Consider the following 57,671-nt stretch of genomic DNA (forward strand, 5'->3'; position numbering starts at 1 on the left):
GTGCACAAACGCTGCCGAGCTTGCTGATCCCGGATAACGCGGCACGCGAGGCCGCGTACCTGCAACTCATCGAGCAGTACAATGCCCAGGTGCTGGCCAACGACATGCAACCGTGGATGCGCCTACAGTCCACAGAAAAACACGAAACCCTAAAGAAACTGCTGAGCGCCTATATCCCCGCGCTGACCCGTTCACAGGCCTTGTTTGGACGCTCGCTGCCAGCACGTGACGTGTTTGTCAGCCAACAGCTGGATGCACGCTTGCGCAAGGATTTCGGCATTAAAAAAGGTTTTACCCTGGAGCTGGAGCTGCCCGACTCGGTGGCGCAAAAGCGCGATATCGTTGCCGGTGCCGCGCCGGGCTCGCCAATCAAAATGATCGATGTCCCCAGCGCTAAACGCAGCAAGATGCCCCTGGATACCCTGGCCTTACTCAACATCGGCTCTGATATAAGTCTGCGCCTGGGGTTCGTGAGCGTCGAAGTGACGGCCGATGATCCCCTCGAAGGCAACACCCTGAAGGCGGGTGTCACCAGCCACTATCTGGCGGCCATGGTCAAGGACCTCAATCTGGCGCAACGCTATGAAACGCGGATTATCAGGGCCTTCGATGGTTCACCGGAGGAGTCTACATTCCAAAAACAGTACCGCCGCGAATGCCTGGTCGAACCCCTGCGTCTGATGCTCAAGGCCCAAGGCCTGCTGGCGGTCATGCAAAACCATATCAACAGCGACGAACTGAGTACCCTCAATACAGCGATCGATGCCGATACCCAGAGCGCCTGGGATGTCGATGGCAAGCGCATCCGCCTGTTGCCGGCCCACCTGAGCATAGGCGGCAAGGACACAAACCAGGAAAGCCCGATCACACTATCGGGTATCACATTCATTGAGGAACAGAACAGCGGGAGCATCGTGCTCTACCTACCCGACGCCCCCGACCAACGCTACCTGCGCGGTTATGCCAGCCTTGAAAAGGCGCGCCTTGCTCTGTTTGAACTGTGCCGGCTCGACAGCATGTTGGAGTATGTCGCGGGCCGTGCAATCAAGGGGGACGTACGGGCACACATCAGCCGCATCGGCCAGGCCATCGACAAAGACCAAAACGCGATGATCCAGTCAGGCTTTGCTTGGCCGGCCACCACTTCGCTGGCTGTCCATCAGTTGAATGCCCATAGGGGCCGCCTGCTCGAAGCCCATCGTAATGACTCGCGCTCCAACGATGATCTGGCCAATGAGAGGTACCATCTTCAAAGCGCCAAGGTGTTCAACGGCATCAAAATTGCCCTGAGTATTGTCCCGGTGGTTGGCACCGCCGTATCCCTGGTAGACGCTCGCATCAGCCTACATCAGGCGGTTGCTGCGTTCCGGCGCGGTGATATCGACGATGGCATCGACCTGCTGGCCTCGGTGTTCGAAAGCCTGTTGTATGCGGCCATGGATGCCCTGGCCATGGCCGCGGTGCCCAGCGCACGCGCCAGCACCGCCCGCCAACTGACCGCAGCACGCCAAGGCAAACAGGCGCCAAGCCCAAGCTTCTGGCGATCCTTGAAACGCCGCCAGGGCACCACCACTCGCCAGCGCTTCGCTGGCTTCGAACACCCCGACCCCCTTGCAAGCGGCAGCCTACAACCGGTGTTGACCGGGCCCTATCGCCACACCTTGCGCCATAACGTGTCCGGCGATTACTTCATCTTCAGTGAAGGGCGTTATTACAGAGTCAGGTACGACGCCGGCACCGGAGAAATGCGCCTGATTGCCAGAAACAGGTACGACAGTGTGGTCGTTGAGCTGGACCCTGCCCTGCAATGGGACACTTACGGAGCGCTGCATGGTGGTCGCAACACCGTTTATGGCGGTGGCAGCCGGCGCAGAGGGCGTGGGGAAGCCCAGCCGGGCAGCGTTCCACCGGCGGTCAATCGGCAACTCCCGGCACCCGCGCTGGAGGTCAATACGCAGCGCGCTACGCTCGGTAACGATGTGACAACCCAATACAACAACCTTAAGACCCAAGTCGATGCCAGCACCGCAAAGTTAAGAAAATACGCAAGCGACTATCCAACCCCCTCAACCACGTCCACTCAAAGAACAACAGACAGCAAAGCCCTGGATGTCGACCTGGCCAGGGACATCGAAAGCGCCAAGAAGATGTATACGTCGCTCGAACTGGCCCAGCAACAGCAAGTCCGCCTACCCGACTTCAACTATGCAGCAGAACTGAGTAAAACAGCCCACATTGTGTCGGACCGACTCAATCACCTGATTCACCATGCCAGCAACCGTTCCGTGGCGTCACTTGACCGATCCATCGCGATCACCCAGCAACTGGATAACCTGTCTCCAGCCTCCCCCATCACTCAAACACTGCTCAATGAAGTGAGGCAATGCCGCCTGAACATACTTGATGATCTTAACGTGATAGAGCGCTCGATGAAGGACATGGGCACCTGGAGCAAACGCATTACCGCCAGAGCGGCGCGCACAGAGGTCGCGGCCAACCTGGCTCCTTGGAAGCAGAAATTTACCGACCTGCGCATTACCAGTATGCGCAGCGGCCAACTGTTGCACCCCATCACCCGCCGACAGCAAACCGTGGGCATTGACTGGATCTACCAGGAAACTGCGGTGAATCAGGCCAGGCACAACGTCAGCCGCGCTCTAACCGCGAACATGACCCTACCCGAAGCCAATATCAGCCGGGTTGAACGCAATCGAATATTGCAGAACTGCATCAAGGTCTATGAAGAGTTTTCACGTGATCTGAGTGCCTGGAACGAGAGGTCACCAGATCATTTCGATCCGAACTTTTTCCAACTCATGCAAAAAGACCTTGACCGCTTGATTCGAAAAGCCGAACGGGCCATCAAGAAACCCGCCTCCGAGCCCAATCCAAACGCTACTCGGAAGGCCTTTGAAACCGAGGACGGGCAACTATTGATAGGCACCGAAAAACCCGCCGGGCAACAATCACCGCGACAATTCATCATCAGCGACGCCGACGGCAATCCCACTGAGGTATGGGATAGGGTTGGCGACAGCAACACCTACCGTTTGAACCCGACCCAGAGCCAACCTGCCGCCGCCCCGCCTGCGCTGCCCACCGACCGCCGCGCCACGCTTGCGGATGCCCGTACCCGCCTGGACGGAGTGGATGCTTTTGAAAAGCAGGTGCGAGGGTACAAAACCATGGAGCCGATCAACCTCGAACACAGGCTGGTCACCGAAGCCAAACAACTCAGGATTCGCGCCAACAACGTGCAAAGCCTGGACGCGGGCAACCCGATTGTCGATCAATTACGCACTCGTGCAACTGCGCTTGAACAGGCAGGCGAAGCCTTACGGATCCAACGCAGCCTGGAAAGCCCAACGCCGACTGAAGGCTACCTGGACTATCTGGTCGGTAAAGGCCGAGTGGTGATTCGAAAAATCGGCGCGCGTAAAAAGCTCAGGGACAAACGCCCTGACGGCAAAGACGACTACCTGCAGGAATACGAGATCTACGACTCGAACCGGCAGGCTAAGGCTGACCAACCGATCTGGTACGCGCACTTTCACTATGACGCGCTGCAGTCCTCGTTCGACAGTTTCCCCAAGGCGCATTTAAAGCGCTTTGAACAACGCTACCTGGGCATGAAATGGCAAGCCGCAGCAGAGGGACTGGCATTTGCAGACACTAAAATCTGGCGTGGGTCTATCGAAAAGCCCTTCGCCAGAATGCACTTCCAGGCGCTGAAGTAAGCCCAATAGGTGGGCGGCCAACATGAAGAGCTTTCAATGAATTATCATTGTGCGCAAATACTATTCATGGAGGCGACAGTGCTGGAAATCCGTCATCTAAAAACACTGCATGCCCTGCGTGAAGCCGACAGCCTGGTAGAGGCAGCCGAGCGCCTGCACCTGACACAGTCCGCCTTGTCCCACCAGTTCAAGGAACTGGAAGAGCGCCTGGGCATGCCGCTGTTCGCGCGCAAGACCAAGCCTGTGCGCTTCACCAGCGCAGGACTGCGTCTGCTGCAACTGGCGGACGCCACCCTGCCCTTGCTGCGTGGTGCCGAACGCGACATCGCACGGCTGGCAGGCGGCACCGCCGGGCGCCTGCACATGGCCATCGAATGCCACAGCTGCTTCCAGTGGCTGATGCCCACTATCGACCAGTTCCGCGATGCGTGGCCGGAGGTCGAGCTCGACCTGGCCTCCGGCTTTGCCTTCGCCCCCCTGCCGGCCCTGGCCCGTGGCGACCTGGACCTGGTGGTGACTTCCGACCCGCTGGAGCTGCCGGGTATCACCTATGTGCCGCTGTTCACCTACGAAGCCATGTTGGCCGTGGCCAACCAGCACCCGCTGGCGAACAAGTCATACATTGTGCCGGAAGATCTGCTGACGGAAACCCTGATCACCTACCCGGTGGAAAGAGACCGCCTGGACATCTTCACCCGCTTCCTGGAACCGGCCGACGTGGAACCCGCCCTGGTACGCACCTCGGAGCTGACGGTGATGATGATGCAACTGGTGGCCAGCGGCCGAGGCGTCTGCGGTATGCCCCATTGGGCGCTGCATGAGTACAGCTCACGCGGGTATGTGAAGGCCAAGCGCCTGGGCGAGAAAGGTCTGTTCGCCACGCTGTACGCGGGCATTCGGGCGGACATGCTGGATGCGCCGTACATGCGCGACTTCTTGCTGACGGCCAAGGACACGTCGTTTTCCACCCTGGATGGGGTCAGCGCAGTGCGTTAAGCGACTTCGCAGCCCCCCCTAACCACGATGCGAAGCGAGCCGCTCTTGATCTGCTTTTGATCTCAGGCGCCCCGTTAAACCACGCTGGCCGGAATTCGACAGGGATTTGGGGGGTAAACCGGCAGGGATGCCGGTTTAGCCGCCCCGCGCCATGGATGGCGCGTGGCGGCGGCCCCCCTAATCCCTGGCGGATTACGGGCACACCGAGCCTGGGCGAGGTGCCGAGTGGTGGGGCAAGAGCCCTTTGGTTACTTTGGGGCTCTTTTCCAAAGTGACCCGCTGTAAGAGCGGAACCAATAGCAGCCGTTACCCAAATAACGGATATGTACTCAGTCTGATCCAGCATCCCAACCAACCCTGAGGCCGCCATCGGGGGCAAGTCGAACCGTCGCACCGCCCCTCCCACATTGGATATCACTGATCTTTTAACTCACGCCACATGTGGATCTTGTCGAAATACTCCTCACCTACCCGCACCGCCAACGGCTCCAAGCCGTACTGAATGAAGCCGCAACGCTGGTACAGCGCAAACGCTGCCTCATTCCCGGCAGTGACAGTCAGTTGGATCAGTTCCAGCCGCGGGTGCCTACGGGCCTCCTCCAGCGCGGCCTCTACCAGTTGCCGGCCCAAGCCTCGCTGTTGATAAGCCGCGCTCACATACATGCCGAATAATGTCGCCTTGTGCCACGCCTTCTCCCGCGGTTCGAACGCCAGGCCGACGATACCCGCCAATTGGTCGCCCTCGAATGCGCCAAGCAGGTGATCCAGCGCGCTGCTCACGCGTTTTTCCCACCAGCTGAGGGGCATCGCGGCGCGCTCGGCAACACTGGAGGTAAACGCCTGGGGATAAGCGCCATAAGCCTCAAGCATCAACGCCCGATACGCCAGGGCATCGCTAGCCTGCAGCGGGCGAATCATCATGCGCTGAGCAAGGAAGCACGATAATGCGGCAGGATGAACTCACGCGTCAGCGGCGCCAACTCCAGGCCACCGTCGCCCATGGGGTCGATCCAGCATATTTCTTCTATTTCAGCCGCCGGTTCGACCGCCACGTCGATATGCAGCTGGTACATATCGGCCTGCACCATAAAACCCGGCTCGTTTGCGGCCCGGCTCGAGAATTGGCCGAGGTACACGGCTTCTTGCGGATTGATGTGCAGGTTCAGCTCTTCGTGCAGCTCACGAGCCAACGCCTGGAGCGGGGTTTCGTCAGCGTCGATCTTGCCGCCAGGCTGCATGAAGGCCCGGGTGCCGCGCTTGCGTACCAGCAGGGTTTGGCCGTTTTTATCGATCAGGACGGCGGCGGCGATGCGGATAGTTGAATGGCTCATGAAGGAATCGAGGTCTCGTCCGGTTGTTTGATGAATATGCTGTATTTGGCACCCTCCATGGCTTCGAAGGCAATCAGCTTGTCTACCAGCGGCAGGTTCAACACCTTGCCGGCGTTGAGCAGCAACATGCCGTTGTCGGCATTGAGGTTGCGGGCCAGCACCATCCCGGCTTCAAGTTCGCGGGTAGTGAGGACTTTGACCGTGGGGTCGCCCAGGGTCACGTCACTGAGGAAAGCCGCGCAGGCCAGCACAAAGTCTTCCACCAGCGTCGGGTCATACAAACGCCCGGCGTATTTGCGGATATACAGCAGCGCTTCGTCGCTGTTCAGGTGCCGCTCCAGGATCAAGCCCTTTTGCAGCTCGATGAAATCCACCGCCAGCTTCAACAACCGCGCCCCCGCCGGAATGGCCTCGCCCTTGAGGTGGTCGGGAAACCCCGAGCCGTCCCACCGTTCCTGATGATGACGAATGATCCGCGCTGCATCCTTCATCGGCTCCAGGGTCATCAACAGTGATTCGCTTTGCGTCGGGTACTCGCGATACTGCGCGCGGTCGGTGCTGTGCAGCTTGTCCGCCGGCGACACCATCATGCTGTCGCTCCAGCTCAGCTTGCCGATGTTGTACAGCGCGGCGGCCATGGTCAGGTCGCGGGTGCTGGCTTCGTCCAGGGACTGGGCGGAACAGCACACGCGGATCAGCTCGATCAACGCGCGGTTGGTCTGCTTGTTCTTGGGCAAGCGCAGGTTGGCCAACAGCGAAAACACTTCAGTGCCGGTCACGTAGCTGCGCTTGAGCTCGTCATAGGCCAGGTCGAGCATATCGGCGGTCTGCTGCAACTCGGCGGTGCGCGCGGTCACGCGTTTTTCCAGGGTGGCGTTGAGCGCTTTGAGCTGCTCGTTCTGCTCGCGGGTCAGGTGTTGGAGCCGCTGGTGTTCGAGGCACTGCTGCAGCACCAGTATCAGCTCTGCGTCATTCCAGGGCTTGCTGATGTAGCGGTGGATCTGCCCATCATTGATTGCCTTGATGATGGTGTCATGGTCTGCGTAACCGGTGAGCAGGATGCGGCCGGTGGCGGGATACAGGCGGTGAACCTGCGCCAGAAGCGTGGCCCCGTCCATACCGGGCATACGCGCATCGCTCATCACCAAATCCACGGGCCGACTGGCCATGATCTCCAGCGCCTGGGTGCCGCTGGTGGCCAATAACACCTCGTAAGGCTGGCCGCGCAGCAAGCGGCGCAGGCTATTGAGGATCGATTCCTCATCGTCAACCAGCAAAACGGCAGACTTCGTAGCGAGTTGTTCATCCATGGTGACTCTGCCTTCAAATTGAACGAAGTTAAGCTAGATTGACGCGGGGGCGTGCCGTACCGGCTCCCGGCGCACAGCGCTGTTGATTTGACGCCAAGTGGCCGTCGATATCAAGGAGTTCGACTATGCTGTCACTGCCAGTTGGCACCGAGCTACGCAGTCCAGCCAGGGAAGGAATCGCTATGCAATCAAATCTTTTGCCTAGGCCAGACGCGCCATGAACACCCAAGGTGAACGGGCCAACCGTCGCATCCTCATCGTCGATGACACCGCCTCGATCCATCAGGACTTTCGCAAGATCCTCTGCGCCGATGAAGACGGCAAGCCCTCCCTCGACACCCTGGAGTCGACCCTGTTCGGTACCACTGCACCGTTGCGCCAAGCGTTCGAGCTGGATTCCGCCTACCAGGGTCAGGAAGCGCTGGCGCTGGTGAACAAGGCGCTGGCGGACAACGCCCCCTACGCCATGGTGTTTATCGACATGCGCATGCCGCCCGGCTGGGACGGGCTGCAAACCATCGAACAGCTATGGAACGTCGACCCCAACCTGCAAATCGCCCTGTGCACCGCCTACTCCGACTATTCCTTTGAGGCCATCGAAGCGCGACTGAAATACAGCGATCAGTTGCTGATCCTGAAAAAACCTTTCGACCCCTTGGAAATCCGCCAGATGGCCAGCGCACTGACCTGGAAATGGCAACTGGCCCAGGACGTGGCCCACAAGGTGCTCGGCCTGGAACGCATCATTGAGGAACGCGTGCAGGAACTGCTCAAGGTCTCGCACCTGTTGCAATACGATGCCCTCACCGAGTTGCCCAACAGCACGTTACTCGGCGACCGGCTGACCCAGGCCATCGCCCTGGGCCGGCGGCATGACTCGCAACTGGCGGTGATGTTTATCGGGCTGGACCGCTTCAAACGCATCAACAACGCCCTCGGCTATCCGGTGGGCGATGAAGTGCTGCAGCACGTCAGTCGCAGCCTGGTGGCGACGGTACGCGCTTCGGATTCAACGTTTCGCTACGGCGCCGATGAGTTCGTGATCCTGCTCAACGATATCCAACACCCTCAGCAAACCCAACACATTGCGCAAAAACTGCTCAGCGCCGTCAGCGCAACGCGTCATATTGCGGGGCACGACCTGAACGTCACCGCAAGCCTGGGTATCAGCATTTACCCCAATGACAGTACCAATGCGGTGCAACTGATCAAGCACGCCGAAACCGCCATGCGCACCAGCAAGGAACGTGGCCCCAACGACTTCAGCTTTTACACCGAAGACATGAACCGCCGCGCCCAGCACCAGCAAAACCTGGAGAGCGCGATGCGCCAGGCCCTGGAACGTCATGAGTTCGTCCTGCATTACCAACCCAAGCTGGATCTGGCGTCCGGGCGGATCGTCGGCGCCGAGGCGTTGACCCGCTGGTTTGAACCGCAGTCAGGCTGGATCAGCCCGGCGCAGTTCATTCCGGTGGCCGAAGACAGCGGGCTGATCGTGCGCCTGACCCAGTGGGTGTTGCGCCAGGCCTGCGAGCAAGCCCAAGCCTGGCGGGATCTGGGCCTGGCGCCGCTGCGCATGTCGGTGAACATCTCGGCGATCGACTTTCGCCAACGGGACTTCGTCGACAACCTGGCCGCCATCCTCAAGCAAACCGGCCTGCCGCCCGCCCAGCTGGAGCTGGAAATCACCGAAAGCGTACTGATGCAGAATGTCGACGAGACCGTAGACACCCTGCGCAGAATCAAGGCCATGGGCGTGCGTCTGGCGCTGGACGATTTCGGCACCGGCTATTCGAGTCTGAGCTACCTGCGGCGCTTTCCCATCGATGTGCTGAAAATAGACCAGTCCTTCGTGCGCGGCCTCAGCGTAAATAACCAGGACGAACAACTGATCAGCGCTATCATCGGCATGGGCAAGAGCCTGGAGCTGAACATCATTGCCGAAGGCGTGGAAACCGTCGAGCAACTCAATTTCCTCAAGGCCCACAAGTGTGAAGAGGGCCAGGGTTTTCTCTTCAGCAAGGCCTTGCCCCCCAAGGATTTCGTGCAGTTGCTGCAAGTGGGTTGCGCGACACTGATGCCCCATCCATAGCCCTAGGCCTGCAAGGAGTGCTCGCTTGAGCAACGTTTCAACTACCCGATTCAGCCTTGTGCTCGCGTTGGGCCTGTGCACCGGCGCAGTACTCGCGGCCGCACCGCTGGACGAAGCCCTAAAGCCGTTGCCGAGTGTTCCCCTACAGGATCCGGCCAAGGTTGAGCTGGGCCGTCGGCTGTTCAATGATCCGCGCTTATCGGCCAATAACAGCTTGTCCTGCGCCAGCTGCCATCACCTGGAAACCGGCGGCGCCGACAACAAATCTTTCTCCCTTGGCCTGGATGGCAAGCCGGTGCCACTCAATACGCCCACCGTGTTCAACGCCAGCCTGAACTTCAAGCAGTTCTGGAATGGCCGGGTCGACACCCTTCAAGCGCAGATCGAGCACGCGGTCATCAGCCCGGTGGAAATGGGCAGCGACTGGAAAGCTGTGGAATACAACCTGTCCGCCTACCCTGATTACCAGCGCGCCTTCGCGCAGGTGTATGCCGATGGCGTCAGTGCCGCTAACGTGCAGGATGCGCTGGCGAGTTACGAGCGCACGCTGCTGACGCCCAACTCGCGGTTCGACCAGTACCTGCTGGGCAACACCGAGATACTGACGATCAAGGAAAAATACGGCTACCAGCGTTTCAAGGAGTACGGCTGTATTGCCTGCCATCAGGGCGTGAATATCGGCGGCAATATGTTGCAGAAATTCGGCGTGATGGACGATTACTTCAAGGCACGAGGCAACCCGGTCGAATCGGACCTGGGCCGCTACCTGCTGACCGGCGATGAAGAGGACCGCCACGTGTTCAAGGTGCCCAGCCTGCGCAATGTGGCCGTCACCGCACCTTACTTCCACGACGCCTCGGCCAAGACGCTTGAAGAGGCGGTTGACGTGATGTTCAAGTATCAGTTGGGGCGCAATCCTTCTCAGGAAGACAAGGAGCTGATTATCCAGTTTCTCAGAACCTTGACCGGCGAATGGGCGGGCAAGCCGCTATGAGACGTTTCTCGCGCCGTCGTGCCAGCCAGATGCTGCTGGGCCTGATAGCCTTGTTATTGGCCTCTACACTGGTGTTTTTGTACCTCAAATCTTCCCGCGACCAAACAGCCACTTATACCCAGTCCCGGGACCTGATCCGCCAGCTTCAGCAACTCAATGCCCAATGGGACAGTGAAGTGCTCAAGGCCCGGATCGCGATTACCCACAACTACGATCCGCTGGTCACGCCCCTCTCGGACATGACCCGTATCTGGTCTGAACTACAAGGCCGCGACACCTACCACAACCCTGCCGACCTGCCGAGTTGGCAAGCCAGCCAGGCAGCGTATGTGGCCGCCATCCAGGAAAAAGCCCGACTGGTGGATCAGTTCAAGTCCCACAACGCCGTGTTGCGCAACTCGCTGGCGTTTTTGCCGACCGCCGAAGACGACATTCAAGCCCAATTCAACCAGATTGACGATCAAGGCCGGCTGCAACTGCAAGGCGTGGCCACCGACACTTACGACCTGCTGCTCAGCAGCCTGGAGTTTGCCCAGGTCACCAGCGATGAACGCGCCGCCGATATCCTGGTGGGCCTGGGCAAACTGGCGATCAACAAACAGAGCCTGCCCAGTGAGTTCCAGGCGCCGGTGGATATCCTCAGTAACCATATTTCGCTGATCCTGCGCGAGCAGCCGCTGGTCAACAGCCTCCTCGAACGCATTGCCGCCGTGCCGGTGGCCGAGCGCCTCGATGACCTGACCACCCACCTCAATCAGGACCAGCAGACCGCGGACCTCGTTGACCATCAATATCATCGCTACCTGCTGATCTTCTCGACGCTGCTGGTGGTGCTGTTGCTCTACCTGGCGGTGCGTCTGCTGCGCAGTTTCGCCGAGATCAACCGCGTCAATCGCGCCTTGCAATCGGCCAACGAAACCCTGGAGCAACGGGTAGAACGGCGCACCCAACAACTCAAGGATGCCCAGAGCGAACTGCTGGACAGCGCCCGCCAGGCAGGCATGGCAGAGATCGCCACCAACGTGCTGCACAACGTCGGCAACGTGCTCAACAGCGTGAATATTTCTGCCGAGCTGGTCAGCCGTAAACTGCGCGGCAGCAAAGCGCTGGGCCTGGGTAAAGCGATGCAATTGATCAACGCACACCAGGGCGACCTGGGCACCTTTCTCACCGAAGATGCAAAGGGCAAATTGCTGCCCGGCTACCTCAACCAACTGGTGGAAGCGATCGCCGTGGAGCAACAGGGCATGAGCGATGAGCTGGCGCAACTGAGCAAAAGCATCGATCACATCAAGGACATCGTCTCGACCCAGCAATCCTATGCCGGCGCCGCCACATTGCTGGAGCCGATCAATATCGGCGCCTTGATGGACGATGCCCTGCGCATGAACGCCGGCGCGCTGAGCCGTCACCACGTCACTGTGGTCAAGGAATACGCACAGGTACCGCAGATCCTCGGCGACAAGCATCGCCTGCTGCTGATCATGGTCAACCTGATCAGCAACGCCAAGTACGCCATGTCCAACCTTTCCGAGAGGCCACGGCAAATCACGCTGAAGGTCGAGGCCCAGGGTGAAGATACCTTGAAGATCAGTGTGAAGGACGATGGCGAAGGCATACCACCCGAGAACATGACACGGATCTTCACCCATGGTTTTACCACGCGCAAAGAAGGTCATGGCTTCGGCCTGCACAGCTGCGCCCTGGCCGCGGTGCAAATGCACGGCCAGCTCAGTGCTCACAGCGACGGGCCGGGCCTCGGCGCGGTATTCACCTTGACCATTCCCCTGACCCTTGCCGGAAGCAGCTCATGAACCAACCTCCCAACCGGCGCGTCCTGCTGATCGATGACACACCGTCCATTCATGAGGATTTTCGCAAGATCCTGATGCCGGATACTGCGCCCAACCAGGCGCTGGATGACATGGAGTCGGCACTGTTTGGTGACGCGGCCAAGCCCCAGGCCCAGGCGTTCGAACTGCATTCGGCCTATGGCGGCGAAGAGGGTCTGGGCTTGCTCACCAGCGCCATGGCGCAGCAGCGTCCTTATGCACTGGCGTTCGTTGATATGCGCATGCCCCAAGGCTGGGACGGCGCGAAGACGATCGAGGCGTTATGGCAGGTCGCACCCGAGTTGCAAGTGGTGGTGTGCACCGCGTACTCGGATTACTCCTGGGAAGACCTGCTGTTGCGCCTGCAGGCCCATGACCGTTTGCTGATCCTGAAAAAACCGTTCGACAATATTGAAGTGCAACAGATGGCCAATACCCTGGCTAATAAATGGGACATGGCCCGGCGTGCGTCGCTGCAAACATCTCTGCTGGAACAACTGGTTGAAGAACGCACCCAGGCGCTGCAATTGGAAATCAACGAGCGCAAGCATCTGGAAAGCCAACTGGTGCAGTCGGAAAAGCTCGCCTCCCTTGGGCAGCTCGCCGCCGGCGTCGCCCATGAAATCAACAACCCGGTGGGGTTTATTTCCTCCAACCTCAGCACGCTCGACAGCTACTTCACGCAGCTGCAACAGATGCTCGACGCCTATCAACGCAGCGAGGAACACCTCGCGGCGCCAGAACAGCGGGATCAGCTAAAGGTTTTGCGCACCGACCTGGAACTGGATTTCCTCAAGGAAGACATACCGATCCTGATCCGCGAATCCAAGGAAGGGATTGGCCGTGTCGTGCAGATCGTCAAAGACCTGAAGAACTTCTCACGCGTGGATAACGACCAGACCTGGCAACTGGCTGACCTGCAGCAAGGCATCGATTCGACCCTGAACATCGTCGCCAGCGAACTCAAGTACAAGGCCGACGTGGTCAAGCACTACACGCCCCTGCCGGACATCGAATGCCTGGCCTCGCAGCTCAATCAGGTAGTGATGAACCTGGTGATCAATGCGGCCCAGGCCATGGGGCCCCAGCGTGGCACCATTACCATCAGCAACGGCGTGGAAGGCGAGAATATCTGGCTGGAAGTGGCCGATAACGGCTGCGGAATTGCCCCTGAAAGCTTACAGAAGATTTTCGACCCGTTCTTTACCACCAAGCCTGTGGGCGAAGGGACTGGACTGGGATTGTCACTGTCCTACGGCATCATCAAGAAACACGGCGGGGATATCTCCGTCAGCAGCGAACTGGGCAGGGGCACGACATTTCGCGTGGTGTTGCCGATTCGCCAGAAGGCGGCGTAGGGCACGCCGCCGAATCATCCTCACGCGTCGGCTTTTTTCGGGGTCGACCCAAACGAGGCAAAGCGCTTGTTGAAGCCGGCAATGCGGCCTTCGGCTTGGGTCTTGCGCTGTTGGCCGGTGTAGACCGGGTGCGAAGCACTTGAAACATCCAACGGGATATAGGGATAGGTGTTGCCGTCGCTGTGTGTGTGGGTGCGGTCGCTGTCGGCAGTGGAGCCGATGAGGAAGTACACGTCGGCGGCGGTGTCGTGGAACAGTACGGTGCGGTAGTCGGGGTGGATACCAGCTTTCATAAGGCCTCCGGGGCGTTTGGGTGCATTAGACATGTTATACAGTAACACTAAAAACACCTGCAAACGAGAACCGATTGCAATAATACCAGCAGGAAAAGTTCTAGCCGTTTCCTGGAGGTCCCTTTCCAGGAAATCGAGCTAATCCATGATTGAGCTCATCGGTTCAAACCAATCCGACTCAACTGCCGGTCGCCCCGAGTTTTGACTTAACCAAATCAGGCGTGGCTTCGTTGTGCTTCACTGCGTTGACATAGCCTTGAACGACCCCCACCAAATTCCCCCTCGCAGCACTGAAAAGTGCCTGGTCAAAACCATCAGCCCGAGTTTTATCGAACCCCTTCTTGGCCCCCTTCACAGCCTCCGCCAACCCCGCATTTGAGTCGCTGATGCCCAGGAGAATATTGCTCAGCCCCGGGATAAACCAGGTTCTCTTGCCGATCTTACCGGAAACATGCTGCAGGTTATCTTTGTTGGCGCCGCCCTGGGTGACATGGCGGTCGTTGGTACTGTCCAAGCGGTGATGGTGCCGTAGGGCTGAATAACCTTGCTCCGTAAAGTCCTTCCACATGCCTGCCGGCGTGCCGTGCCGCGCATCACCGCTACGGGTGATGCCTTCAAGGTCGCCATTGTCATGGGCTTTGCCTCGGTGTTCGCCTGTAGTCGATAAAGACGTATCGATATAGTTAAGCACCCGCGCAGCGTTGAATGCGGCATCCGCTCGTGACTCAGGGTCTTTATTGTTGCTCGTCCAATCACCCAGAAGTTTGTAAGCCAATGGACGATTAATATCTTTTTGATGGCCGAGGTTTTTGAGGATCGGATTGTCGTTGATGATTTCGTCCGCAGTGCGGGTATCACCCGGTGGACGGCCAGTGGAGATTTCCGGCTTGCGACTCACATTCCGCTCAGGTTTCTCGATACCTTCCATTCGTTGATGTTCTTGGGCGACTTGCTCTCGTTGGGAGCCGGTTAATTGGCTTTTAACCCAGTTAGGAATGATCGGGATATAAATCGAGGCATGATGAGTATTGTTCGATGCCGATATCGATATAGACATAGGTAAGTCTCTCGCTCTGTTGTTATACATTCCTTCTGATTAACAGCGTCCTTAGTCTTACATTCGATGAATGGTGATTGGGCAGTCATAAGTTCCTCTATGAGGCTGATAGCTTTTTTTGTCTGGACTGATGCATAGACGCACAAATACGCGACTGAGCGATCAATCCTTGTCCGTGCTTAATCCAGAGGTGCAGAATGGGTGATCGACCTGAAGAGTCCGAACCCAAGGAAACCGTATGAGCCTGTCCTTGTTAAGCCGCTACGCCTTCTTTGCTGTGTGCGTCATTTTCACCCTCGCCAGCCTGCCCTTTATCGAACACGAATGGTTGTGGCCCATTACTCTGGTCACCGGCATCCTCAGCCTGATCGGCATTTTCGACCTGCTGCAAAGCCCCCACGCGGTGCGCCGCAACTACCCGATCCTGGGCAATATCCGTTACCTGGTGGAAGGCATCCGCCCGGAAATCCGCCAATACCTGCTCGAATCCGACAGCGACGCCCTGCCCTTCTCTCGGGCCCAGCGTTCGCTGGTGTATTCGCGCGCCAAGAACGAAACCGCAGACAAGCCCTTCGGCACCTTGATCGATGTATACCAGTCGGGCTTCGAATTTATCGGCCACTCCATGCGCCCGGCACCGTTGAGCGACCCCAGCGCATTTCGCGTGATGGTCGGCGGCCCGCAGTGCACACAACCGTACTCGGCGTCGGTGTTCAACATCTCGGCCATGAGCTTCGGCTCGCTGAGCGCCAACGCAATTCGCGCGCTCAACCAAGGTGCCAAACTCGGCAACTTTGCCCACGACACCGGTGAAGGCAGCATCAGCCCCTACCACCGTGAAAACGGTGGCGACCTGACCTGGGAACTGGGCAGCGGCTACTTCGGCTGCCGCACCAGCGACGGCCGTTTCGACCCGGAACGCTTTGCCGCGCAGGCGCAAAACCCGCAGGTGCGCATGATTGAAATCAAGATGAGCCAGGGTGCCAAGCCCGGCCATGGCGGGATCCTGCCCAAGCACAAGGTCACCCAGGAAATCGCCGACACCCGCGGCATCATGATGGGCGAAGACTGCATCTCGCCGTCGCGCCACAGTGCGTTTTCCACGCCCATCGAACTGATGCACTTCATCGCCCAATTGCGTGAACTGTCCGGCGGCAAACCCGTGGGTTTCAAGTTCTGTCTGGGCCACCCGTGGGAATTCATGGGCATCGCCAAGGCCATGCTCGAAACCGGCATCCTCCCCGACTTTATCGTGGTCGATGGCAAGGAAGGTGGCACCGGCGCAGCCCCCGTGGAGTTCACCGACCATATCGGCGTGCCGCTGCGTGAGGGTTTGCTGTTTGTGCACAACACCCTGGTGGGCCTGAACCTGCGCGACAAAATCAAACTCGGCGCCAGCGGCAAGATTGTCAGTGCGTTCGATATCGCCAGCGTCCTGGCCATCGGCGCCGACTGGGCCAACTCGGCACGTGGCTTCATGTTCGCCATTGGCTGCATCCAGTCCCAGTCATGCCACACCAACAAATGCCCGACCGGCGTGGCCACGCAAGACCCACTGCGCCAACGTGCCTTGGTCGTGCCGGACAAGGCCCAGCGTGTGTTCAACTTCCACCGCAACACGCTGCACGCCCTGGCCGAAATGCTTGCCGCCGCGGGCCTGGATCATCCGTCGCAGTTGTCGGCCAAGCACTTGGTGCGACGCATGTCGGCAACAGAGATCAAACTGTTCTCGCAGCTGCATGTGTTCTTGAAGCCCGGCGAATTGCTCACGGGAGACGTGAACGGCGAGTTCTATTCGCGCATGTGGCAGATGGCGCGAGCAGACAGTTTTGAGCCCCATGAAACCGCTGCTGCCTGAAGGACGCCTACCATGTTGAAAGTCATCGCTGAAGACTTTATCAAGCCCGAGCACCTGGAAACCGTGCGCCCGTGGTACGCCGAACTGGTGGAAAAAACCCGCCAGGAACCGCTGTGCGTTGCCTACGATCTGTTTGTCGATCAAAAAGACCCAGGGCATTTTATCTTTATCGAACAATGGCCTGATCAGGCGGCGCTGGATGCGCACTGCCAGACCGAGCACTTCAAACGGTTGGTGCCGCAGATCAACGCGTATCAGGCCAAGCCGTGCCGGGTTTTGCTGATGGCCCCTGTCTGAAAACAGCCCCGCACTGTCAACTCTGACAGTAGATGATCCTGCTCGGATGCAAAATACTTGAAGGCATACACCCTGCCCATGGACGGCGCAACCATGCCTTTAAGTTTAGCCTCATTACTACTCGTCTCCCTCCCGCTAGTGGCCGTAGCCCAGAATGATCCGGTCGAGGACCTACTAGCGAAAATGAGCCTTGAAGAAAAAATCGGCCAGCTCAGCCAACTCAGTATCCAGAGCACGCCTACCGGCCCCGTCATTGATCAAGGCGAACAGACGCAGATGCCAGTGGCCCTCGTGGGCTCGGTACTGGGGGCCAGCAGCGCGCAAGCTACCCGTCAGTTGCAGGAGCAGGTGGTTAACGGTTCCCGGCTGCATATCCCCTTGTTATTCGCTTATGACGTCGTGCACGGTTTTCGTACAGTGTTCCCGGTCCCCCTGGCGCTAGCCTCAGCCTGGGACCCGGACTTGGCCCAACGAACCGCTCGCGTGGCGGCCGTTGAGGCCACCGCCAGTGGCGTGCATTGGACCTTTGCGCCCATGGTCGATATTAGCCGTGACCCGCGTTGGGGCCGCGTGGTGGAAGGTGCTGGCGAAGATCCGTTCCTTGGCTCTGCATTGGCCGCCGCACTTGTGCACGGGTTCCAGGGTGCAGGTGCACCTGACATCTCATCCATGCTCGCTACGGCAAAACACTTTGTCGCCTACGGGGCTGCCGAAGGCGGTCGAGACTACAACGTCGCCGATCTGTCGGAGCGGACACTGAGAGAGGTTTACTTGCCTCCCTTCCAGGCAGCCGTCGCGGCCGGCGTCGATGCAATCATGCCGTCGTTCAACGAGCTGGCCGGCGTTCCCATGCACAGCCATACCGCCCTGCTGACCGGTCTGTTGCGCAAGCAGTGGGGGTTCGCCGGCTTGCTGGTCAGTGATTTCAATGCTGTCTGGGAACTGGGGCCACAAGGTATCGCCGGCACGCCAGCCGACACCGCACGACTGGCGTTCAATGCCGGGGTGGATATCGAGATGGCCAGTCAATCCTATCGCCTGCACCTGCCGACACTGGTGCGCAACGGCCAGGTGTCGCGTAAAAACCTGGATGACGCTGTGCGTCGCGTCCTCAAAGCCAAGCAGCGTCTGGGACTGTTCGATGATCCCTACCGGTACAGCGACGAAGCCCGCGAGCAGGCCAGCCAGCTAACGCCACAGCACCGTGCCCTGGCTCGAGAATCGGCACAGAAATCTATCGTCTTACTAAAAAACAACGACGCGCTGCTGCCGCTCTCCAAACAACCGGGCAAGGTCCTGGTGGTCGGCAGCCTCGCTTCGGACGCCAGCGCCACCATCGGCCCTTGGGCCGGGGCTGCCAACCCCGAAGACTCCGTCACGGTCTTGCAAGGCCTGCGCAATGCGGTAGCCCCTGGCACCGAGATTACTTACCTGCCCGGCGCTTCGCCCGTCAGCCCGCACCTCCAGGACATCACGCCGGTCGAAACAATCGCGCGTGACAGCGACCTGATAATCGCCGTACTCGGAGAAACCGCAGAACAGAGCGGCGAAGCCCATAGCCGCGCCGAACTCGGTCTACCGGGCGGGCAAAATGCGCTACTAAACTCATTACTGGAGACAGGGAAACCCTTGGTCATCGTCCTCATGAACGGCCGCCCCCTAGTGCTCGATGCTTCAGTGCAACAAGCCCATGCATTGCTCGAAACCTGGTTTTTGGGTAGCGAAACCGGAAATGCCGTGGCCGATGTGCTGTTTGGTGACGTCAACCCCAGCGGCAAGCTGCCAATGACCTTCCCTCGCCATGTGGGGCAGATACCCATTTACTACGCGCATAAAAATACAGGCCGCCCACCCAGCGGTGATGGCAGTTACGCATCCGCCTATATCGATGTGCCCTGGACACCGCTCTATCCATTTGGCTTCGGCCTGAGCTACACCTCGTTCAGCTACTCCTCCCCTCGCCTTAGTCACACTCGACTGGCGTCCACACAAACGCTGGGGGTTGAGGTCACCGTCACCAACACCGGCAAACGGGCAGGCGATGAAATCGTCCAGTTATACCTGCGCGATGACGTTGCCAGCGTCACCCGCCCAGTGCGCCGACTACGGGGTTTTCGCAAAATTCATTTGGCACCGGGCGAAAGTCGCAGCGTCAGTTTCTCCCTGGGCCAACAGGACTTTGCCTTGCTCGACGAGCATTTTTCACCGAAGGTCGAAGCTGGCGGTTTTACCGTCTTCGTCGGGCCGGATTCGACTACTGCCAACCAGGCGAATTTTGAGGTGAGCGATACGCGTCAGTTGCCTATCCGAGGCCAATCAGTCCCACCGGCGGTGCCAAACTGAATATGCCCACAGGTTGTTTCCTTACCCTCTCATCACTCACCGACAGCGCTCTTGGGACTGTGCTTGCTCGCCACTACAAATCACATAGAGCGCAAGCACATTATCTCCGGCAGCCTTACTCCAGAGGAGGCGCCAATCTGCAGGAATACGAGCTGCATCTGATTCAAATGCATGGTCAAAAGCCAACCACCATACTCGTTGCGCGCTCTTCAATGTTTGCAGGTTATCGAGATAAATTTCATCACTAAACTTCATTAAGGGCGCGTGAAAATCATTAAAGCCAGGACGGCCTGAGCGACCTTCCTTGAGCGGTGGCGTGTAAAACAGTACCGTTACTGACTTCCCGCTATAATATTCAGCGGCATAAAACAGGTAGACATCGCTTGCGACTAAGATGTCACCAGCGGCGACACCACTATTAAAATCTGCCATTAGTTCAGCTACCCTATTATCCGCCACACGCGAGGGGTTATTCATCGTATGAAAACCATTATAATTATTCCTCAACCCTGCAATTTCCAAACAAACACACACCCCTAAAACCACAGAAAAGACTAATTTATTTTTTATTCCCACTAGAGCAATAGCGATAACCATCGGCAACATCAGCGCAGCAAAAAACAGGTAGCGCTCAACAAATAGTGGGGTCCACAAAGATATTCCAATTGCCCCCAACAAGGTCGAAAACAGACATAGCACCATCAATAGACCAAATTTATGATGACTGCTATCCCCTCGCACGACCACTCCCCCCAAAAAAACTATGATTATCGGCAACAACCAATAAACTAATGAACTATACGTCAACCCATCATTCAGGGTGATAAATCGCCAGAACGCAGACGGCAGACTATAAACCGTCACCGGTTGAATCCAGCCCAGCGTTCCCTTGGCGATATGTTTCGTTAATGAGGGTACCCACGGCATGTAAAGCAATACGATCGCTATATTCGCCATCCACCAATCGAGGCGAAAAACGTAGCGCTGTCCTCCAAAAATACGGCAGCGTACTAGAAGGAGATATAACCAGTGGGACCCGACACAAAATATGGAAAAATAATGAGTGTAAAATGCGGCCACTACGGCCAATACATAAACAATCAAATAACGTGCTCGCTCTGGATTACGCACCCAGTAAACCAAGGCCAGCGTGGCACTCGTCAGCTCCACGCCCAACAGACTATACATCCGGACGTCCTGACTATAACGTACAGCTATTGGCAAAAGTGCTAATAACAAACCGGCAACAATTGCGGCTCGCCCATTAGAAACCAAGCGCACCAACCAGATCCCCAACGCTACATTCAAGACCCCTAATGAAGCACTTAGACCACGCATCCAGACCAACTCATCCCCCCCCACCAACATGATCCATCCATGCAAGATCAAATGATAAAGTGGCGGATGAACGTCAAATCCGCTCAACAACCAAATATCCGACAACGAGCATGTAGCCAAAATCAAGCTAAACCCTTCATCTGACCAAATAGAGGCGTCCGTAAGATGATAAAACCGAACCAACCCAGCGACACACAGAACCGTAAACAGAAGCAATGCCCTGTACGTTATATTGCCTACATATTGCACACTCGCACTAGCGGATTTCATGGTTCCTTTCCCGTTGCACTGACGCATCCTGAAAGTTCAAACTGCGCACGGTATTTTTGACCACATACCGCGGCCGATGCTTCGCCTCTATATAAATCCGCCCTATATATTCCCCCAATATCCCAATCCCAATCAGTTGCACCCCGCCCAAAAACAAAATCGCAGTCATCAACGACGGATACCCCGGCACGTCATTGCCAAACAACACCTTGTCCACAATCAAAAACCCGGCATACACCAACGCCAATAACGAAATTGCGCCGCCGATATAACTCCACAACCGCAACGGCAAGGTACTGAACGAGGTAATCCCGTCCAGCGCCAGGTTCCACAGTTTCCAGCCGTTGAACTTGCTCTGCCCCGCAGCTCTGGGAGCACGATCGTATTCAACGATGGCCACCGTGAACCCCGCCCACGACAGCACGCCTTTCATGAACAGTTGCTGTTCCGGCAGCGCCTTGATCACGTCCACGACCTTGCGGTCCATCAACCGGAAGTCACCGACGTTTTCTTCGATATGGGTATAGGCGATAAGGTTGAGCAAACGGTAGAACAGCGACGCGGTGTTACGCTTGAGGTAACCGTCGCTGGAGCGGTCGCGCCGTTTGGCCAGCACCATATCGGCGCCCCGCTGCCACTCGGCGATCAGCCGTGGGACGACGTCCACCGGGTCCTGCAGGTCCACATCCATCGGTACCACCGCGTCGCCCGTGGCGTATTCCAGCCCGGCGAACAAGGCAGCTTCCTTACCGAAATTGCGTGAGAAGTTGATCAGCATTACGTCGTGATCAACCAACGCCAGCGTCTCGGCGGCTTCGGCAGTACCGTCGGTGCTGCCATCGTTGATAAATACGATTTCAACGGTGTGGGCCTGCAACGACGGTTCTTGCCGAACCGCACGGTAGAAATCGGCCACCGTCTGTTCCTCGTTGAACACCGGTACCACCAACGAGATCTTCATTGGCCACGCTCGCGAAACACCACCCACCGTGACAGCAGAAAACCGCACAGCAGGCTGAACAGTGAAAACACCAGCACAGTGATAAGCCCTGGCATGTGCAAATGATCACCCAGCCAACCTACCCCCAGGCTTAGCACTCCCATGCACGTCATGAACAGCAGGTAGCGGCCCAGGGAAACCGGCATGTCAAAGGTGAACAAGGCATTCACATAAAACGAGAAGGATGCCGCCACACAGAATGCCAGAAGATTACTCAGCGCCTGGCTGAACTCAAACCCTGCCCGCAGCATAAAAAACAGCTGCCAATGGATCACCGTATTGGCGACACCGATCACTGTGTAACGAGTGAAACCTTTCCATAGCCGGGCCATACCGTCGTCCTTTGCGGTTGCGTGTTAGCAAGCCACGGCGCGCCTTTTGCGTCTACTGTCAAGGTTGACAGGTGCCCTTATCTACAACTGAGACATTCAGTAATATCCAACCTTTGCAATTGCTTACAAATACCGCCAACCTGCGCCCGCTCGACGTGCCGCGTACGACAACGCGCGCGCTCACCTATCGTCATTCAACTACTTGTTCAAGAGCCCGCTGCCATGCTGAACGGACGCGACCCGCGCATCGATTTTTTTCGGGGCCTGGCGTTGATCTTCATTTTCTGGGATCACGTCCCCCACAACCCTCTTGGCCTGATCACTCTGCGCAACTTCGGCTTCAGCGACGCGGCGGAGGTCTTCGTGTTTCTCGCCGGGTTCGCCTCGGTGCTGGCCTACGGCAAGGTCATGCAGCGAGAAGGTTATTGGATGGCCTGCCTGAAAATCCTGCGCCGCACCTGGGTGTTGTATGTGGTGCATATTTTCCTGCTGGCCATGCTGATGGGTATCGTGTTCTTCGCCAACAACCATGTAGAAACCCGCGACCTGGTGGCGGAGATGGGCCTGACGCACTTCGTCACCCACCCGCAACAGGCACTGACCGACGAACTGCTGTTGCGCTTCAAGCCCAACCTGATGGATCCGTTGCCGTTGTACATCGTCTTGCTGGCTGGTTTGTCCGTGGTGCTGCCGCTGATGGTGCGCGCGCCCTGGGCCGTGGTGAGTGTCTCGCTGGTGGTATACCTGATGGCGCCGTGGATGGGCTGGAACCTGCGCGCCATTGCCGATGGCGTGTGGTATTTCAACCCTGTTACCTGGCAATTGCTGTTTGTGCTGGGGGGCGCCGCGGCGATTTACAGCCAGCGGCCCAGCGCGCCCGAGACACGCCCCTTACAGCGCCAGCCGCTGTTCGTCGCGGCGGCGCTGTATGTGGTGGTAGCCGGCGTGATCACGCTGTCGTGGCTCTGGCCTGAAATCCATGATGCGGTGATGCCCACCACGCTCAGCAACCTGCTGTACCCCATCAGCAAGACCAACCTGTCACCGGTGCGTCTCGTGCACTTTCTGGCGCTGGCCTATGTCACCGCCAAGCTGTTACCAAACCCGCAATGGACGCAAAACCGTCTGGCTGAACGGATTTGCCAGATGGGCCGTTATTCCCTGGAAGTGTTCTGCCTGGGCGTGGTGCTGGCGCCACTGGCGGACATGCTCAATGCCCAGGCGGATGACGCCGTGTTCATTCAACTACTCACCGCCTTGCTCGGTGTGGTGCTGATGTCAGCCCTCGCGGCCTGGATGGAGTTCAACAAACACCTCAACCAGACGCCACGCCCCTTGAAGCGAGACAAGCCAAATAGTTAATGCCCGCCTCGCTGCGCAGGAGCAAACGGCCCGGGCGATGATCTGACGTTGTAGTCATAAGCCAACAGGTTTCTCTTTTCGACGCCCCAATTGTGCAATCAGGTAGGCGACGGAGTCGGCGTTGTTAAGCACCGTAAGGATGCGTTTAAGCGGATCGGTACGGAAAACTCGCCGGGCATCGACGAGGGTCTGGGTGCCTGTGACGCTGAGCAGCCTGTCGAGCACATGCTGTGTTGACGTGCCCTGGGCAGGGTCTGATTTGAGGCCGGTTGCAACATCGACAACCTGGAACAACTCATGGGTCGGAGTATTGAGCGACAGTCTTGAAATATGGCGCTTTTCCAGGGCTGCTTTTGTGTTACTGCCCTCAGGGGTTTGCGGATCAATCAGGTCATCAAACGGATGGCCTGAATGCACGTAAGCCAAGTCCAACGTCGCACAGACATGATGAGTGACTTCGTGAATGAGGGTGGTCGCACGGGCGTGGGCGCTGACATAGAACGGCTTGGTCAACAAATGACTGTATTTCAGACCCGGGTTGAAAAACGTCTCGGTCAAGTACACCAGTTGAAGGGGGTCGGGGACAATCGTAAAGGCCATCAACGTGTGTCCACCCTGAGGAGCCGGCAACCGCGATCGGCCAATGACAAATCGCGTTGAGTCCGAGGAGGTCAGTGAGGGCTCCATCAACGCAGTGCAGACCGTATCGACGATCTCCTGAATTTTTTCAAGGTGTTCGACCTCGAGCGTCTGCAAGCCGAAAAACGTTTTGATCTGTTTGACCAGCTCAGGGGCAGCAAGGGGAGTTTGTGTGATCAGGCGCAAATTTTCCTGGGCGTTCTTTGCATAAAACGTCGCCAAGGCAAGTGCATCGATGATAAGCCAGGATTCCCGAGCGTAAAGCGCTCGTATCTCGCGCATCCCGCTGGCCAATACATTCATACTCGAGCGCGCAAATGGCTCGGAGTAGAAGCGATTAAGCAATCGCGCAATTGTCCGTCGCCCCGTCAGCACTGGGCCAGCGCTACTGAGCATCCACTGTTGTCGAGGGTTGCGCTGTACCTCAGGACCGACTTCGCCATCACCGATGATGCGCCAACCCTGGCCATGCTTGATGACTTCGAACACCTTCCCTGCCACCGCCGCGTAGTAATGGTTGGAGGTCGATCGATAAAGGTTGAGTGAGGTGTCTTTGATCAGGCTGGCCAAGCTCGGCTCAAGGACTTCGAAACGCTGGAGCCGGGTGCGGGAAGCAGCGGTAATGTCCAGCGCGGGCCAGGACACCACAGAGGTCGCAGGTGTGGAAGGCGGCGGGATCGGCTCGGGTGCCGGGGGCATGCCGCCCTCTGATACGGGAGGCATGGAATCGCTCAAATCGGCCAGCGCGGCGACACCACCGATGAAATGACCCAGTGCCTCATGCCATTGGTGGCTTTGCAGCTCCTCGGCAGAAGCCTTGAACAGTTTATAGCTCTGCCAGACCACCAGGGGGTAGGCCAGTTTGCCGGCAAAAAATACAGTGGCCGCCTGCACGCCCTCAGAGAACACGGCCTTGGCCGTATCCCAGGCATTTCCTGCATCAGCGGCTTTTTGGCAGCCCAGCAGCGTTGTCAGCAGCTCGACATTGTCGGTGAACAGCTGTTTGAACAGCGGCGTGTTGATGGGGTTGCTTGCCAGCTGCAGGGTGGTGCTGGCCAGGGGTTGCTCCAGTGCGGTTGTCAGTGCCGCTTGGTCAACAGCCGGGACCCCCAGCCGAACCCATCGCTGTAAGGCGCCGGCGGCTGTCAACTCAGCACGGAGTGCGGCCTCAACGGTATATTCCTTGAGGGTGTAGCCTGGACTATAGGGGGCATAAAGGATTTGAGGCCCCTCGTCACCGGAGGCGGAGCCGATCAAATAAGCCCCGGGAATCTTGATGGTTTTCTTCCCGTCATCCACCAGCAGTTCCAGAGGGCGGATCATGGCGTTGGCATTCACTACTGTCGCACGGGCGATCGCATCGGGCATATCCATGATCTGTTGAATGAGCCCGAAGGCCGTTGGTGAAAGCTGGTCTTGCAACCTCATGCCGTGAGCGTATTGCATCAATTGCCACGGCAGTTGCTTGGCGAATCGCGTATAGCGTTGCTCGAAGCCCGGGCTGGCAGGGCCCAGGAAGGACTTGATGTATGTTTGGTAAGCCACGTTGATGTTCAACGCCTGTATCCGCGTTTTCAGCGTCTGCGCATCCAGGGTGGATGGCAACGGCGTTGTACCGGTGCTGGCGAAGAGGGGCACCTCATCCTTCCAGTACGACTGATGACTCAAGGCATAGTCCAGCAGCGACTGGTTGCGGGCAGGTGTACTGCCCTGCGCCGGTAGCCCGACTTCGACTTCATCAGGTGTGACGCTGTCCTGAACGTCAAGGTCCTTGAGTAACGTGCTGAGTTTCTTGAGCGTGAACTGAGCCAGTGAGTCGACCCCGTGCAGGTAATCCTGATGGTCGGTGACGTTGTTTCGATACTGCTCCAGCAATTCGACGTACAGCTGTTGATCCACAGCATGGGCTTTGCCCAACCATTGCAAACCCTGTTGCTGGATCATGGCCTGGACCATGTCCTTGGCACGCTGCACGTTGGTGGGCGCCAGGCTTTGTGTGGCTTGAACCTGCCAGAGCTTACGCAACTGATCGACCGATAGCTGCATGGACAGGATTTGCGCCAGTTCACGGTCTTTTTGTTGAGCGTAGGTTCGTTGCAAGTGCTCAACGAGGTTGTCTTCGATCAGTTCAAGGGAACTGAATGCATAGCTCGGTTGTGCCTCCCAGTCCGGTGGCGCCAGGTTCGCCAGGAAAGCCTGTCGCTCGTTCGGGATTGCCAGGCGTCGATCCATCTCTGCTTTGAAGTCATTCAATGAGCAGAAGCTTTCCAGGCCCAACGCGGGCGTCCACAGCAGCGTGCGGCCCGAATATCGAAGATCAAGCCCGCCGCGCTCGGTCAGCACGAAACAGTTATTGAGTACCAGCGGGGTATTCTGCCCAGTCGGTACGACCTGCAAAGAAAACGCATCAGGGCGGAACCCATTGACGCCAGGGCGTAAGTCTCTGGCGTAAATACCTAACACGGTCAAAAGCACTTCGTAGTCGAGGGGCAATAAAGCGTTGTTCCAAAGCCTGACTTGCACTTCCCCTGTCAAGCCCATCTCCATTGCCTTTCTCAGCAAGGGCTGCATGTTGGGGGACACGCTGTGGGTTCTACGCAGGTACTGTTTAAACCCACCGACTGCACTGTTGATCAGCGTATTGAACGTAGCGGCGTCCATACCTGAGACCTTGGTGGCGGGTTTGCCAGGAGGGGTTGAATAGACGTGAGTGTTAAGCGGATCGATGAGTGGACCCACTTCGCCACATAAGCGCGCCAGAAAATAGTCGACCATACTGCTCGATGAGAGCAGTTGAGGTTTGTCAGTGCCATTTGAAGGGTTGCTGTATTGGCGTACCGAGAGGCACGCGGCCTGCAACTCTTGCTGCTTGATAGCGTACAGTTTGGTATTGAGATAGGTGATAACGGAACGCTCCAGCGAGGGGCGAAACGATAGGTGTTGTTCGATTTCGGCAGTAACGTTTTCGAGTAAATGCACCGTTGTGCGCATTGCAGCAAGCGTTGGTGGAATCCTGGGTTCAGTCACCGTCGCCGTCCAGGTCTCTGTCAACTGGGTACTCCAACGCCCCATGGGTTCGAAGGTCAGTAATGTTGGATCAATCATTCCACGTACATCCAGCACATGATCAACCAGGGCATCGAGGTCCATCGTGCCCTGGCTCAGGCGATACTGATCGAGGGCGTATTCAAGGTTGCGACCTTGTTTTTCAATGATGCCCTCCATGATGCGTTGGAAAATAACCCCGGTGATGGGGCCTTTGGTGACTTCGCAGGCCAGCAGGTCGACTTCGTTATAGCGTTCCGGCCTGGACAGATGCTTTCTCCAGGCATCGGCATGCTGCCGGGGGTTGAGACTATCGAGAAGGTGGGTTTTCAGGGCGCTCAGATCGGTAAACGATCGCAGGCCCTGGAGGGGGGTATAGAGCAGCCAGGGCGAGCCATCGTCGCTTTTGTTACTGCTGATGATAAGTGTGCCTGCCAGCTCGGCGGGGGTCTGTTCGGGCTCACTCAGCAGTGCCTTTTCAACATCGATCGCAGGAGCAAGCGTTGTCGCAGGCAGCGCAGCCTTGAGCGGCAAGGCCTGTAGTTGCAGACGCTGCTCAACCGTAATCGTAGTTTGCTGTTGTTGCTCCAGCACCACCGTGAAAAAGGCATTGGCCATGGCGTTGGTAAAAAGTTGTAGCCGTGAGAACCCAGCGGCGGCCGGCAGCGTCCAAAATGTCTTGGGCTGTTGCTTCATATATGCTTTCAAGCCCTGGGCCAATCCCTGGACTGATACGTCCCAACGCAACTGATCATCAGCTTCCTGAGTAGGCTGCTGGGGGTTGTGGTAGCGCCGGGTTTCACCCACAGGCCAGCCATTGGCGACAAAATACCTGAGGACAGTTTCGCTCAAGGAGCGGGTGGTCGTGTGTCGGGACGTTGGCGAATCAGAATTGCCTGATTCGCTGGATGCGTCGATGACATAACTCTGCACTTGGATTTGGCGCTGATCGCCCCCCGTAAAAGACTGCGCCAACTTAGAGGAAATGTATTCATCCAGCAGAGAAGTGAAACTGGGCAGCTTGAGCAGCTCCTCGCGCATCAAACGAGCATTTTCGAGCAGGTTATTGGAGAGGGTCGCATGTTGTGCTTCGAAGACAGCGCCAGCCACGGTATGTTCGGTAATCGTCAGGGTTGCAGTAGGCGTCAGGGTGACTTGCTGGGAGATGGAAAGGTAATCAAGCAACGCTTGGCGCTGCGACGAGTCTTTGAGCCACGACTTCAGTTGCGTCTTGAGGATTTCATGGCTTTCCAGCTTTTCCAGACCACGAGCGGGTGTATAGAGAACAACCCCGCCTTCTGGGGCGGGGCTCATGACGAATGCACCCGCCAATTCAATAGCCGGTTGACCAAGCACATTCAGTTGCAGGGTTTGGACGTGCATCGGCGCTTTGTGCGCCCGCCGCAAAGCATCGGTGGCCAGATAGACCGAGTCGAACCAGTCAAGGTCCTTGAGGGTAAAGTTGCGTGAGCGTTGGCGCTCGCTTAGCTGCGTGCGATCTGTTTGGGTTTCGCTGAAAAAATACGATGGGGTGTCAGTGCTCATCGAGTGCTCTCCGTGCCGGATTGGCTGCTGAAGATCACTCTGGCGTTTCAAGTTTCAGCCGAGGGGCTACATATGCACCAGCGCTTCATGCCCCGGTGGAATGCCCGACACATCCCACGCCGTCCCCCCGAAAAAGCGCAAGTGCGCTCGACAGCGTACCGGTATCGCCCTCAGTAATGAACGCGTCTCGGAAGGCTTTCCCGGTCTCCGGGTTGAACAGGCCATCACGCTCAAACTGTTCAAAAGCCTGGCGGGCCAAGACACCAAACCACTTGTAGGAATACATCTTGGCCCCATAGCTACCCATCGGTTGTTCGAAACTGTTGATCGGGCGGGTGCCATCAGGCCACTGCAAATGCCCGATTTCACTGTTGGCATGGGTGAAAACCTCATGAGGTGTACGCCCGTCGCCGTAGGTACGGTGCAGCTCAAAGTCGACGAGACCCGTGAGCAAAATACTGGCGGTTTCCTGACTGGTCTGGGTGTGAGCAAATCGGCTCATTTGAGTGGCCATATCGTCAGGCAAGGGATCTCCTGTCTGGAAATGGCCGGATAGCCAGACCAGGAACGACGCAGTAAAGCAGAATTGCTCCAGCACCTGGCCGAAAAACTCCGTCGTATCATGGCCTAATTGGCCCATACCGGAAATCGCCCGGTAGGGGGCGGCGGTCAACAGGTGCTGCAGGCAGTGGCCGAATTCATGCAATAAGACCCTCAATTGCAAGTGATCCAGCAAGCAAGGCTGGGTCGCTGTCGGTCGCGGCAACTGGCTGCGCAGCACGGCTATAGGCCGTTGTGGACGCCCCTCGGCGGTCATCCGGTGATTGCGCAAACCTGAGGCGGCGCCAATCTCGCCGCCCGCCATGCGGCGATAAGGGTCAATGAACAAATACCCAATGGGCTCGGCGTACTCCCTGAGTTCGAATACCCGCACATCCGGGTGCCAGGTATCGACGGTGGTTTGTTCAATCAGCTCAACGCCGAACAGCGTTTTGGTGAACGCGCACAAGCGTTGCAGCACCGTTTCCAGTGGGAAGTATTTGCGCACGGCGTCTTGGGAGACACCCGCCACGTCCTGGCGAATCTTTTCCGCATAATAGTTGTAATCCCAGGGTTCGAGCGCATCGATTCCACGTTGCGCGGCATAGCGTTGCAGTTGTTGTGCCTCATGGGCAAATGTCGTGCGTGCCCGATCAATCTGCTGATAAAGAAATGCAGTGACCTCATCGGTCGTCTGCGCCATTTGCTCCACCAACGCCAGTTCGGCAAAGTTGTCATAGCCGAGCAATTGTGCTTTCTGGTGACGGCTGTCGAGCAACACTGTCAGAACCGGTTCATTGTCGGTGGCAATGTCGTCGCGACCGGTGCTCACGGCACGGCTGTAGTAAGCCACCATCATTTCCTGGCGCAAGGCTCGATGGTCGGCGTAGCTCATCACCTCCTGAAAGGACTGCTCGGAAAGGGTTAATAACCAGCCATCCAGGCCTGCGTCCCGAGCCGCAGCCTCCATGCGTGCCAGGGTCGCGCCAGGCAACCCACTGAGCATCGCCTTATCTTGAATGTGCTTACGCCATGCGTCGCCGGAGTCTTTCACACGCCGCAGGAACTCTTGGCTGAACTCCTCGATTTGCAGGTTCAACGTTTTGAGCCGTCGTTGATTCTCAGGCGAAAGATCAAGACCCGCCAACTGGTACTTGCGCAGTATTTTATGCAATGCACTGTGGCGCTGTTGATTGAAAAGGGCTGCGGGCGGGCTATCGGCAAGTTGTCGGTGAAGCTGGTACAGATCATTGTTCGCGGCCAGCTCGGCGCAGTACTGCCTTGCAAGCTCATAACTGCGATGTGATGCCAGCTTCCATGTCGGCTCCTGGGGAACGGAGTCAAGCAACTCAATGATTTTGAGCAAGCCGTCCAGGCGTGCCTCCAGCTCTTCCACTGCTTGCACCAGGTCGTCCCACGTGGGGAATAACGACTGGCTGGCAATGATCGTGGCGGTGGTGTTGCGGCTATCAGCGATGATTTGCTCAATGGCGGGAACCAAGTGTTCTGCTCTGATGGCAGAGAACGGTGGCAAGTCGTAGGGCAGTAGCAGAGGGTTTCTTTCAGGCATGAAGTCACTCTTCAAAGGTTGCTGTCGAAGCAGCCAGCCTAGGGAATGAATTATCGTTGGAGGGGTAGATAGATAAGGGCAAAGCGATAACGCGCGTAACCGGATGCCCCGCGTTATACACAGCCACAGTGCTCGCGATATCAGGCCCCAGGGGCGGCAAGCACCTCACCGCAAATAGAGGATCGTGCAGAGAATACGGCGGTCAAAAGCCCCACCCCGCGGTAGAGCGGGGTGGGGCTTTTTGTCACAAGACACACATCAGGACGCGGAACGCACCGTCCCTTGAGCGACGGTCTTTGGCTGCAACCTGAACACGTAGAACAGCACGGTCAACACCACCAGGAACACCGGGCCCACATACAGTGCCACACGGGTATCGGGGAAGTACGCCATCAGCCCCACCACCATCACCAGGAACGCCAGCGCCAGGTAGGAACTGACCGGGTACAACCACATGCGGTACTTGAGGCTAGCCGCCTCGGCCGGGCTCAGACTTTTGCGGAACTTGAGCTGGGCCAGCAGGATCATCAGCCAGGTCCAGATCGCGCCGAACGTGGCAATGGAAGTGACCCACACAAAGACTTTTTCCGGGACCATGTAATTGAGCAGCACACCCAGCAACAGTACGAAGATCGACAACAGCAACGCCTTGCGCGGTACGCCGTTGCTCGACGTGGTGCCGAAGGTGGCAGGTGCCTGGCCGTTCTGCGCCAGGCTGTAGAGCATACGCCCGGTGCTGAAGATGCCGCCGTTGCAGGACGACAGCGCGGCGGTGATCACCACGAAGTTGATGATGCCCGCAGCGGTCTTGATACCCAGACGCTCGAAGGTCATCACGAATGGGCTGCCCTGGGTGCCGATTTCATTCCATGGGTAGATCGACAGGATCACAAACAACGCCCCCACGTAGAACAGCAGGATGCGCCAGAACACCGAGCCGATGGCACTGGGAATGGTCTTCTGCGGGTTCTTCGCTTCACCAGCGGTCAGGCCGATCATCTCCACGCCCAGGTAGGCGAACATCACCATCTGCAAGGACATCAACACTCCCGTGATGCCATTGGGCATAAAGCCGCCGTGGGCCCACAGGTTGGAAATGCCCAGCGCCACGCCGTCATTGCCAAAACCAAACGCGATGATGCCGACGCCGCCGATGACCATGGCAATGATGGTGACGATCTTGATCAGCGCGAACCAGAACTCGAACTCACCGAACGCCTTGACCGCGATCAGGTTGATCGTGCCCATGCTGATCAACGCCGCCAGGGCCCAGATCCAGCGTGGGGTGTCGGGAAACCAGACGCCCATGTACACGGCCACGGCGGTGATTTCCGCCACGCAGGTCACCAGCCACAGGAACCAATAGTTCCAGCCGGTGAGAAAGCCCGCCAAGGGGCCGAGATAGTCTTGGGCGTAACGACTGAACGAGCCGGCGACAGGGTTGTGCACCGCCATTTCGCCGAGGGCACGCATGATCACCAGGATCGCCAGGCCGCCAATGATGTACGAGAGCATGATCGCCGGGCCGGCCATTTCAATGGCCTTGGCCGAACCAAGGAACAGGCCGACACCGATACAGGCGCCAAGGGCCATCAGGCGAATATGCCGTTCACCGAGTTCGCGTTTGAGCGGGCCGCCTTGAGCGGTCTCGCCATGGGGCAGTGGGTTGCCGACTGGCATAAAGGTACAACCTCATTTTGTTATTGGATTGTCCGTCGAGTTTGCGGGGTGCAGGCCGGTAAGCCTGTGCCCTTGTCGAAACCGGGGCCGCCTCATGGACGGACCCTTCTTGCCGGGCAAGATCAGCGGGCCGTGCAGTATAAAAACCTCGACACAGGGCCTTTCACTATAAAACACGCCAATTTCAGCGGTACCTCGCGGGAAAAAGCCGGTTTATGGAGGGGCATTAGCTGATCCCGCGTGAAAGGCCACGGGGCGAAACGGCGGCGAGTATTGCACAGCCAGGGTGCATCGTCATGCCCCTACCATCGCCCAATGGTCACTGCGAGGGGCTCTATCTCAAGGCTTTCACGCCATAGCGATACAAACCATGGAAAAAGGCGAAAGGTCCCGGTGAAGACTGCGCCCGCAACCGGCACGCTCTGTCATTACCTTCAACGAGACTTCATGGATGACTGAATTGACCACCCGGCATGAGCAGCCGACTCCATCCCAGCGTCAGGACGGCGATCGGCAAATGCTGGACACCCTAATTGCACACCTCAAGACCGAACCCTACGCTGCCGCAGACTCACTCCCGGTGCCGACCCACTGCGCACTCGGCTGCTGGCTTGTGCTCTATCGCCAAGCCCTCGGCCACCCCTCTTTCGTGGCCTGGGCCGGGCAGCGGCGTTTCAACCCGATGGAAGTGAACGTGCGCAACGGCACTCTGTATGCCAACGGTGCCACCTTCACCTATGAGGACGCCAGCGGCTGGCAGCAGCTCGCGCCGCCCATTCGGGCCATCGCCCTGATCATCGACCCGGATGCCATCGGCCTGGCCTACCCTGCCGCAAACCTGTCACTGAGCGCCCGTCAGGTGCTGCGGTTCCACGGCTACCCCCAACCGACTACGCTTGCCCAACGCGGCGTGCTGATTGACGCACTGGGTAGGACCGAACCTGCGCTCGCGGACGCGTTCGAGCGACTGAATCAGGATCTGCACGCGGCAGCCAATGCACTGCATGCACAGATCATCGAAGACGACCTGAACGAACACACATTCAACCTGTTGAGTGTGTACCGCTGCCGTTTCCCGCTGGCTGGCGGCTCGTTCTGGGCCGTGACCATGCAGACCGCCGCAACGTTACTCGGGGAGATCACTGAGCATCCGCAGTTTCTCGCCTTGACTCGCCCCGATGCACTGACCCAAGGCCTGTACGAATTTGACCACCAGCAACACTCGATCAGAGGCGCCGGCCCCTGGGGTCAACGGGTAGACATCAGCCATGAACAACTGTCGCAGCTGCCGCTGGGCGATCGCCTTGAACGCTTGCAAGCCTGCGCTGCGGCCATGAACCTGTTCGTCCATCAGGACGGCCAATTCAGCCTCGCCCAGTTGCTCAGCTTGCACGACCTGCCGTTGCCGGATAATCGCGAGGCGGCCTGGGAGCTGATGGAACAACTGCAGCGCAGCGAACCGGTGCCGGTGCCGCCCGTGAGTGATCTGGCGCATTCCGACGTCGCCTTGCGCCAATATCGACAACGCCTCGAAACCACCCGGCTCGCTAGCCCCCAGCAGGGCAATTACTGGGAAGCCCTGGGTATGCCACTACCGGGTGCGCTGACCCTTTCAACCGAACAACGCGCCAAGGTGATCCATATCAGCGCCACGTTTGTCCCACAACCCAGCTCCGGTTTGTTCAACCTGCTGGCCGCCGGTCTGCCGCCCGGGCCACCGGATGAACAACTGCAACAACTGCTTGCCGCTCCCCGTGCGCAGAAGCTGGCCGACTCATTGCTCGGCGCCGTGGGCTGGTTTGGACACGCCCCCGGTGAAACGACCAACAACGCCAGTCGAGACGCATTGGTCCTTGCCGCGCTGATCCTCAGTCTCGACCCGCAGGCCGCACAAGCGCGATACACCCTTGCCGGTCTGAACCTGAACCACAGCGATTACCATGGGCATCGTTATGCAGACCTGCGCCGCTCACTTGAGCTGCACCTGATTGCGGCCGGTGTTGCTACTCCTCAAACCACAGGGTTGGCCGCACACCTGTTGCTGGCGGGTGTCGCACCGGAGTTTTTGGTGCAAGGCATCCCTGATTCGCTGTACTTCATGACTTCCCACGCCTGGATGCTGTTCAAACAAGGCGTGATGCTGGCAGAAGAGCTCGCCTGCGGGTCAACACGACAGCTGGCGTTCAGCGACATCATCGTGCTTGCCATCCAGGAGCCGGCGACGGACCAGGAACGCTTGTGGCGCGAGCATTACGCCACCGCCACTCTGATCGACTGGGCAATCGTCCACGGCGAACTGCGACCTGCACAGACCTATCGAACCGATGAACTCGACGCCATCAAAGAGCGCCTGAAGGCCCGTATAAAGACTTTGCACGACGCAGCCGAAACCTTGCGCAGCAGGCTCATCACGCGCCGCAGCCTGGCCTTGAGGGACCTTAAACGCGTCTTCCCCAACCACCGCTGGCTGAAGAAAAAATGCCTGCAAGAAGGACAAGGCCCCTTTCGGCTCCCCTCCTACAGACCGACCACGGGCGTAAAGCTTCAGTCGTTGGCGGATCTGCATATGGGCGGCCACCTGCAACCCATTGACGATAAATGGCGCTCAACCGACCCCGAACTCGACCTCGCCCTGCTGAAAAAAAACTTTGGCCAGTTGCGCGATGTCAACGCGCTGTTCAGCGAGGCCGCTGGTGCTTACACGCAAAGACTCAAGGAGGCGTTTATCCGAGCGATCAGTTACCTGCTGTCGCAGTTACCACTGGCCGACCGCAAGCGCTTGCACGAGGGGGCGGTACAACTGCTCGTGGTGAGGCAAGCAGCCAGCAAGCCGCAGATCGAGGAAGGGCCCGGAGAGAAAATGGCCCGTACCGGCCGGTTCGGCTTCATCCTGCGTAGTACGGCAGTCAACACCGTCCATGACTACGAACTGTTTCCCCTGCTCAATCAAGTGCAACAAAACACCCGCCTTCCCGCCATCCTGGAACTGGGAGGCCGCCCGCTCAAAGTCACCACCGGTTCCCCCCACAGCACACGACCGATCGCGTATTTGCATGAGGGCAGTCGCCTGGCCATTGATGAGGATGCCTACTTCAAAGGCACCCCACCCACATCTGGAAGGTATTGCACCGTTATCGTGGATCAACTCTGGCATTTCGAGGGGCTCCCGGCCATTGCTAGTCCGCTGGTGTTCGACTCGCCAAGAAACCTCACATTGGCGAGCACCATCGTCAATCACCACTTTTTCATCGATATCGATACCTGGGTGGCCCAGGCCAAAGGCTTGACCACCCTTGAAGAGCGAAAAAAAAACAGCGAGCAGTTGTTAGAGGCGCTGCTGGGCTTCATACCCTTCTGGACCTGCGGCCATGACCTCGCCTCCGGGGAAATCAAACGCGTGCTCGATGGCACACTGGGCTGTTTCTTCGACATGCTTGGCCTGATCATGCCGACCAAAGGCTTCATTACCAGCGGCTGGGGCCGCCTGATCAAGCCCGCACCGGCCTACTTGAAACTGCTGCAACTGACCAGACTCAGCGCCACCTTTATCAATGAGTTGCTCAACCCACTGGAGGCGGTGCCATCGTTGGTGCGCCTGACGGCCTATGGCCTGGCCAGGTTAAACCACTCAGGCCAGCGGGCACTGGCGGGCGCACTGCGTCATGCCCAGCAACGTCTGGCCCATGGGACGCCGATGGATTACGCCCGGCTGATCAACCGCGCCGACGTCAGGCCTGGCGTTCTGATGCACCCTGAGGGGCTGACGCCTCTGTTGGCGATCAGGCGCGCCAACGCCTGGCATGCCTTTGACCCCTTCAGTGCAAGGCCGTACGGTCCCGCGCTGGAAGGTTTGCAACTGGACACCACGATGGCCGTCACACCGGTCAGCTTCGCCGACGGCTACAAGGTGCTCGTTGTAGAGCCCTTTTTTGACACGGCGCCCTTGCTCATTCAACGCGTCGACGCGACCGACTTGTTGGACCAAGGCCGCGTCTGGCGTTTGTCCCATAAACACCCCAGCCAGCTGGACGAACTCACCTCAGCGGCCCATGCCAAGCTCACCGACCACTTCGACTCGGTCTGCCCCGTCGGCAGAGCAAAGCGCAGCCCGGGGGTGCCCCTCATCTGTTTCACCAAAAGGCTGTACGCCTTTAAGGATTCGATTCATAAACGTCGAGTCCAGGCGCTCGACCATATTCGCATCCAGCCGGCGCCGATGATCGGCGGCAACAAACGCCAGTTGGTTTATTACCGAAACGTGCATGATGTCACCCCGGACTTCGACGGCTTCGAGCTGACCCCTCACCCCCAACCTTCAGCGTTGATCTACCAACAGCAGGTCAGCGGCAGGCGCATTGACAGCGAGCCGCAGTTCGGCTTGCCCGAAGACGACCTGGACAACCTGCTCACCCGTAAAACCCAAGTCGTTGAAATCGATGGGCTGGTGAACCTCATCAATGACCGCAGAACCCTTCGGGCGCTGGAGATCACCCTACCCAACACGACAACACCTTACTGGGTGGCCGAGCCCGATGTGGGTGTTTTTTACCGGACAAACGCAACGCCCAGCGGCGCCGACACCTTGCAATTCCAGCAATTGGATTTCAGCCAAGGCGGCGACGATACAGCGCTGATCAGGGCCTACTGCGACACCAAAATGCAGTTCTTGCAAGCCGGCGGGATGATTCCCGACCAACCGCTGGTCACACTGCCGACCCTCGAAATCCTGTACCGACAGTTGAGCAAGCGCGGGTTTTTGCCGAAAAAAATCGAAAATATCCGCAAAAAGGCCAGCACCCTGAGGGTCATCAAGCAGCGGGAACTGCTGCTTAACGCCTCGGACGAGGGAAGGCGCCTGGATATCAATGTGGTCTCGCGGCCGGTGCAACTGGACATCTGGCCACCCAGCTCCGCCACGGGTAGCCCGCTCAACAAATACCTCGCAGAGCAAGCCAACGTCAGCACCCAGGCAGTGGTGGATAGAACCGGCCTGAGATCAAACAACGTCGTCGGGGCGACCCCGGCTGAAATCCTGCGACTGCAAGAAGCTGAACCCGTTGTGATGTGGGAATACAGCAAGATCGGCCACCCGAACTACACCGAGGTCATTCTCAAGACCGGTGCGGGCAATTGTGACCAGATGGCCCATGTGGCATGTGAAATGATCCGAACCAATGGTGGCGTCGCTCACGTGTGGTACTGCCGGGGTCATACCTTTGTGGTGGTCGGTACGGTCCCTGCGGGCTTGACCCAGACCCTGGATTTCCAGGGCGCCGACTGGGCGAACCTGTCTATCTGCGACCCCTGGGCATCCATTACGTGTCCGGCGCAGGACTATATACGGCAACTGAAGATAAAAATGACCGTCTGGTACCTGGAGGACAAGATGGTGTTTTTCCATGATGGCGTGAGCCGTCGCTGGGCACCGGCCAATGACCCGACCTGGCTGAACATACTGGAGACCAGCATTAAATATCCGATGCCATGAACACATTTTTTCCCCAACCGGCTACCCGCGACTAAGCTTCAGGCAAGTCCGATCAATCTGCGTGCAGGGGTCAATCGACTATGGGCGCACTGTGGCAAACCGAATCAAGCAAGGCTGCGAAACTACAAGGCAGTCCGGACCCAGCGCCTTTACCTAAAAATAAACCCCAGCCCCGTTATGTACGGCGGCTGTTCTGGTTGATCGTGCTGATGGCGCTGGTGGCCTTGGGGTTTGCCGCCACCAAAGAGATGCGCACGTCACGCCTGCAGGCCCAGGAACTCAGCCGCCTGGCCCGTACCCTCACCTACCAGGTACAACCCGGCCCCAGCGATGCCATCGCCTATCCCGGTGCCGGCCCTTTCGACCGGCGCCTGGGTTACAGCGACCTCGGCACCTTCCTGCCGCGCTTGCTCAAACGCGGCTATGTAATCGAGGCCCAGGCACGCTTTTCGCCGCAATTGATGGACTACAGCACCAAGGGCCTGTTCGTGCCCTACACGGAAAAGATCCAGGCCGGGCTGTCCATCACCGATTGCCGAGCCGTGCCGCTCTACCAGTACAAGTACCCGCAACAGTTGTATGAGAGCTTCGACGCCATTCCGCCTCTGGTGATCAGCAGCCTGCTGTTCATTGAAAACCGCGACTTGCTCGACCCCAGTCAACCCCAGGCGAACCCTGCCGTTGACTGGCCGCGCTTTGCCAACGCCGCGTGGTCGCAAGTGGCAAAGGCGCTGCATCTGCCGGGACAGAGTGCCGGCGGCAGCACCTTGGCCACGCAGCTGGAAAAATACCGCCACTCTCCGGATGGCCTGACCGTGTCGGGCACCGAGAAATTGCGACAGATGTTTTCTGCCGCCGTGCGGGCCTATCGCAATGGGCCACAAACCTTACCAGCGCGGCAGAATATCCTGCGTGACTACCTCAACAGCGTGCCGCTGTCGGCAGTGCCCGGCCATGGAGAAGTGCACGGCTTGGCCGAGGGGCTGCGAGTGTGGTACGGCGCCGACTTCAACCAGGTCAACCAGGCGCTGGTCGGCCCGGTGAATAGCGAGCAAGGTCTGGCCCTGCGTCAGGTGTTGTCGTTGATCATTGCCCAGCGCCGCCCTTCTCACTACCTGGCCAAAGGTCGTGAAGAGCTGGCCCAACTCACCGATAGCCATCTGCGGCTGCTGGCCCACAACGGTGTGATTGCCCCTGCGCTGTTGCAGGCAGCACTGACGTCCAAGGTCAGTTATCGCGACTGGGTGCAACAACCTACAATGCAACCCATCGAGACGACCAAAGGCATCAGCATGGCCCGCGCCCGCCTCGCCGCCCTGCTCGACCGCCCCCTGTACGATCTGGACCGCCTCGATCTCTCGGCCACCAGCACTCTGCAAGCGCCGTTGCAGGCCCAGGTCAGCGATTACCTCAAACGCCTCGCCGAGCCGGACTACGCACGCCAGGTCGGCCTGCTCGGCGATCGCCTGCTGACCCCAACCAGTACCGCGCAAGTACGTTACAGCTTCACCCTGTTCGAGCTGACACCGGACGGCTCACGGGTACGTGTACAAACCGACAATACCGACCAGCCCTTCGATATCAACGAAGGCAGCAAACTCGAGCTAGGCTCGACGGCCAAGCTGCGAGTGCTGACCACCTACCTGCAAATCATCACCGAGCTGCACGACAAGTACGCCACCCAAACGAGCGCCGCACTGAAGAAAGTCGACATCGCCGAACAGGACCGCATCAGCCGCTGGGCCGTCGACTATCTGATCCAGACACCGGATAAATCCTTGGCCAACATGCTCGACGCCGCCCTCGACCGCACTTACTCGGCCAGCCCCAACGAAGGTTTTTTCACCGGCGGCGGTATGCATCGCTTCCACAATTTTCGCAACGAAGACAACGGCCGCAGCCCGACCCTGCGCGACGCCCTGCGCGAGTCGATCAACCTGCCGTTCATTCGCCTGATGCGTGACCTGGTGCGTTTCAGCACCTATGCGGGCGCCAACAACAGCGCCGAGTTGCTCAAGGACGACAGTGACCCGCGCCGCCAGGAATATCTTGCCGACTTCGCCGACCGCGAGGGCACGACGTTCCTGCGCAAGTTCTGGAAGAAATACCAGAAGAAAGACACCCAGGACCGCCTCGACACCTTTCTCGACGGCCTGCGCCCCACGCCGATCCGCCTGGCCGCCGTGCACCGTTACTTGTTGCCCAACGCCAGCCAGGGCAGCTTCGACCTGTTCGTGCGTGCGCACCTGAACGGCATCAAAACCAATGAGAAACTCACCGATGAGCGCCTGCAAAATCTCTACAAAGCTTACGGCCCCGGCAACTATGACCTGCCCGACCAGGGCTATATCGCCAAGGTGCACCCTCTGGACCTGTGGCTGATGGGCTACCTGCTCAATCATCCCGAGGCAACCTTCAGTGAGGTGGTCAAAGCCAGCCAGTTCGAGCGCCAGGAGGTCTACAGCTGGCTGTTCAAGAGCCGTCATCAGAGCGCCCGCGACAGTCGTATCCGGACCATGCTCGAGGTCGAAGCCTTCCTCGATATTCATCAGCGCTGGCAGGCGGTGGGCTATCCGTTCGACCATCTGGTGCCCTCCCTGGCCACGGCCATCGGCAGCTCCGGCGATCGCCCGGCGGCGCTCGCGGAATTGATGGGGATCATCCTCAACGATGGCGTGCGTGCGCGGGTGGTGCGTATCGACAGCCTGCACTTTGCCGCTGATACACCGTATGAAACCCAAGTGATCAACGACCCCGCCGAAGGCAAACGGGTGATGCCGCTCGAAGTGGCGCGAGCACTGCGCGGGGCCTTGTCCCAAGTGGTGGATGCCGGTACGGCCAAACGCGTGGCTGGCAGTTTCAAGCTGGACGACGGCACACCGCTGGCCATGGGCGGCAAGACCGGCACCGGTGACAACCGTATCGAAGCCATCGGCGCCGGCGGCCGGGTACTCAGTTCCAAGGCGATCAACCGCACTGCCACCTTTGTGTTCTATATCGGTGACCGGCACTTCGGCACGCTCACTGCCTTCGTCCCAGGCAGTTCGGCCCAAACCTTCAAGTTCACCTCGGCGCTGCCCGTGCAGGTGCTCAAAGGCATGGCGCCAATTCTGCTGCCGTACCTAAACCCAGGCAGCCACACGCTGTGCCAGCCCGTGGTCAGTACGCACTGATAGGCAACGATAGACAATTACTGCCAGGACAGCCCCGGCGCAGGCCAGTCTGAGGGCCCGATTGACTACACCCAAAAACCACCATGACCGCGACTGCTTCCTCTGCCCCCGAAGATAAAGGCCAACACTACTCACTCATCCGAGACGCGCTCCCCAACTGGGTCAAAACGCTGTCGACGTCACGCGCCAGCGCCTTGAAGTCCAGCCGCAAAACTATTGCGCCCTGGTATAAAAGTGCCTCGCCCCACCAGCATCAATTATTGAAAACCGCGATTGCCGAACATTGGCAAACCCAAACCCTTGTCGACCAGAAACTCGCCGCGGTCACCGACCTCAAAGGCTTTGCCGAGCCGTTGTTGAAAGCCGCGCTGAAACAGCAATACAACCTCGACGTCGATGTCCGCAGCACTTGCCTGCGGCTCTATGCCCCAGCCAACCAGGCATGGTGGGTCGGGGATTTTAGCGGTGGTGTGCAAAGCCGCACGGTGTCGCTGCTGGACGCGGCACTGCACAACTTTGCCGACAGCGAGGCGTTTACCGCCGATTCGCAATTCATCACCCAGCCCGACGCCCGGGGCCATTTCGATGTCATCCCTCTGAAAGCCCGGCTGTCGATCCAGCAGTTCAAAACGCTGGTTCGCGGCCTGGACATCGGCGCCCAGTACCAACAGCACCTTGAGAACTATCTCGGCCGCACCGCCCCGGTGGTCGAAGGCGTGCTGCGAGCCCGGGTGATGCTCAATCAGCAGGCCGCCCTCAAGGTGGCTGCGCGCATGGCATTAATCAGGGGCGATATCCAGGCGTTGGATCATGCGTTGATCACAGGCTTGGTCAGGGGCCAGCAAAACCTCACGCTCGACGGCAAGGCCGCGCACTGTCATGACCTGAGCCTGATGGATGCCACCTTGACCGGCGTGGTACTGATTGCCGCCGACCTGGAAGTCAGTCGCCAGGCATCGCCCGTGATCGCCTATATCCCGAATGACCCGCAGCACCCACTCAAACGCTATGCCTCGACGGTGGAGTTCATGCAGGCACTGACCGGGCAACTGCGGCAAACCGACTACCAGCAATTCTTCAGCCGGTTTGTCGAGCATCAGTACCAGGGGCATTTTTTCAACCAGTTGGGCACGCGTTTGAGCCAGGTGAAATGGCATCAACACGCGCCCGGCGATCCACAGCCGACCTGGCGTGAAACACTCCGCGACAACCCCAACCTGCAGTTCAGCGTGACGCGTGTACGCACGCCACTGTGGGAGCACCTGTATCAGCAAAGTCTCAATAAAATCCTCAACGATGCCCGTGAACTGGCGATCGCAACCGCCTACGCCGACCGCATGGCACGTTGGGCCTGGTGGGACAATCTAGAAAAAGTCCTCTCGGACATTCTCAACGCGGCGCTATTAGTGGTGACCCCCTTCGTTCCGTTTTTGGGCGAATTGATGCTGGCCTATACCGCTTACCAACTCGCCGACGAGGTGTTCGAAGGATTGTTGGATTGGGCCGAAGGCCAGGGCATAGAGGCAATTGAACATGTGGCAGGGGTGACGGAGAACGTGGTGCAACTGATCGCGTTCGGCGCCGCCGGGCAACTGGCCCATCTTAAGCTGTCCCCCTTTGTCGAGGGTTTGAAGCCTGTGATGCTGGCTGACGGCAAAACCCGTTTATGGAATGCGGACTTGAGCCCCTATGAACAAGAAGCCGTAACCCTGGCCCCCGGTTCGAAACCCGATGCCCATGGGTTTCACTCGCACGCAGGCAAAAAAATCCTGCGCCTGGAGAACAAGCACTACGAGGTCAGCCAGGAACCCGACACCGGCCGGCACCGGATCATCCACCCACAACGCCCGCACGCCTATCGTCCCGAGGTGGTGCTTAACGGTCAGGGGGCCGTGGTGCTGGAGGGCGAAGAACCCAGGGCCTGGGACGACTCACAACTGCTCCAGCGCCTGAGCCCCACCACCGCCACCTGGCCACCTGCACGCCTGCAACAGTTATACGATATCAGTGGCACCGAACCCGGCGCGTTGAGGCATATGTACGCCGAAAACCAGGCCCCGCCGCCGCTATTGACCGATACCCTGAATCGCTTGGAACTGCGGCAGCAGATCGACGCTCTCAGCGAACCCTCCGCCGACAACGGTGAAGCCGCCTATTGGTCCGCCGACATGGTAACGCGAATGCCTGGCTGGCCGGCCGATAAAGCCGTCGCGGTGTTCGAAGCCGCCGACCTGAGCGGCGAGCCGATGCACCATGGCGCAATGCAGGCAACTCAGGAATCGACGCTGGCCATCAGCCGTGAAGCGTTATTGGCAGGCCGGCTAATCCCACGAGTCGTAGACTTTCTGGACACAACCGAGCTTACCGCTCTACTCGACAAGCCCTTGCCCGCCGACAATGACGCGCGGGTGCAAACCCTGCGTGAACAGCTGAGCCGTTACATAACCACACGCAAGGAGGACATCTTCGAGCACCTGTACGGTTTCAAACGCCAGTCAAAAAGCGCCCACGGGTTACTGCTGCAACGCCAGTTCCCCGAGCTGCCCGACACCCTGGCCCAAGTGATACTGAACCAGGCCCGCCCGGCGGAAGTGCAGTTGATGAATGACGAGAAGCGTTTGCCGCTACGGCTCAAGCATCAGGCCCGGGAATTACAGTTCGAAGCGCGAACCACCCACGCCTACGAAGGTTTCTACCCGGGCAACGCGCCCACACCCGATACCGAACGGCTGCTGCTCAACGCGCTGAGAATCCACAGTGACGCGTTCGCCAACCTGCGCCTGAGCATCCGCGAGCAAGTGCCGAACGGGCAACTGCGTTGCCATGTCGGTCCGGACGAGGCAGCGACCGAGACGCTGCTGGTACGCACAGCACCAGGGCGATATGCAGTTCACAAAGCCGGCGTCGAGAATACCTGGGACCTGTATGAAGCCGTGCTGCAAGCCGTCCCCGCTGGCACCCTGGGTTTTGCGCCGGGTGATGGCGAGGCGTTGCGCCAGTGGCTCACACGCACCTTGCAACCACCCGCCGAACGCCGCACCGTGTTGGCCGAACCGCCGGTCTTCACAGTCGCCCCCCTGGAGACCCAACATCTGCTGCAAAAGCCAATGTTCAGCGCCCTGCGCCGTAGGCTGGGGCGCGCCAGCGTAGACGAGCGCCTCAAGTCGCTTTATCCGACGCTTTGCGAAGAAGATGTAGCGGCCTACGCCCTGTCGCTGGACTCGGCCGAGGGACAGCGTCTACTCACGGAGCTTGAAACCCAGAAAAAAGACCTGCTCCGCGCCCTCAAAAATTGGCAGGACCTACCGGCTGCCGGCACCCAAAGACGTCGCGCAACACTCCCGGAGCAGTTGTTCAGGAAGCGAGTGACTGCGCTCATACAAAGCAGTTGGGAGCAATCGTCCAAGGGCTACGAAACGGATTTCGGCGAGCGTCGAGTGGGTAGCGAACTGGACCTGCGTGGAGAAACCATCTACGGGTTTTTGCAAAACTTCCCTCGATTGGACACCGCGTTGAACCACATCACCAACCTCAACCTGGCAGGCACCGACTTCACTGACGCCGACAGCCCGTTCCTGCACAACTTCCCTAACCTGCGTATGCTGGATATCACCGGCAAGCACCTGAAGACTTTTCCATCGGCCCTCAGCGGTATGCGTCGACTCACCCATCTGGGCCTGTCCGAAAACCCGATTCGCTGGCGTGCGCAGAACCTGGAACACCTCAGGCAATTGCACCACCTGAGGGTATTGATCCTCTCGCACAATGAACACCTGGTCACACCGGCGGACATTAGCCGCATGCCGGAGCTGCGCATACTGGCGCTCAACAACACACAAATCCGCGATTGGCCCATAGGGCTGTTCGAGCTGCCGCGCTCGCCCGACTTCAACCTGAATTTGTTGAATACGCCGATCACCCAAGTACCGATCGTCGAACCCGGCTCGGTGCAAGCCGAACTGGTGACACGCGCACGCCTGGACAACAACAAGCTGGAGCGCGACGCCGAGGATCGACTGGTCAGTTACCGGCGCGCCGCGGGTCTGGATCCTTATCGCACCTATCCCCCCCGAGGCGAGCTGGACAGTCAATTCTGGCTCGAACACCTGACACCCGAAATACGCCAGGGATGGCAGGAAATCTGGGACGATCTCGAACGGGAACATGGCTCACAGGGTTTTTTTGAAGTCATCAGAAGCCAGCGACAACCCACCCCCGACATCGTCCACGACCCGGCCGACCTGCTGCGCTACAACCAGAACCTCAGACAATTGCGCACCAATGTCTTGCGTCTGCTAAGGGCCGCCGACAGCGACGAACAAACCCGCACGGCGCTGTTCAACCTGAGCGCCATGCCGACCCACTGCGCCGATGCGGGCGCCCAGCTGTTCAACGCCATGGGTATCGAAGCCATGAAGCTGGAGGCATGGCGCGAGCCTACCCCTCAAGCCCGGACCGATGCGCTGGTACGGCTGGCCAAGCAAAAGGCCCGGCTGGACAAGGTCAACCAGATCGCCAGGAAAGACATCCAGACTCGCCTCAACACCCCCACACTCAATGAGGATGGCAGCGAAGGCCCCTCTTTGCGGCTGACCACCGATGTCGTCGACGGTGTTCCGGGCACTCTGGATGAAGTCGAAGTGTACAGCGCCTACCAGACCGGACTGAAGGAACGCCTGGATCTGCCTTGGTTGGCGGACCACATGCTGTACCGCGATGCCGGCAATGTCGCAGACTGGCAGCTGGCCAATGCTTACGACAAGGTCATCGAGGAGGAGCAAGGCGACGGGCTGGTTAACCAGATGCTTGAGCAGTATTTCTGGAGCGACTACTTGCTCAATACCCGTCCCGAGGCGTTCCGACAGATCAAATGCCAGCATGAACAGGCCAGCGAAAGCATCGACGACTTGCGCCTGGCTCAAAACGCTTGGGCCGCCCATGAACAACTGCCACCGGAGCGCAAGAGTTCGACCACCAGTACCCAACTCCGGCAGCGTCTGCTCGACCTGGCAGACGCGCTGAATGTCCCCCATGAGCAAGTCCTGACCGGCGAGCCTATGACGGAAGAACGGTACTTGAGCCTGTTTTTCAAGAGTTTCTACGACGAACAGGAACTGGGCCGCCGCTTGACCCGCGAGGCCATGGTTGCCGCCGGTTTTTAACCCTCACTCCCATTGCACAATGGCTCATCCTTCAGCATGAGCGTTGAGGGGCATATCGGTCCTCCATCGCAACCCGGCACCACCGACCTCAGACGGTGCGTCAGCAGCAAGGACGATGTAGTGGTTATGTAGGCCTGCCCTCCTCGTGAGGGTGATTAGTGTAGATCGGGTTGATCATCCGACTGTTCACTTAAAGGCATCAAAACCATGTTACTCGAACGCCCCTACCTACACGCTGCGAGCCACGCCAGCCAGGGTATTCATTTTGACTTTATCCAGCGTGCAATTCCGGATTGGCTCCGCACTGCCACGCTGACACGTGTTCGCGCAGTGCGGGGCGCCAGCCCTTATGTCTATACCCGCCTCAAGGCTGTGGACGCGCCTGCAGACCCTGCCCCCAGAGAAGCGATGGCCGAACATTGGGCAGCCAGGAACGCCTTGGATGAACAACTCAAATACATGAAGGACGTGTATTCATTCGCCGAGCGCCTGCTCAAAAAAGCCTTACGGGAATACGGCAACATTGATGTGAGAAACACCTTTATCCGTCTTTATGCCCCCGCCAAGAAAAGCTGGTGGGTCATTGGGGTGCACAAAGGTGTGACCAGCCGAACCGTGTCGTTGCTGGATGCCGCACTGCATAACTTCTGCGCCAGTGAGCAGTTTGCCGACTATGCGTTCTTGTCCCGCGTCGACGCTCGTGGCCAGCAAAACATCCTGACGCTGACCTCCGGCACCAGTGGTCAACCCTTGACGGCACTGGGTTTCAAAAACCTGTGCCGCTCGCTCGATATCGGCCGGCAATACCAGACACGGTTATTGAGTACCCTGGGCTTCAGCAATCCGGTCCAGGCCGATTCCTTACGGCTCAAAGTGATTGCCTGCGACAAAGCCTCGCTTAAAAATGCAGCCTGCATCGCCTTTGCACAGCAGCACATCAAAGCCGATGCGAGGCGTTTGCTCTTTGATATCGTCGAAGGCAAGCCCACCCCATCCCTGGGTGGCATACCGGTGGATTACTACAACCTGAGCCTGCTGGATGCCCGGTTGAGCGGTGTCCTATTGATTGCTGCGCCCCAAGGCCGCGACAAACACATCGAACGCTTGATTGCCTATATCCCCGAGGACCCCGAGCATCCGTTGAAGGAATACGCCTCGCCGGTCGCGTTCATGAACGAGTTGACGCGCCAATTGCGCGACAACCCCTCGCCCCTCGATGCAACAGGCCAAACGCCGAACAAGGCGACCTACCGCCAGTTCTTCAGTCAATTTATCGACCACAAACAACGCGGACATTTTTTCGCTGAATTGCAAAGCCGCCTGTACAAAGTGCAGTGGCACCAAAAGGCACGCACCGACAACGGCCCCAGCTGGCAAACCCTTGCGGTGGACACGCCGCAGTTGCACTTCAGCGTGCAAAACATCTTTGACGATTACCAGAACCGCCCGCCCTCGGGCCGCTCCGAGCCCGATACGCTGTGGCATTACCTGTACCGGGTCAAACTCAACAAGATCGTCAACGATACCCGGGAAATTGCCATCACCACCGCCTATGCAGACCTGATGGCACGCTGGGCCTGGTGGGACAACCTGAGCAAGATCCTGTCGGACATCTTTAATGCCGCGCTACTGGTGGTCACCCCATTCGTGCCATTCCTGGGGGAGCTGATGCTCGCCTACACCGCCTACCAGGTGGCCAACGATGTGTTCGAAGGCATCGTTGACTGGGCACAGGGCAAAGGGCTGGAAGCCATCGGTCACGTCATGGAGGTAGTGGAGGCGGTGGTGCAGTTGGGGGCTTGGGCGGCGGCAGGAACTGTCGGCCAGACCCTCACCCTCAAGCTATCGCCATTCGTCGAGAGCCTGCGCCCAGTGGAACTTGCCAGCGGCGAACAACGCTTGTGGAACCCGGATATTTCGCCTTACCAGCAGAGCATCAGCCTGCCCAAAGGCATTGAGCCAGACGCACAAGGCCTGTATCAGCATGCTCAAAAACACTGGCTGGTACATGCTGACAAACACTATCAGGTCAAGCCGGATCCGCACCTGACCCACCACCGGATCGTGCACCCCAACCGGCCGCAAGCCTACCGACCGAAAGTACGCTTCAATGGCAACGGTGCCTGGGTGCATGAAGGCGAACAACCGCGCAGCTGGGACGAGCACACGCTGATGCGCCGTATCAGCTCCGCCACCCATACGCTCACCACCGAACAGCTCGAACAGATCCGCATCATCAGTGGCAGCGAGCCCGACCATCTACGCTATATGTATGTGCACAACCAACCGTCTCCGCCGTTGCTGGTCGATACCCTCGAACGCTTTCGCGCCGGCCGATTTGCCGAAGAATCGGCGGGCAGGATACGCACAGGTCAGATACTTGAGCCGTATTCCTACTGGTTCGAACAGGCCGTCACAGAACTCCCCGGCTGGCCGCCAAGCAAAGCCCTGGAGGTGTTTCACAACAGCGACCTGAGCGGCGACTCGCGCAAGTATGGCGATGCCACCGCCCTGCCGGCCAATACCCTGACCATCAGCCTGGCCGACGTGATGGCGGCCAAACTGCCGGAGCGTGTGCTGGGTTTTCTCGAAGAACAGCAGGTCAATACGCTGCTGGGCGAAACCTTGCCCAAGGCACAACGGGCCCAGGCACTGCGCGACAAATTAGCCAGTTACGTCGATGGCTTTGGCGGCCACATTGCCAGCAGTCACTATCAATTGGGCCAAGCCAGCAGCGATCCGCACATAGCCCTGCTACGCCAGACCTTTCCCGAGCTGCCGCTGAGCAGCGCCAACGCCTTGCTCAAACAGGCATGGCCTGAAGAATTAAAGGCAATGACGGACGAACAGCGCCTGCCCTTGCGCCTCAAGGGCCTGGCTCGAGAACTGTCCTTCGACAACAAGGCCTGCCGTGCAGTCGAAGGGCTTTACCCTCCCCTGCAACCGTCAGCGCAAAGCGAACGGTTGGTACTCAATACCCTGCGTTTGCATAGCGACTCATTCAGCGGCCTGAAAATCGATATACGTGACAACAGCCCCACTGGGTCCCTGCGCTGTAGCGTCGGTGAACACGATGCACCCCAGGTGCGTACCCTGGTGCGTAACGCTCAAGGGGCTTATGAAGTATTCGATGCCGAACCCAAGTCGCTGAATCACACAGCCGATCTGTACGAGTCTGTGCTCTGGACCCTGGCGCAGGTTCCGCAGCGCACCCCGCCCTATGCCGTCGGCGAAGGTGAACGGTTCAGGCAATGGGTGATCGAGCACAATCAGACACCGTCCGAGCGACGCCAGGCGTTGGCCGAACCGCCTGTGAGCAGGCAGCCCGCCCCAGAGGTCGAGGTACTTCTGGGTGGAGGCGCATCGTGCAAAATGAGCCGCACCGACAGCTACGACATGCAACCAAAAACCATTGAGGAGCGCATCAAACAGCTACTTCCCGCCATGAGCAGAGAGGGTATTCGACGCTTATCAAACACGCTGGGAACAATTGAAGGCGAGCAAACGCTGACGCAAATGGAGGCACAAAAACAACAGTTATTCCATCAGCTCGATACCTACATCAAAGGCCCGACCCGCTGGGAAGGCACACCATTGGAGTCAGAAGCACGCAAGCGTCGGGCCGTAGTAGCAATCCGTCTTTACGACGGCTGGAGCAATGGCCTGACTGTTCACCTGGACGAGAGTTTCGAACACCGAGGTGGCATCGCCCTCGATTTATTCAACACCAACATGCCCGATGAGCTACCTACCCTTAGCGTGCCGCTGAACCACATCAGCGACGTGGACCTGCGCGGTTGCGATTTTGCAGACAGTCACGCCGCCTTCCTGAACAACTTCCCTCATCTGCGCGACCTCGACCTGAGCCATAACCGCATCACCCAGTTACCCGAGACTCTCGGCAACCTCAAACGCCTGCGGCGATTGCACTTGGAAAAAAATGCTCTGGTGCTGGATGACTCGGCCATTGCCACGCTAAAGCGGCTCAAACGCCTCAAACAGCTTGAGATGGCCGGCAACCCATTGGGGCAACCGCCGGATATCAGCCAGATGCCAAACTTGACCTTGCTGAACCTGCGCGACACACACATCAAGGATTGGCCTGCCGGGCTGGTGGGCCAATCCCGGCCACGGGGGTTCCAATTGGACCTGAGCGAGAACCCGATCACCCAGTTACCCCATGTGGCGCCAGGCTCGGATGATGCCGACATCATTGCTCGTACACGCCTGGACCAGGGCAAGCTCACCTCGGACTTTCAAGACTTGCTCGCCGAATACCGCGAGTCCGTGGGGTTGGACCCGCTGCGCTTCTACGCCCCCAAAGGCGAGAGCACGCCCTGGCTCACCTACATCAAGACTGAAGAGGTTGAACGCCACCGGCAACTCTGGGATGAGATTGAAAAAGAGCCGGGCTCCCAGGGCTTGTTTGAAGTGATCAAGTCCCTTGAGGAGCCGGATGCGTTTCAAGCCGAGGAGGACCGCTTGGCCTACCAGAGCAATCACCCTGAACTGAGCCAGAGAGTCTGGCGCCTGCTCAGAGCAGTGGAAGCCGACAGCGAATTACGCGACCGCGTGTTCAAGGATACCCGCTACCCTGGATTGTGCCCCGATGCGGGCGCGCTGATCTTTCAGAAACTGGGCATCGAAGTACTCGCCAGCGAAGCCTATCGGACCAGCACATCGCCACAGGAACTGGAGGCCAGGCTGGTGGTACTGGCCCGTGGAGCCGCGCGCGATGCTTACATGGGCAAAGCCATTGGTGAAGATATCGCCCAGCGCCTCAAACCCAAAGAACAGGGGGGGAAGGGGCAGCGGCTATGGTCGCAGGTCGTCGACGGCGAGCATGGAGAGGTCGATGAGGCCGGCATTCATCTGGCCTATCGCAGCACACTGGCAGACCGACTGGACCTACCGTGGTTATCTACCCATATGACCTATCGTACCCTGGCTGACGTGACACCGGAACAGATCGAGAAAGTTGCCAACGCAGTCGCCAGGCTTGAAGAAGGTGACGGGCTGGTGAATCAGATGCTGCTGGACAACGGCTGGGAGCGTTACCTTGAGCAGCACAACCCCACCGCCAAATGGAACAATGACACCGCCTTCGACCTGAAATATGCTCAACTCGACGAACTGCAAGCGCTGCAACAGCAATACGCAGGCTCGCAGGACCTGCCCGAGGCCGATCAGGAACCCCGGCGGGAAAAACTGCGCAGCTTGGCACAGGCGCTGGAGCTGGACGAAAGCAGCGTGTTATCCGGTGATCCCATGAGCTCAACCCTGTTCGATACGACACTCAACGAGTTGGGCTACCGTCACACACAGTGGCTGCGGGACCTGACCCGCGAGGCCTTGAACCGCGCGGGGCTCCGCAGGAACCGGACTTGATCAAGGCGCCGGAAAATCAAACAACAGGTGCACCGTGCCGTAATACTCGCCGCCCTTGTAACCGTCCGCCGGTTCGATGGCGGCAATTTCCAGCTCGGCGCGGCGGCCGGCACGTGCCTCGTCGGCGCTGAGGACCAGGGTCGAATCCAGCGTCAGCGGCACCCGGTTGAACAACACCTGCAGTTCGATACGGTTGCGGCCACTCAACAGGTAAGGCGTATCCCCCAGGCGCGCGGCCACCCCGCCATTGATGTTCTTCACGTCGAAGTTCTTGCGCAGGCGTCCCAGCCGGGCAGTCGCCAGGTCCCAGGCCAGCACCTGGTCCTGCCCCATCCAGTCGGGCTCGGAGGGCAGCACATAGGCTTCATGGATCGGGATGGTCACCGACACATCAAACGTGTGGCGCTCCTGGAACGCCAGCGCCCGTTCGCCCATCAGCACAGGCGCCATCAGTACCGCCAGTACCGTTAGTTGCTTGAACATAGTCATCACCCGTTACTGCTGACCGACATCGGTTTTTTGTTGCGGCCTTCGATCATCTGGAAGTTGAACTGGCGCTCCGGCTTTTTCTCGAGCACCAACTGGCGACCGGGCAGGATGTGGTGCTTGGTGGTGGCCTCACAGTCGGTCTTTTTCGCCACCGAACAATCGCGGAACTCATCGAGCACCACCACGCTGTTGCCCGCATTACGCAGGGTGTACTGGCTGCTGGTCTCGCTGATTTGCGTATCGAAACGGGTGTCCTTGGGCCTGACGAAAAACACCGTGCCGTAGCCCGCCATGACATTGACCCCGGCCGCCAGCGCGTCTTTGTACTCGGCACGCTCTTGATCGGTCACGGCAAAGTCATCTTCCTTTTCCGGTACCACCGGGATGAAGCGCACACGAAAGTAACGTTCGGTGTCGCGTTCGCCCATGTACAGCAACCGTGTGCCCTGACGCCCACCGGCCGGTACGATCAGGCGCGCCGGGCTGGCCATCAGGCCGTCGCGATTGGTGGTGCTGCCTTTGGCGTCGGTCATCGACGCGACGGGCACTTCCCGGGACGTGCCGTCGGCGTTGTAGACGATCTCCAGCACATTGACCTTGATAAACGCGGTACTGGTGCCGCCGTTGTAGACCCGCTTGAGGTAAGAGCTGCGGTCGCCGTCCAGATAGTCATAGACCACCCCAACGTTGATCGCCGGCCCCGCATAAGCGCCCAACGACATCAGGAACAGCCCCACCGCTAACACTGCATGTTTCATGTTTGATTACGCCTTATAGATTGAACCCAGCCAACGGCTGATATACGGCCAGTGCCCACTCAGACTTCTGAATCCCAGATCACCGTGACCACGCCCGAATAGGTGCTGCCCGGATGCTCGAGCATGTCTTTGACGTCGCCGCTTTCGACTTCAAAGTGCAGTTTTCCGGAGCGGTTGTTCACATAAAATACCGGCTGGAACAGCTCGGTGCCCACGCCATCCAGGCGCAGGGGCAGCTTGTTGACGGCTTGCCCGGCCTGGTCCTGCATGCCAAATGGCAGGCTGACAGCCACCTGCAACGGCACCTGGTCCCCCGCGCCGTTGCGCAAGCCACAGGTGTTGCCCACCGCAAGGCTGCATTCGAGCTGCATCTTGAAACGCCCACTGGCGGAAATGACGAAGGTCTGGTCACGGAACAACCGCGCTGGCTGGCGCCCACGGTTGAGCCAGGCTTGCCAACCGCCTTCGGGTAGCAACTCGATGCGGTTGCCGCCCGGCGGGAGATCAACCTTGAGCTCGTGCTCCACCGACAATTGAAAATTGAAAGTCAGGGCGCTTTCAGTCGACGCCATCACGTCACCGAAATCAAAATCCCCGCCCGGCCCGATGCTGTAAGTCAGGGAGCCCCGGTATTCGCCGCTGGCCATGCCTAGCGGGTTAGGGGTTTTGAGTTCGTAGCCGTACTCCAAGTGGTTGTAGGCCAAGCGCGGAAAAGTGGTGCCCGGGTTTACCGTACAAGCCCCCACGCCCTCCGGGACGATCCAGAAAAACAGTGCGAAATTGGCGGATGCCGCCAAGTAGTTAACCCCCTGGCAGGGAGGCGCACCGTACGTCCATAGGTAGCTCCAACCGGTCCCTCCATTGGCCCACCCGCTGACGCCAGGAGGGCGCGGCACATCCCAACGTGTACCAATACCCGCAATGCGCATTTGAACGGTTTCAACCTCACCCGTCCCGACATGGGTCACCTGCACATCACGCCAAGATGAAGGCACTTTGAAATAGGCGCCTTTTCGCGGATCTTCATGGTTGGCCTCGATCGGCTCTACCGAGTTTGCCCTGAATGCCGGATCACGAATACTGAAGGTATTCAGCGCCTCACACCTGGCTGGTACGTGCCACGCACACACGCCACTGTGGGGCGTGGTGTTCTGAAACTTGTTGACCATCGGGTTCGACGGGTCAGGACGAAACACCGCCGTGATGTTTTGCACCAGCGCATGCGCAGGCAGGCTCATGCTGACCAGCGCCAGCGCGAACGCACACTGCTTCAAGCCTGTTCTTGTTGCGTTTTTCACGTTCATAAAAATCCAGTCCATGCCATCAACCAGCGGTTTCGGCGTTGTGGGTCGCTTCTGCGAGCGTGTCCTTGGTGCAGCGCAAATCGCCGATCATCAACACGTCACTTTCATTCGGTGCGTTAGCAGGATCCAGGCGGAACTGACAGAGCAACTGGTTTTGGTAGCGCACTTGCAAGGTGGGTGCGCTGGAACTCATTTCCATCGAGAAGAACCCGTCCACTTCGCTGACTCCACGGCTGGCATGGTTGATCACGTGATGGCCCTTGAGCGGTGCACCACGTTCATCCAACAAGCGACCGAGCACGGTGACGGTTTTCATCACGGTGATTTTCCGGTAGTCCACGCCGCCTTTGTTCAGGTGATAGCTGGCGCGGGTCGGCTGGATATTGGCGGCGGGCGGGTGATTGCCTTCAAAATCGAAGCTCACGCTGCTGCTCTTGTAGGCCGAGACCGGCACGTAGTTGCGCCCGGGCCGCAAGATGGCGCCGCCACCGCCCAGGTCGTCGGCGCGCAGAGCGATTTCATCGAGGTCGGTTTCCACGTCGATGATCATCCCGGCACCGTTACCCTGGTATTGGCTGCTCAGCAGCATCTTGCCGGCACCGGCGACAAAGGTGCTGTTGAGGTTCAAACCACCACTCAGGTCGCCATTGAAGGAGCTGCGCTGCACAAAGCCGTCGCCACTGAACGCGTCTGTATTGAAGCTGGCCATGCCCGACAGGCCGACACCATAGGTATCGGTGATCGCTGTCGCCGAGACGCTTTGCAGCGCGTGGTCGGTGAGGTCCTGGCGCAGGGTCACCGAAGCGTTATTGTCGCGCCCGCCATCACGGGCGGTACGGGTGCCGATGCTGCCGGAAATCTGCCGGCCATCGCGGCCCAGGTTCATGCTGACGCTCACGTCCACGCCGCGATTGCGCGCATCGTTGGTGCCAGCGCTACCGGGCCGATCGAACACCGAGAAGCGCCAGTTGGCATCGCTGCCGAACAGGTTGTCGTGGCGGCTCCAGCCCAGGTCCAACCCCGCGCCCTCGATATTGCCCTCACTGTGGGACAGGCGCATGTTCAGGGTGTTTTTCGCGTCGAGGCGGTGGTTGACCGACAACGCGGTGTTGCTGGCCTCACCCACGAAGGTATTGCGGCGCAGACGCGTACCGTCCGGCAGTGTTTCGTAGGTGTCACGCGTGTCTAGCCAGCTGCGGTTATGGCTGAACACCAGGTTGGTTGAGCCCAAGGTGTAGAGCCCTTGCAGGTCCATGCCGGTGCCATGTTCCTGGGTCTGGTACAGGTTGGCATAGACGCTGGTGTTGTTGGCCACCGTCCAGTCCATCGACCCGCCGTACTGGAGTTGCTCGCGCACCTGGCGGGCCGACAGGCCAAGGATCACGCGCGGGTGTACCAGATAGTTGAGCGACGCACCGGCCGTCATTGCACCCGAAGCCTGTTCGTCCCAGTTGCTGAACAACTTGGTCTCGCGCCCGGCGAACAGGTTGTAGCGCCAGCGGTCTTCGGCGTTGCGCCAGTTACTGGGCTTGTACACCAGCTCCTGGGTGGTGCTGGTGGTGAGGCCGTCTTCCACCAGGCGCACTTCCACTTCATAGATGCCGCCGGGCAGTGGCCGTGTATCGAGGGTTTGCAGGCCTGCCGCTACCGCCTGGGTATTGATCAGCAAGCCGTTGCGGTAGATCTCCACCGCCGCTTGGCGGTTGGCGGTAACGTAGATCGGGTACACGCTGGGCTTGGTGTTGTTGATGGCCAGGCTGTCGGAGCTGCCATACATCAGGCCCAGCGCCGTGTCGGGGCTGGCGCCGAAGCTGCGCAGTTGACGGGTCAGGCCGTCGGAATTGGGGGTGAAGTGACCCAGGCGGAAAAACTGCCCTTCGAGTTCGCGCTGGGTGTACAGCTCGTGAATCGCGTGGCGCATGGGTTCGTTGTCGCCACTCTGACGCGCCAGTTGCAGGTTGAATACCTGGCTCCAGTTACCCACGCTGGAACTGGCTTGCAAGCCATAGCGACCGCCCAGGCTGTCTTCCTGGCTGCCGTTGAGGTTGAGCTGGTTGTTAATGATCAGCCCCAGGCTGCCGCCTTCGGGCTGGTCATAGAAACGCGGAATGTCGTCACTGCGTTCGACGTCCTGGGTCAGGATCGACAACTGGGAGTTTTCCAGGTTGTAGAACGCCGAGATCATTTTTTCCGGGCAGGCCTGGGTGCAGGCGCCCAGGGCCACGCCTTTTTCCAACACGGCTTGCCAGGTATCACGGGTAGCGGCCGGGACTTTGCTGTCGCCGGTGTCGGTAAATTCGAGCAAGGTCACGCGATCATCCCGTGACAGCACAATCAGAGCCTCGCCCAGCGGTTGCTGGTCAAGGTCCACACGCACCGCCAACGGCACGTCGAAAAAGTGATCACTGAAACCTGCGGGCAGACCTTGGGCCTGGGTAATCAAGCTGCCAGGGGTTGCAGCGCCGGAGGCAGCGGGTGCAGCCAGCGCACTCGTACACATCAACAGCGCAAGCGCAACCGCGATAGGCGTCATCGGAAACATGGACGGATACCCTGAATGCCAAGAGATAAAAAAACCAGGTCGGCGGACAGAGAAGGGAATCAGCCGACCTGCAAGTGAATGCCCGTGATTAACAGGCACTCATTGGCATCACAGGGCTGGCAGTACGGCGTCGAATACCACCGGAATGGTGGTGGTGTAGGCACCGCGCTGAGTCGCCGTAGGCTTGGCGGCAGCGATGCGCATTTCCGCACCCACGCCTGGGGTGGAGTCGGCTTCGTTGACCACTTCCTGTGGCGTGCCGGTGAGGGTCACCCCGTTGAGGGTGGTGGTAACCGGGATGTTCTGCGCGGCATCACCGTTGAACAGCACCGCCGGGCCACCTTCGATGTAGGCGGCAACCGAACCGTTGGTGTTCTTGATGTCGTAGATGGCGCTCAGGGGAGCCAATTCACCGCTGACCAGGTTGTAGGTCATGGTCTCGTCACGGCCCCAGTTCGGATCACGCGGCTGGGCGTGGAACACGGTGGTCGGGATGTTTGCCTTGAGGTTGACGGTGTGGCTGGCTTCACCGGCAGCGATAGCGGTTA

The 57,671-nt window shown here is 58.8% G+C and carries 30 protein-coding genes (2 of these 30 running past the window's edge); 14 read left to right on the forward strand and 16 right to left on the reverse strand.

All coding sequences use genetic code 11. The features are described 5' to 3' along the window. Together JH25_RS18525 and metR are read left to right on the forward strand one after the other, a co-directional pair. Positions 1 to 3,737 carry the 3' portion of a dermonecrotic toxin domain-containing protein gene (locus JH25_RS18525; RefSeq protein WP_050549339.1) on the forward strand. Its footprint begins 1,834 nt before the window's first position, so the window shows 3,737 of its 5,571 coding nt (coding positions 1,835-5,571); its start codon lies off the left edge, out of view; the stop codon is at positions 3,735 to 3,737. Between the two features lie 78 nt (positions 3,738 to 3,815). Further along, a complete protein-coding gene (metR, locus tag JH25_RS18520) occupies positions 3,816 to 4,733 on the forward strand; it encodes a transcriptional regulator MetR (protein WP_005785216.1) in 918 nt (305 codons plus the stop codon). A gap of 414 nt (positions 4,734 to 5,147) precedes the next feature. Here metR and JH25_RS18515 read toward each other — a convergent pair whose 3' ends face one another. Genes JH25_RS18515 through JH25_RS18505 form a run of 3 tightly spaced genes read right to left on the reverse strand, consistent with a single transcriptional unit; the run spans position 5,148 to position 7,374 of the window. Next, positions 5,148 to 5,654 (reverse strand): GNAT family N-acetyltransferase, encoded by a 507-nt coding sequence (locus tag JH25_RS18515; RefSeq protein WP_032877554.1) that lies wholly within the window; start codon positions 5,652 to 5,654, stop codon positions 5,148 to 5,150. Beyond that, positions 5,651 to 6,064, reverse strand: coding sequence for an NUDIX hydrolase (locus JH25_RS18510; protein ID WP_032877555.1), 414 nt, complete (start codon positions 6,062 to 6,064; stop codon positions 5,651 to 5,653). The genes JH25_RS18515 and JH25_RS18510 overlap by 4 nt, the downstream gene beginning before the upstream one ends. Beyond that, positions 6,061 to 7,374 (reverse strand): HD domain-containing phosphohydrolase, encoded by a 1,314-nt coding sequence (locus JH25_RS18505; RefSeq protein WP_032877556.1) that lies wholly within the window; start codon positions 7,372 to 7,374, stop codon positions 6,061 to 6,063. Before JH25_RS18505 ends, JH25_RS18510 begins: the two co-directional genes overlap by 4 nt. Before the next feature lie 217 nt (positions 7,375 to 7,591). On the opposite strand from JH25_RS18505, the gene JH25_RS18500 reads away from it, so the two are divergent. The 4 genes from JH25_RS18500 to JH25_RS18485 are packed head-to-tail and all read left to right on the forward strand — an operon-like array spanning position 7,592 to position 13,650. Then, entirely contained in the window at positions 7,592 to 9,466 is a 1,875-nt protein-coding gene (locus tag JH25_RS18500) for a putative bifunctional diguanylate cyclase/phosphodiesterase (protein WP_032877557.1), read from the forward strand. Positions 9,467 to 9,491: 25 nt separating this feature from the next. Continuing rightward, entirely contained in the window at positions 9,492 to 10,460 is a 969-nt protein-coding gene (locus JH25_RS18495; protein ID WP_032877558.1) for a cytochrome-c peroxidase, read from the forward strand. Continuing rightward, positions 10,457 to 12,274: a DAHL domain-containing protein gene (locus JH25_RS18490; RefSeq protein ID WP_032881082.1), complete on the forward strand. Its 1,818-nt coding sequence runs from the start codon at positions 10,457 to 10,459 to the stop codon at positions 12,272 to 12,274. The genes JH25_RS18495 and JH25_RS18490 overlap by 4 nt, the downstream gene beginning before the upstream one ends. Beyond that, on the forward strand, positions 12,271 to 13,650 hold the full coding sequence (locus JH25_RS18485) for an ATP-binding protein (RefSeq protein WP_032877560.1): 1,380 nt from the start codon (positions 12,271 to 12,273) through the stop codon (positions 13,648 to 13,650). The genes JH25_RS18490 and JH25_RS18485 overlap by 4 nt, the downstream gene beginning before the upstream one ends. 20 nt (positions 13,651 to 13,670) lie before the next feature. Here the strand turns inward: JH25_RS18485 and JH25_RS18480 are convergent, their stop codons facing one another. Further along, a complete protein-coding gene (locus tag JH25_RS18480; protein ID WP_032877562.1) occupies positions 13,671 to 13,943 on the reverse strand; it encodes a type B 50S ribosomal protein L31 in 273 nt (90 codons plus the stop codon). Positions 13,944 to 14,121: 178 nt separating this feature from the next. Beyond that, positions 14,122 to 15,000 carry a hypothetical protein gene (locus tag JH25_RS18475; protein WP_236648032.1) on the reverse strand — a complete coding sequence of 293 codons (879 nt, stop codon included), beginning with the start codon at positions 14,998 to 15,000 and terminating at the stop codon, positions 14,122 to 14,124. A 238-nt stretch (positions 15,001 to 15,238) separates the two neighbouring features. Between JH25_RS18475 and JH25_RS18470 the strand changes: the two genes are divergently transcribed. The 3 genes from JH25_RS18470 to JH25_RS0127000 all read left to right on the forward strand — a co-directional run bounded on the left by JH25_RS18470 (position 15,239) and on the right by JH25_RS0127000 (position 19,498). Continuing rightward, on the forward strand, positions 15,239 to 16,858 hold the full coding sequence (locus JH25_RS18470; protein ID WP_032877564.1) for an FMN-binding glutamate synthase family protein: 1,620 nt from the start codon (positions 15,239 to 15,241) through the stop codon (positions 16,856 to 16,858). A 12-nt stretch (positions 16,859 to 16,870) separates the two neighbouring features. Next, a complete protein-coding gene (locus tag JH25_RS18465) occupies positions 16,871 to 17,155 on the forward strand; it encodes a putative quinol monooxygenase (RefSeq protein WP_032877566.1) in 285 nt (94 codons plus the stop codon). Positions 17,156 to 17,248: 93 nt separating this feature from the next. Further along, positions 17,249 to 19,498 (forward strand): glycoside hydrolase family 3 N-terminal domain-containing protein, encoded by a 2,250-nt coding sequence (locus JH25_RS0127000; protein ID WP_081883354.1) that lies wholly within the window; start codon positions 17,249 to 17,251, stop codon positions 19,496 to 19,498. A gap of 36 nt (positions 19,499 to 19,534) precedes the next feature. Here JH25_RS0127000 and JH25_RS0127005 read toward each other — a convergent pair whose 3' ends face one another. From JH25_RS0127005 to JH25_RS18455, 3 genes are read right to left on the reverse strand one after another with little or no spacing between them, the layout of a single operon-like run. Beyond that, entirely contained in the window at positions 19,535 to 21,106 is a 1,572-nt protein-coding gene (locus tag JH25_RS0127005; protein ID WP_164699509.1) for a glycosyltransferase family 39 protein, read from the reverse strand. Continuing rightward, positions 21,093 to 22,067, reverse strand: coding sequence for a glycosyltransferase family 2 protein (locus tag JH25_RS18460; RefSeq protein WP_032877569.1), 975 nt, complete (start codon positions 22,065 to 22,067; stop codon positions 21,093 to 21,095). Before JH25_RS18460 ends, JH25_RS0127005 begins: the two co-directional genes overlap by 14 nt. Further along, positions 22,064 to 22,438, reverse strand: a complete 375-nt coding sequence (locus JH25_RS18455) for a GtrA family protein (RefSeq protein WP_032877571.1) — start codon at positions 22,436 to 22,438, stop codon at positions 22,064 to 22,066. Before JH25_RS18455 ends, JH25_RS18460 begins: the two co-directional genes overlap by 4 nt. Before the next feature lie 222 nt (positions 22,439 to 22,660). Between JH25_RS18455 and JH25_RS18450 the strand changes: the two genes are divergently transcribed. Then, the gene (locus tag JH25_RS18450; protein WP_032877573.1) at positions 22,661 to 23,800 is read left to right on the forward strand and encodes an OpgC domain-containing protein; all 1,140 of its coding nucleotides are present in this window, start codon (positions 22,661 to 22,663) and stop codon (positions 23,798 to 23,800) included. Between the two features lie 54 nt (positions 23,801 to 23,854). Here JH25_RS18450 and JH25_RS18445 read toward each other — a convergent pair whose 3' ends face one another. The 3 genes from JH25_RS18445 to JH25_RS18435 all read right to left on the reverse strand — a co-directional run bounded on the left by JH25_RS18445 (position 23,855) and on the right by JH25_RS18435 (position 32,819). Continuing rightward, entirely contained in the window at positions 23,855 to 29,029 is a 5,175-nt protein-coding gene (locus JH25_RS18445; protein WP_032877575.1) for a dermonecrotic toxin domain-containing protein, read from the reverse strand. Between the two features lie 85 nt (positions 29,030 to 29,114). After that, complete coding sequence (locus JH25_RS18440; protein WP_032877577.1) at positions 29,115 to 31,139, reverse strand: M3 family metallopeptidase; 2,025 nt, start codon at positions 31,137 to 31,139, stop codon at positions 29,115 to 29,117. Positions 31,140 to 31,397: 258 nt separating this feature from the next. After that, positions 31,398 to 32,819, reverse strand: coding sequence for an amino acid permease (locus tag JH25_RS18435; protein WP_032877579.1), 1,422 nt, complete (start codon positions 32,817 to 32,819; stop codon positions 31,398 to 31,400). 451 nt (positions 32,820 to 33,270) lie between these two features. On the opposite strand from JH25_RS18435, the gene JH25_RS0127010 reads away from it, so the two are divergent. The 4 genes from JH25_RS0127010 (at position 33,271) to JH25_RS18420 (ending at position 52,030) form a co-directional block, all read left to right on the forward strand. Beyond that, positions 33,271 to 38,307 (forward strand): hypothetical protein, encoded by a 5,037-nt coding sequence (locus JH25_RS0127010; RefSeq protein ID WP_050549342.1) that lies wholly within the window; start codon positions 33,271 to 33,273, stop codon positions 38,305 to 38,307. A gap of 80 nt (positions 38,308 to 38,387) precedes the next feature. After that, on the forward strand, positions 38,388 to 41,480 hold the full coding sequence (locus JH25_RS18430) for a transglycosylase domain-containing protein (protein WP_032877581.1): 3,093 nt from the start codon (positions 38,388 to 38,390) through the stop codon (positions 41,478 to 41,480). An 83-nt stretch (positions 41,481 to 41,563) separates the two neighbouring features. After that, positions 41,564 to 46,642 (forward strand): dermonecrotic toxin domain-containing protein, encoded by a 5,079-nt coding sequence (locus JH25_RS18425; RefSeq protein ID WP_032877583.1) that lies wholly within the window; start codon positions 41,564 to 41,566, stop codon positions 46,640 to 46,642. 207 nt (positions 46,643 to 46,849) lie between these two features. After that, the gene (locus JH25_RS18420) at positions 46,850 to 52,030 is read left to right on the forward strand and encodes a dermonecrotic toxin domain-containing protein (protein WP_032877585.1); all 5,181 of its coding nucleotides are present in this window, start codon (positions 46,850 to 46,852) and stop codon (positions 52,028 to 52,030) included. Here JH25_RS18420 and JH25_RS18415 read toward each other — a convergent pair whose 3' ends face one another. The 5 genes from JH25_RS18415 to JH25_RS18395 form a co-directional block, all read right to left on the reverse strand. Next, positions 52,031 to 52,513: a CS1 type fimbrial major subunit gene (locus JH25_RS18415; RefSeq protein ID WP_032881089.1), complete on the reverse strand. Its 483-nt coding sequence runs from the start codon at positions 52,511 to 52,513 to the stop codon at positions 52,031 to 52,033. A gap of 5 nt (positions 52,514 to 52,518) precedes the next feature. Further along, positions 52,519 to 53,277, reverse strand: a complete 759-nt coding sequence (locus tag JH25_RS18410) for a pilus assembly protein (protein WP_032877587.1) — start codon at positions 53,275 to 53,277, stop codon at positions 52,519 to 52,521. 59 nt (positions 53,278 to 53,336) lie between these two features. Next, complete coding sequence (locus JH25_RS18405; RefSeq protein WP_032877589.1) at positions 53,337 to 54,581, reverse strand: hypothetical protein; 1,245 nt, start codon at positions 54,579 to 54,581, stop codon at positions 53,337 to 53,339. Between the two features lie 19 nt (positions 54,582 to 54,600). Next, positions 54,601 to 57,123 (reverse strand): CS1-pili formation C-terminal domain-containing protein, encoded by a 2,523-nt coding sequence (locus JH25_RS18400; RefSeq protein WP_032877591.1) that lies wholly within the window; start codon positions 57,121 to 57,123, stop codon positions 54,601 to 54,603. Between the two features lie 108 nt (positions 57,124 to 57,231). Further along, on the reverse strand, positions 57,232 to 57,671 hold the 3' portion of the coding sequence (locus tag JH25_RS18395) for a CS1 type fimbrial major subunit (RefSeq protein ID WP_032877593.1). Its footprint extends 58 nt past the window's final position; only the last 440 of its 498 coding nucleotides appear in the window; its start codon lies beyond the right edge, outside the window; it ends in the stop codon at positions 57,232 to 57,234.

This window comes from Pseudomonas sp. BRG-100 (assembly GCF_000737955.1).
In the GTDB taxonomy this organism is placed as follows: domain Bacteria; phylum Pseudomonadota; class Gammaproteobacteria; order Pseudomonadales; family Pseudomonadaceae; genus Aquipseudomonas; species Aquipseudomonas synxantha_A.

Excerpts from the sequence above, each read along its gene's own strand:
- JH25_RS18435 (WP_032877579.1), bottom strand. The coding sequence starts at position 32,819 with ATGCCAGTCGGCAACCCACTGCCCCATGGCGAGACCGCTCAAGGCGGC.
- JH25_RS18440 (WP_032877577.1), bottom strand. The coding sequence starts at position 31,139 with ATGCCTGAAAGAAACCCTCTGCTACTGCCCTACGACTTGCCACCGTTC.
- JH25_RS18410 (WP_032877587.1), bottom strand. The coding sequence starts at position 53,277 with ATGAAACATGCAGTGTTAGCGGTGGGGCTGTTCCTGATGTCGTTGGGC.
- JH25_RS18505 (WP_032877556.1), bottom strand. The coding sequence starts at position 7,374 with ATGGATGAACAACTCGCTACGAAGTCTGCCGTTTTGCTGGTTGACGAT.
- JH25_RS18475 (WP_236648032.1), bottom strand. The coding sequence starts at position 15,000 with ATGTCTATATCGATATCGGCATCGAACAATACTCATCATGCCTCGATT.
- JH25_RS18455 (WP_032877571.1), bottom strand. The coding sequence starts at position 22,438 with ATGGCCCGGCTATGGAAAGGTTTCACTCGTTACACAGTGATCGGTGTC.
- JH25_RS18450 (WP_032877573.1), top strand. The coding sequence starts at position 22,661 with ATGCTGAACGGACGCGACCCGCGCATCGATTTTTTTCGGGGCCTGGCG.
- JH25_RS18430 (WP_032877581.1), top strand. The coding sequence starts at position 38,388 with ATGGGCGCACTGTGGCAAACCGAATCAAGCAAGGCTGCGAAACTACAA.
- JH25_RS0127005 (WP_164699509.1), bottom strand. The coding sequence starts at position 21,106 with ATGAAATCCGCTAGTGCGAGTGTGCAATATGTAGGCAATATAACGTAC.
- JH25_RS18415 (WP_032881089.1), bottom strand. The coding sequence starts at position 52,513 with ATGTTCAAGCAACTAACGGTACTGGCGGTACTGATGGCGCCTGTGCTG.
- JH25_RS18500 (WP_032877557.1), top strand. The coding sequence starts at position 7,592 with ATGAACACCCAAGGTGAACGGGCCAACCGTCGCATCCTCATCGTCGAT.
- JH25_RS18485 (WP_032877560.1), top strand. The coding sequence starts at position 12,271 with ATGAACCAACCTCCCAACCGGCGCGTCCTGCTGATCGATGACACACCG.
- JH25_RS18400 (WP_032877591.1), bottom strand. The coding sequence starts at position 57,123 with ATGTTTCCGATGACGCCTATCGCGGTTGCGCTTGCGCTGTTGATGTGT.
- JH25_RS18465 (WP_032877566.1), top strand. The coding sequence starts at position 16,871 with ATGTTGAAAGTCATCGCTGAAGACTTTATCAAGCCCGAGCACCTGGAA.
- JH25_RS18510 (WP_032877555.1), bottom strand. The coding sequence starts at position 6,064 with ATGAGCCATTCAACTATCCGCATCGCCGCCGCCGTCCTGATCGATAAA.
- JH25_RS18405 (WP_032877589.1), bottom strand. The coding sequence starts at position 54,581 with ATGAACGTGAAAAACGCAACAAGAACAGGCTTGAAGCAGTGTGCGTTC.
- JH25_RS18420 (WP_032877585.1), top strand. The coding sequence starts at position 46,850 with ATGTTACTCGAACGCCCCTACCTACACGCTGCGAGCCACGCCAGCCAG.
- JH25_RS0127010 (WP_050549342.1), top strand. The coding sequence starts at position 33,271 with ATGACTGAATTGACCACCCGGCATGAGCAGCCGACTCCATCCCAGCGT.
- JH25_RS18425 (WP_032877583.1), top strand. The coding sequence starts at position 41,564 with ATGACCGCGACTGCTTCCTCTGCCCCCGAAGATAAAGGCCAACACTAC.
- JH25_RS18460 (WP_032877569.1), bottom strand. The coding sequence starts at position 22,067 with ATGAAGATCTCGTTGGTGGTACCGGTGTTCAACGAGGAACAGACGGTG.
- JH25_RS18515 (WP_032877554.1), bottom strand. The coding sequence starts at position 5,654 with ATGATGATTCGCCCGCTGCAGGCTAGCGATGCCCTGGCGTATCGGGCG.
- JH25_RS0127000 (WP_081883354.1), top strand. The coding sequence starts at position 17,249 with ATGCCTTTAAGTTTAGCCTCATTACTACTCGTCTCCCTCCCGCTAGTG.
- JH25_RS18480 (WP_032877562.1), bottom strand. The coding sequence starts at position 13,943 with ATGAAAGCTGGTATCCACCCCGACTACCGCACCGTACTGTTCCACGAC.
- JH25_RS18490 (WP_032881082.1), top strand. The coding sequence starts at position 10,457 with ATGAGACGTTTCTCGCGCCGTCGTGCCAGCCAGATGCTGCTGGGCCTG.
- JH25_RS18470 (WP_032877564.1), top strand. The coding sequence starts at position 15,239 with ATGAGCCTGTCCTTGTTAAGCCGCTACGCCTTCTTTGCTGTGTGCGTC.
- JH25_RS18445 (WP_032877575.1), bottom strand. The coding sequence starts at position 29,029 with ATGAGCACTGACACCCCATCGTATTTTTTCAGCGAAACCCAAACAGAT.